The organism is Kribbella sp. NPDC048837 (assembly GCF_055586945.1).
The window spans coordinates 460,985-517,241 of the sequence record NZ_JBVJHF010000006.1 but is presented as its reverse complement, the minus strand read 5'-3'; the positions used below and the strand labels follow the sequence as shown (position 1 = coordinate 517,241).

Here is a 56,257-nt window from a genome sequence, read left to right as displayed (position 1 = left end):
GATTCACTTCTATCGCCTTGCGATCCTGGAAGAACGTCCCGCTGACCAGTGCCGCCGGATCCTCCGACACCGCCAGCCAAGCAGGAGTATCGGCGCCCTGGGCAACAGTCAACGGCGCCGCGTACCCGCTCATCTTCGTACTCACCCAGCCCGGATGGACCGCGTTCGACAGCACATCTGGCCAGCGCCGGGTCAGCGCGAAGGCAAGGGCGGTCAACGCCAGCTTGGAGTCCGCGTACGCCGCATCCTGCGACCACTCCTGCTCGTGCTGCAGGTCGTCGAGCCGGATCTTGCCGCGGACGATCGAGTCCGAGCTGACGAACACGATCCGCCGCGGCTTCGGCAACAGCGCGGTGAGCAGCAGCGGTGCCAGCGCATTGATCTGGAAGGTCCGCTCCAGGCCGTCCTCGGTCACCGGCCGGCTCTCGTCCTTGCTGCCCCAGCCGGCATTGTGTACGACGACGTCCGGCGCCCCCACCCGAAGCACCGAGGCAGCCAACGAGCGGGTGGACTCCAACGACCCCAGATCCCCAAGCACGTAACCTGGCCCGCCGCGGTCCGCGTTGCGAGCGTGCCGGATGACGTCGTGCCCTTGCGCTGTCAGGACCCGCGCGATCTCCGCACCGATCCCGTCGTTCGACCCGGTGACCAGGATCCGGCTCATCGCGAGCCTCCCGTCGTGACAGGCACCCCGTCGGGTGCGACCAACTGCTGAACTCCGGGCGCATCGACGTACAGGCGACGCGGACCCAGTACGGCGGAGCCCGCGGCCGACAGGTCGTTCGGCACGATCGGCTGGTCGAAGCTGAACACCTCGAGCACCGCCTGACCGGCCTGCAGGTACGTCATCAGGAACCCGCGGGGATCGCCGTGGTGCCGGATGTTCCCGATCACCTCGAACCCGAACCGGTCCCGCCAGAACGCGAGCGCGGCCTCCAGGTCCGACACCGTCACCGCGACGTGGTCGAAGCGCGGCTCCGCACCCGCGACCTGAGCCGCCTCGGCGGCCGCCAGCTCCGGTGACGAGATCTCCTGGTAGCTGAGGTTGCCCTGGATGAACTCCAGCCGCGCGCCGTCCGGGTCGAGGAAGAACGCGATCCGGACGTCACCGAGCACGTCGAGCGGCTGCGACAGCACCGTCACGCCGGCGTCCTCCAGCCGCTTGATCTGCCGGTCGACCTCGGCCACCTTCATCCCGAGGTGCCGGATCCCGCCCTGCAGATCGTCGTTCACCCAGCCGCCTTGATTGCCCTCGGCGCCGGTCTCGACGAGCTCGAGGACGACGGTGCCGTGGCTCAGCAACCGGCTGCGGCCGGTCGGTCGCGGTGCGTCGGGGAGAGGCTGGAAACCCAGCAGGCCTTGGTAGAAGTCGAGGGAACGGTCGAGATCGCGGCAGCCGATCTCGACCCGGTGCAGTCCCGGCTGCGGCGAAGGTGGCATGACGGCGAGAGTACCGTGACCGCTCACAGAATGGCACCCCCGAACTCTTGACAGTCCGGTTTCCGGCAGTCGAGTCTGTGATCGCTCACAGAATTCCGTGAGCGATCACAGAAACCAGGGACGCACCCATGACTCCATCTGCTTTTGACCGCCGCACCCTTCTGCGCGGCGTCGCCGGCGTCGGCCTGGCGGCGGCCCTGCCGGCCTCGCTGGCCGCCTGCTCCAGCGACGACGAGCCGGCCGCGGCGCCGCAGCCCACCGGCGACCCGGACGCGCCCGCCAAGCTGACGTTCTGGACCTGGACGACCGGGATCGACAAGGTCGTCGCGATCTGGAACCAGAAGAACCCGACCCAGCCGGTGACCGTCAGCGCCCAGGCCCAGGGCGAGGAACTGATCACGAAGATCGTCACCGCGCACCGGGCCGGCAACCCGCCGGACCTGATCCACGCCGAGTACCAGGCGCTGCCGGTGCTGATCACCAACGGCGTCACCGCCGACCTCAGCTCGCTGGCCGCGGACGTGAAGAGCGCCTTCACCGACGGCATCTGGGGGCTCACGTCGTTCGGCGGCAAGACGTACGCGATCCCGCAGGACGTCGGCCCGATGATGTTGTACTACCGGTCCGACCTGTTCGAGCAGTTCGGTCTGACCGTGCCGAAGACCTGGGACGAGTTCGGCGCGCTCGCCGAGCAGGTCCGGGCCAAGGACTCCAAGCGCTACCTGGCGACCTTCTCCTCGGGCGACCCGGGCTGGTTCGCCGGGCTGGCCGAGCAGGCCGGCGCGAACTGGTGGACCAACGACAACGGCACCTGGACCGTGGCGATCAACGACGACCCGACGAAGAAGCTCGCGAAGTTCTGGGGTGACCTGGTGAACGCCGGAACACTGCAGGGCAAGCCGATGTACACGCCGGAGTGGAACAAGGCGATGAGCGACGGCACCCTGCTGGCCTGGCCGAGCGCCGTCTGGGGCGCCGGCGTGCTGCAGGGCGTCGCGCCGACCACCAAGGGCAAGTGGAAGATGGTCGCGATGCCGCAGTGGGACGCCGGTACGCCGACGACCGGGTTCTGGGGTGGGTCCGCGACCGCGATCGCGGCGAAGTCCAAGCAGTCGGCCCAGGCGCAGAAGTTCGTCAAGTGGCTGAACACCGACCCGGAGGCGCTGGAGGCGTTCGTGTCGTTCGGCGGGATCTACCCGGCGGCGACCGCCGGCCAGTCGACGCCCGCGCTGGCCAAGGCACCCGCGATGATGCCGAACCAGCCGAGCTTCTTCGCCGACGCCGCGGCGATCTCGAAGACCGCGCGCGGATTCACCTGGGCGCCGAACGTCAACGTCACCTACAGCCAGTACAGCGACCTGTTCGCCAAGGCCATCCAGACCAAGGGCGACTTCACCCAGGCCGTCGACCAGTTGCAGGCGGCATCGGTCGCGGACCTGAAGAAGCAGGGCTTCCAGATCAAGGAGTCCTGACGGTGGCTGTCCTGTCCGCTCCGGCGAGGTTCCGCCGACCACGCCGGGTCGGCGGCGCCGCGCCGTACGTGTTGCTGGTCCCCGCGCTGGTGCTGCTCGTGCTGTTCCTGATCGTCCCGATCGGGTACACCGTCTGGCTGAGCGTCCGCGCGTCCCGGGTCACCGGCGGCGGCCTCGGGTTGCGCAAGGAGACGTTCGTCGGCCTGGCGAACTACGTCGGCGCGATCACCGATTCGGCGTACGCGCACTCCGTCGTACGGATGCTCGGGTACGGCGTGATCGTCGTCCCCACGATGCTCGGTCTGGCGCTGCTGTTCGCCCTGCTCCTCGACTCGCGCGGCGCCCGGCTCACGTCGTTCACCCGGCTCGGCATCTTTCTCCCGTACGCCGTTCCCGGCGTGATCGCCTCGCTGCTGTGGGGATTCCTCTACCTGCCGGGGGTGAGCCCGATCCGGGCCGCCTTCGAGAAGGCCGGGCTGCCGGCGCCGGACTTCCTCGGCTCGGGCAGCGTGCTCTTCTCGGTCGCCAACATCGGCATCTGGGGCGGTGTCGGCTTCAACATGGTTGTGCTCTACACCGCGCTGCGCGGGCTGCCGGCCGAGCTGGACGACGCGGCCCGGGTGGACGGCGCGAGCGAGCTGCAGATCGCGTTGCGGATCAAGGTTCCGCTGATCGCCCCGGCGCTGGTGATGACGGGGATCTTCTCGCTGATCGCGTCGCTGCAGGTGTTCAGCGAACCGTCGACCCTGCAGCCGTTGACCGACTCGATCTCCTTCACCTGGGTGCCCTTGATGACGATCTACCGCGACGCCTTCGTGAACAACGACATCTACACGGCCGCGGCCGCTTCCGTGATGCTTGCCATCGGCACCTTGGTGGTCTCGCTCGCGGTGCTGAGCTTCCTGCAGAAGCGCGCCTTCGGGGAGGACCGATGAGTACGGCCGTCCTGCCCCAGACTGCGCCCCAGGTGCGATCGGTAGCGAGCCCGCCGCGGCGGACCCGCTACCTGTCGACGGGCATTCTGTTGCTCGGGGCCCTCTACTGCCTGCTGCCGGTGGCTTGGGTGGTGATCGCCGCGACCAAGGGTCCGGGCGACCTGTTCACGACGTTCTCGTTCTGGCCGAGCTTCAACGGCGGCTTCGGGTACAACCTGTCGCACCTGCTGGACTTCCGCGACGGCATCTTCTGGCGCTGGGCGCTCAACAGCCTCCTGTACGCCGGTGCCGGCGCGGTGCTGTCCGTCGGGATCTCGGTGACCGCGGGCTACGCGCTGGCGAAGTACAAGTTCCAGGGCCGGGAGACGATCTTCCGCTGCATCCTGGCCGGCGTGCTGGTCCCGCAGATCACGCTGGCCGTGCCGCAGTACCTGCTGATGTCGAAGCTCGGCCTGGTGAACTCGTACTGGTCCGTGCTGCTGCCGAGCATCATCAGCCCGTACTGCATCTACCTGTCCCGTATCTACGCCGCGGCGGTGGTGTCCGACGACATGCTCGAGGCCGGCCGGATCGACGGCGCGGGGGAGTACCGGCTGGCGTGGTCGATCGGGATGCCGCCGATGATCCCCGGCATGGTGACGATCTTCCTGCTGCAGTTCGTCGCGATCTGGAACAACTTCCTGCTGCCCTACATCATGATCTCCGACGACCGCCACTTCCCGATGACGGTCGGCCTGTTCTCGATGCTCAACCAGGGCGCCAGCCAGCCGGCCCTGTACTCGCTGGTGATCATGGGCGCCTTCTTGTCGGTGCTGCCGCTGATCGCGCTCTTCCTGTTCCTGCAGCGCTACTGGCGCATCGACCTGGTCAGCGGCGCGGTCAAGGGCTGACCCTCTCTCCCAACCATCACTGGAGGACCTCTATGAGTGACGCACGCTTTCCCGACGGCTTCGTCTGGGGCGCGGCCACCGCCGCGTACCAGGTCGAGGGCGCGGTGGACGCGGACGGTCGTGGCCCGTCGATCTGGGACACGTTCTGCCGCGTCCCGGGAGCGATCGCCGGTGGCGACACCGGTGACGTCGCCTGCGACCACTACCACCGGTACACCGAGGACCTCGGGCTGCTGGCGGACCTCGGGCTCGGTGCGTACCGGTTCTCCATCGCCTGGCCGCGAGTGCAGCCGGACGGCTCGGGGGCGATCAACCAGAAGGGCCTGGACCACTACCGTCGGGTGGTGGAGGAGTGCCTGGCGCGCGACGTCGTACCGTACGTGACGCTCTACCACTGGGACCTCCCGCAAGCCCTGCAGGACAAGGGCGGCTGGCCTGCGCGCGATACGGCGTACCGGTTCGCCGACTACGCCGCGGTGGTGCACGACGCGCTCGGGGACGTCGTGAAGCACTGGATCACCCTCAACGAGCCCAAGGTGTCGAGCCACGCCGGCTATGGCAGTGGGATCCATGCGCCAGGCATCAAAGACCAGGTCTTACGCGACCGCGCCGTCCATCACCTCCTCCTGGCGCACGGCCTCGGACTGGAGGTACTGCGTAATGGCCGGCACGCGCAGGACCAGCTCTTGGGCATCACCCTCGACGTGAGTCCGGTGGCACCGGCGACCGACTCCCCGGCGGACGCCGAGGCGGCCCGGCAGCAGGACATCGACAGCCACATCCTGTTCCTGGACCCGATCCTGCGCGGGAGCTATCCGATCACCCTGGATGCTGTGCAGGACGGAGACCTCGCACTGATCGGTGCGCCGATCGATTTCCTCGGCATCAACTACTACCGGCGGATCCTGGTCCGAGCCGGAGGCGAGACGGTATTGCCTGAAGGCGTTCCGGTGACGGCGGTGAACTGGCCGGTCCAGCCCGACGGCCTCCGCGAAGTCCTGGTCGACCTGAAGACCGCCTACGACCTGCCGCCGATCTACATCACGGAGAACGGCGCGGCGTACGACGACGTACAGGCAGCCGACGGCACAGTCGACGACCCGGAGCGCGTGGACTATCTCCGCGGACACCTGGCTGCTCTTCGTACGGCGATCGCCGCGGGAGTCGACGTCCGCGGGTACTTCGTCTGGACCCTGCTCGACAACTTCGAATGGGCCGAGGGGTTCGCCAAACGGTTCGGCATCGTCCACGTCGACTACGCGACCCAGACCCGTACGCCGAAGACCAGCGCGGGCTGGCTGGGGCGGGTGGCACGCGACAACGCCCTGCCCTCGGGAGACGGCACGGCCTGACATGATGGGGCCCGTGGCAGGCAGGGGGAGCTCCAGGACCGAGCCCGCCGCTCACCCGAAGTCGCGGGGAGCGGCGCGCCGGGCGATGCGGCGTGGGCCGACCATCGACGACGTCGCCGAGCTGGCCGGGGTGTCCCGCGGCACGGTGTCGCGGGTGCTCAACGGCGGGCACTACGTCAGCGCTGCCTCGCTGGAGGCGGTGCAGCAGGCGATGGCGAAGACCGGGTACACGGTCAACCAGAGCGCTCGCAGCCTGGTCACCAAGCGCTCCAACGCGATCGGGTTCGTGCTGTCGGAGCCGCAGGAGCGACTCTTCGAGGACCCGAACTTCAGCGTGCTGCTCCGGTCCTGCACGCAGGCACTGGCCGAGCAGGACATCAGCTTGGTGCTGATGCTGGAGTCCAGCGACGACGAGCGGGACCGGATCCTGCGGTACGTCCGCGGCGAGCACGTCGACGGCGTACTGCTGATCTCGTCCCACTCCGGCGACCCACTGATCGCCGAGCTGGCCAAGAGCGGTGTGCCGGCGGTTGCCTGTGGCAAGCCGCTCGCGCCCGGTGACGTGCTTCCGTACGTCGCCGCCGACGACCGCGAGGGCGCCCGGCAGATGACGCGGTACCTGGTCGAGCAGGGACACAAGCGGATCGGGATGATCAGCGCGCCGCAGATCGCCGGGGGACAGGAGCGGCTGCAGGGCTACCAGGACGTGCTCGGCCGGAAGGCGCTCAAGCGGCTGGTGGCCTCGGTGACCGACTACAGCCAGGAGGCCGGCCGCCAGGCGATGGAGCAGTTGCTCAAGGCGAACCCGGACCTGGACGCCGTCTTCGCCGCGTCCGACCTGCTCGCCTCCGGAGCCCTGGTGGAGCTGCGCCGGGCCGGTCGGCGGGTGCCGGAGGAGGTGGCCGTCGGCGGGTTCGACGACTCCCGGATCGCCCGGGAGTCGGACCCGCCGCTGACCACGATCCGGCAGCCGCTCGAGCTGGTGGCCCGGGAGATGATCGAGGTCCTGCTGCACCGGATCGAGGGCGAGGACGTGGCTCCGCGGATCCTGCCGACCGAGCTCGTGGTGCGGGCTAGCGGATGAACTGGTCCACGTAGTCCGCGCCCAGACCGTTGGCGCCGTAGTGGTCGCGGCAGAGCTGGATCTTGGTGAACGTGTCCTCGTACCCGGTCTGGTTGCCTTCGTCGTCGACGTAGATCATCGCGCCGGAGATGTTGAAGAACGTGATCATCTCGGTGCAGTCCTCCGGCACCCGCAGCGTGTGGATCTCACCCGGCGGCTCGTACACGAACGACCCGGTCTCGGCGACCCAGTCGTGCTCGTCGTACTGCCACTTGCCCTTGATCACGTAGCCGAAGACCGCGCTCGGGTGCCGGTGCCGCGACACGATGCCGGACCGGGTGACCTTGAGCAGGTTGCACCACTGGCCGGTGATCGTGTTCAGCATCAGCGGCCGGAACCACACGTCCGGGGCCTGCTGCACCCACAGCCGGTCGTCGTCGGGCACCGCCGGTACGGCGATCTCCGCGGGCACACCTGCTGAAACCGGGATCATCGACTGCTCCTTCACATGCTCTGGTAGCCGCCGTCCACGGGCAGGACGGCGCCGGTGACGAACCCCGCGTCCGGCCCGGTGAGGAAGGCGATCGCCCCGGCGACTTCGTCGGGCGTGCCCCAGCGGGCCATCGGCGTACGGGACAGGATCCGGTCGGCGGCGACCGGATCGGCCTGGAGTGCGGCGGTGAGGTCGGTGGCGATCCAGCCGGGCGCGACCGCGTTCACCCGGATGCCGTCCGCCGCCCAGGCGACCGCGAGCGACTTGGTCAGCTGGACGATCCCGCCCTTGCTCGCGCTGTACGCCGGTACGAGCGGACCGCCGAAGTAGCTCAGCATCGACGCGACGTTGACGACACAGCCGCGGCTCGCGGCGAGCAGGTCCTGGGCCGCCTCGGCCGCGCGCATCGCGCCGGTCAGGTTGATCTCGACCACTTCGCGGAACACTTCCGGCCGGTGCTCGTCGCCGCGCCGGATGATGCCGGCAGTGTTCACCAGTACGTCGAGGTGCTCGAGCGAACCGATCAGCTCCTCGAGCGCACCTCCGTCGCGGAGGTCGAGTTCCACCTCGGCGGGGCCGGCACCAAGACCCGCCGCGACGACGTGCAGGCCGTCGGCGGTGAGACGCCGTACCGTGGCCGCGCCGATCCCACTGGTGCCTCCGACGACGAGTGCGGTGCGGGCTGACATGCCCGGAATCCTGCTCGGTCGCGGCGACGCGGACAAGGAAGACCCGGACGACGGATGGGAGCTATCCGCCGTCCGGGTCTGGTCAGCCTTTGCTGTGATCAGTCGACGCTGCGGTCGATGCGGCGGTGGTAGCGCTGGCCGGCCTTGCCGCCGATCAGCGCGGCGAGCAGCGTCACCACGACGGCCGCGGCGAGAGCGACCAGGCCGCCGGTGGTCAGCGTGTGGTCCGCGATCGGCACCGACGGCAGGTCGACCCGGTCGAGTACGTCGTACTGCGAGCCGGCCAGGGCCGCGATACCGGCGACGACGACCGTGACGACGACGCCGATCAGCCAGACGCCGAAGCCCTGGCGGGCGCCGTCGAAGCGAGCCAGCCGGCCGGCGACGTACCCGCCGTTGTAGTAGGCGATCGCCAGGATCAGGATCAGCACCGCGCCGGACGCGACGCCGATCGTGCCCGCGTCGCCCTTGGCCGCGGTCCAGTCGATCGCGGTCGCGTAGTCGACGCCCGCCGCGATCGCACCGGCGATCCCGGTCAGCAGGGCGATCAGGCCGATCGCCACCAGCCAGCCGAAGAACGCCGCGCCGCCCTTGAAGCCCCGGTACGCCGGGTCCACTTCGGCAGCGGGCGACGTCCTTACGTCCGCGCGGTGCAGCGGCTCAGTGTCCTCGTGAAGCTCTTGGGTCTCCGTGTGCTCACGGTGTAGCTGGACCATGCTCGGTTCTCCTCGCCAGACAGGCCCCGTGTCGCCGCTCCGGTACCCGCCGTGAACCCAGCCATGCGCCCTAATCGAGCAGGCGGTCGATCTTGTCGTGGTAGCGCTTACCGCTCTTGCCGCCGAGGATCGCGGCCACCAGCGTCAGCAGTACGAGCGCAGCCGCCGCGCTGATGCCGCCCATGGTCAGCGTGTCGTTGGACAGCGCCACGTCCGGCCGGTTGAGGTCGGCGAGCCAGTCGTACTGGTTGTTGAGCAGCGCTCCGGTGCCGGCCGCGACGACCGAGGCCAGCAGCGCCAGCATCCACACGCCGAAGCCGTTCCGCCCGCCGTCGAACCGGGCCAGCCGGCCCGCGACGTACCCGCCGGCGTAGAAGGCCAGTGTCAGCATCAGGACGCCGACGGCTGCGGCGGTCAGGGCCGTCGCGGCGGGATCCGCCTCGGCGTCACTGCGGCCGTAGTCCAGGATCTCCGCAGTCCCGAGAGCGGCCGCCGAGACGGCTGCCAGCAACAGGACCGACATGGCGATCGAGATCAGCCAGCCGAAGAACGCGGCGCCGAACTTGAAGCCGCGGTAGGACAGCAGTTCAGGATCGACCTCCGGCTCGATGGCGGTGGTTCGGCCGGTATCTGGTCCCGGACCGGTGGGTGGCTGGTCCGGGATGATCGCGACGTTGCTCATCGCGCGGGCAGCCGCCGCCCGTACCTCCTCGTACCGTTCGGTGGGGTTCGTCTCACCGCTCGGCGTCGTGATCGTGGCAGTCTCGCCGTACTGCTGACTCATGTCCGCTGTTCTCCTCACTGGTCCGCCCCGCGCGGTCTCTACCCCCTCGACACGGGTCTGACACAGGTGAGGGGCGGATTTAACCGGCCCCTGGCGTGGTCTCACTCAGCGTTTCCGGGTATCGACGCGGAGTGAAAACCAGGGAGCCGGCCGGGCGGGGCATGGTGCGGGTCTGTGACGACCCGACCAGCAGCAGGCACCGCATGTCGACCGTCGCCGGATCCAGCTCAGCCAGGGTGGTGACGGTGATTGCTTCCTGCGGACCGCCCACGTCCCGCCCGATGACGACCGGAGTGTCCGGCGAACGGTGTTCGAGCAGCAGGTCGCGGGTCGCGGCCACCTGCCACGTGCGGGACTTGGAGGCGGGGTTGTAGATCGCGATCGCGAGGTCCGCCGTCGCCGCGGCCCGCAGCCGGTCGGCGATCACGTCCCACGGCTTCAGCCGGTCGGACAGCGACAGGACGCAGTAGTCGTGCCCCAGTGGCGCGCCGACCCGGCTGGCGACGGCCTGCGCCGCGGTCATGCCGGGGAGCACGCGTACGGCGATGTCGGCGTACTCGGGCTCCGACGCGACCTCCGTGACCGCACTGGCCATCGCGAACACGCCGGGATCACCGGACGAGACCACCACCACCGCGGAGCCCTTGCGGGCCAGATCGAGGGCGAACGCGGCCCGCTCGGACTCGACCCGGTTGTCCGAGCCGTGCTTGCGCTGACGGGCCCGGTCCGGCAGGCGGTCGACGTACGGTCCGTACCCGATCAGGTCGTCGGCGCCCGCGATCGCGGCCCGCACCTCGGGGGTCATCCACTCCGGACCGGCCGGTCCGAGGCCCACCACGGTGACTGAGCCGTCCTTGGCGGTCCTGGGCGCCGGGGGAGTGAAGGTGTTGTTGATCGGGCTGGGGAGGAGGGCGAGGGAGAAGTACGGGACGTCGTCGGGGTCCACCTCGTTGAGGGGAGCTGTGCGCTGGGCGTCGGTCGTCGCGCGTTCGACGTACCAGGCCTCGTCGGCGCGGCCGGCCAGCTCGAAGGCCTCGCGGACGTTGCCGAAGGTCCGCCCGAGCTTCATCACCGCGGCGGCGTCGGTACCGCGGAGCCGCTCGGCGAGCACGTCGGGTGGCAGCGTGCCGGGGAGGACGGTAAGGATCTCGTCGCGCTCGCACAGCGGCCGCCCGAGTACGGCGGCGGCCGCGCTGACGGACGTGACTCCGGGGACCACCTCGCACGGGTAGCGATCGGCCAGGCGCTTGTGCATGTGCATGTAGGAGCCGTAGAAGAGCGGATCGCCCTCGGCCAGTACGACGACGTCCCGGCCCGCGTCGAGGTGCGCGGCGAGCCGGGCGGCGCAGTCGGCGTAGAAGTCGTCCATCGCGCCCTGGTAGCCGCCGGGGTGATCAGTGGTCTCGGTGGTCAGCGGGTAGACCAGGTGCTCCTCGAGCTGGCCTTCGGTCAGGTACGGCGCCGCCACCGAGCGCGCGATGCTCCGGCCGTGACGGGCACTGTGGAACGCGATCACATCAGCTGCCCCGATCAAGCGGGCCGCCTTCACCGTCACCAGCTCCGGATCGCCGGGCCCGAGCCCGACTCCCCACAGTCGTCCTGTCATTCTTCCTCGCTTGCGATCGCGTTGACGGCGGCGGCGGTGATCGCACTCCCACCACGACGGCCCCGAACTACCAGATACTCCAGGCCGAGCTCGTTCGCCGCGAGCGCGTCCTTGGACTCCGCCGCCCCGATGAACCCCACCGGGATCCCCAGCACTGCCGCCGGCCGCGGCCCACCCTCGGCAATCACCTCGAGCAACCGGAACAACGTCGTCGGAGCGTTGCCCACAGCAACGACTGCCCCTGCGAGGTGCTCATGCCACAGATCCACCGCCGCGGCACTTCGCGTCGTCTGGTGTTGCTGCGCCAGGTCGACTGTCCGCGGATCCTGCAGCGTGCAGATCACCTGATTGTCGGCCGGCAGCCGTCGCCGGGTGATCCCCGCGGCCACCATCTGCGCGTCGCACAAGATCGGCGCGCCACCCTGCAGCGCGGCCCGTGCGTTCTTCACCACATTCGGCGACCACGCCAGATCCGCCACCAGATCCGTCATCCCGCACGCGTGAATCATCCGTACGGCGACCTGCGCAACGTCAGCCGGCAACTCGCCGAGCGCCTCCGCCGCCTCCGCCCGGATCGTCGCGAACGACCGCCGATAGATCTCGGCACCATCCCGCACGTACTCGTTCACATCCGCTCCCCGTCGACCAGGTACCCGTTGCCTACAGCAAGCACATCCACAAACTCCCCAGCCGGCTTCCCGCACCGCCGCTCACACCCCGACCAGTGCACCCGCCGCCCGTCCCGCCGCATCGTCGGCATCACCCGCGAGGCATCCGCCCGCACGTCCGCCAACGCCTTCCCACACCCCGGCCGCCCCGCACACGCCGTCACACCCTCCCAGACCGAGTCGGAGGTCGTGACCAACCCAACCCCCTCCAACAGTTCCTCCGCCCCAGCCCCCACCACCACAGACCGCCACGGCGTCAACCGAATCCCCACTCTGCCGCCAGCCGTGTCCGCGGCCTGGGCAACCGCAGCTGCCTGTTCCTGCGTGAGGCTCCCCAGCGGGACGGTCACCACGAGTGCAGCCCCGTGCAACCCGGCCTCGATCCTCGTACTGGTCGCCGGCAAGTCCTCCGTCGCCCGCAGCCCGAGCCGACCGAGGATCCGATCCGCACCGTCCTCGAGCTCCGCGATCCGCCACTCCCCGTCACGCTCACTCAAGAACGCCTCAGCCACCGCAACCATCAGCCCGGCCGCCTCGCCCCAGCCCACCCGCACACCGCGACCGCCCCCGAGGCTAAGAACCGCCTCACGCTCATCCACCGCGCGAACAGCCACATCCGCCTTCGCCCCCGCCAGATCCCCACGCCCATCGTCCAGCGCGAAGAGAAAGCGCCCCGGCAACTCAGCCAGCCCCGGCCGCGCACACAGCTCCCGATCGACCGCGGTCACCACCGGCAGTACGTCGTAGCGACTGTCCTGGTCCAGACCAGACAGCGGCGACGCCAGGATGTTCCGCACGCGCTCATGGCTCATCGACGGGAGCAGTCCGACCGCGAAGAGCCGATCCGACAACTCACGCGGCCCGTCCGCCCTCAGAGCCCGGATCTGTACGTTCCCACGCGAGGTGAGCTCCAGCCGCCCATCACCCAGCTCGAGCGCGGCCTCCCGCAGTACCTCCAACTGCTGGACACTCAGCACCCCACCGGGCACGCGAATCCGGGCAAGACCGCCATCAGCCGCCTGGTGTACCGCCAGCACACCAGGGCACCGATCGGTCTGAGTCCTCGCCACAGGCGTGATGCTACGTGCCCGGCACCTCCTGTGTTCTGGACCACAGCAGTACGCCGACCGTCAGCGCCGCACACAGCCCGCCACACACCATCGCCGCCGACACAGACCACGCATCGACCACCAGTCCACCCAGCAACGCACCAGTGGACAGCACCGCCTGGAACGACGCCGTGAACAACACAGTCGCCGCCTCCCGCGACCCCGGTGCAGCCTTCGCAAACATGCTCATCGAGCACACCGGCACCCCGCCGTACCCCAGCCCCCACACCACCAGCAGCACCAGCGCGCCCGCCGTACTGTGCCCCACCACCGGCATCAGCAGCGTCGCCAACGCGATCAGCCCCGCACAGCCGGCGAAAGTGACAGTTAGGTTCCGGCCAGCCGCCGTACCCGCCACGAGATTCCCAACCAGCCCAGCAGCGCCATAGATCAACAGCAGCACCCCGATCAGCTCCGGCCGCACGACGTGCCGCAGGAACGGCGTCACGTAGGTGTAGGTCGCGAAGTGCGCCGTCACGATCAAACACGTGACGATCAACGCACTCCGGCTGCCCCGCAACGCCTCCCGCAGTACGGCGGGCCGCGTCACCTGCAGCGGAGGAAGGGGAGGAACGGACACGTACAGCGCACCCAGCACCACCAGTGACAACACTCCAAGTGCGGCGAACGACGTACGCCATCCCGCGAGCTCACCGACAAACGTCCCCGCCGGTACGCCGAGCACAGATCCGAGCGGCACCGCCGAAAAGATCACAGCTGTCGCCCGCACACTCCACTGCTCAGGCACCAGCCGCCCAGCCAGCCCAGCCCCGATCGACCAGAACCCGCCAACCGTCAGCCCAACCAGAAACCGCGCAAACAGCTCGAGCCAGTACACCCGCGCAGCTGCCGCCACGAACCCAGCCGCGGCCAGCAACACCATCAACACACAAAGCATCAACCGCCGATCCAGCCGAGCCGTAGCCACCGTCACCACCGGCGCGGCCACCGCCGCCACCAGCCCCGGCATCGTCATCAGCCACCCGGTCCGCCCCGGCGTCAACGCGAAAGCACTCCCGATCGGCGTCAACAACCCGATCGGCAGAATCTCCGTCGTGACGATGGCGAAAATCCCCAACGTCACCGCCACCACCCCAAGCCACCGAACCGCCGGCGTACGCACAACAGCAACCGTCATACCCACCACCCAACCGCCCCCCGCACCCCCAAACTCGCGACAAAACGACACAGCCCTCAACGACGCATTCCCGCCACCCGCCGCCCAAAGGACATCGCTGCGCGGCGGCTGTCTTGTGGCGCCTTCGGCGCGGGCGCGGGCGCGGACTCTGGTTCCGGCCGGTCTGGTCGGCGCCTGGGCTGGGGGACGGGGGTAGTGGCCAGGAAGGACACCGCTCCGCGGCGGCAGTCTTTCGGCGCCTCCGGCGCGGGCGCGGACCGTGTTCCCGGGCGGTGTGGTTGGCGCGTGGGCCCGGGGACGGTTGATCGGACACCGCTGCGCGGCGGCTGCCCTTCGGCGCCTCCGGCGCGGCCGCGAACTGTGTTCCCGGTGCGGTGTGGTTGGCGTGTGGGCAGGGGGTGGTGGAGTTGTTCGGACACCGCTGCGCGGCGGCTGTTCTTCTGGCGCCTTCGGCGCGCGCGGACTCTGGTTCCGGATCGGTCTGGTCGGCGAGTGGACTGGGTGAGCCGGCCCTAGGGACGAAGACCACCGCTGGACGACTGCTGCGCTGGGCGCGACCCTCCGCCCGGCGTCCGCCGCCGTGACCGACTGTCGGTGGGGCGTGGCAGGGTCGGGGCATGGCGCTGAGGGACCGGCCGTGGCCGGCGGAGGATTTGAGGCTGCGGGAGTCGGTGATCGGGTATTTCCAGTTCATCCACACGACCGCGGTCAACAAGCTGGACGGCCTGGACGAGCAGCAGGCCCGCGCGACACCGCTCGCTACCTCACCGGTGATGAACCCGCTCGGGCTGATCAAGCACCTGACCGCGGTCCAGCGGCAGCACATCCAGCGAACGATCGGCGGCCAGGATCTCCCATCGCTGTGGCGGTCCGACGACCACGACTACGAGTTCCGGATCGCGCCCGAGGAAACGATCGCCTCAGTGCTGGCGGCGTACGACGCAGAGTGGGAGCTCTCCCAGCAGACGCTGCGCGACATCGACTGGTCCGGGTTCATCGACGGCTACCGCGGGCGGATCCGGATCGAGCGGCTGCTGATGGACGTACTGCAGGAGTCGGCCCGGCACCTAGGTCACCTCGACATCGTCCGCGAACTGATCGACGGCGCCCGCGGAGAATGATCCACCTTCGGATCATCTGCCAGTAGATAATCCCGCGCTATCCTCGAAAGATGGCGAAGACTCCACCGCGTACGGTCCCGGACCTCACCGGCTACCTCACGCACGCCGGCCACGTCTTGGAGACCCAACTGTCCGCCGCCCTGGCCGAGATCGGACTCACGCTGCGCATGCAATGCGTACTGCGACACGCGCTCGAGGCAGAACGCACCCAGATCCAGATCGCCGAGCTCGCGTACATGGACAAGACGACCATGGTCGTCACCGTCGACGCCCTCGAAGAAGCCGGGTACGCCGAACGCAAACCGTCGGCCACCGACCGCCGAGCCCGCATCATCGCCGTCACCGAAGCCGGCGCCAAGATCGCCGCCGAGGGCCAACGCATCGTCGACCAAGTCCACGCCGAAACCCTCGCCGCCCTAACCACCACCCAGCGCAAACCGTTCGTGGACTCGTTGGTCGCACTCGTCGACGGCCACCTATCTACCCCCGTCGAGTTCCAACCCATCCGCCGAGCCCGCCAACGCACCAGCTAACCGCGTACCAACACAGCCCAAAGAACACCACTCCGCGGCGGTAGTCCTTCGGCGGGCGCTGACTGCTGTTCCCGTCTGATGTGATCGGCGTCGGGGCCACCTGGAAGGGCGTACCGGTGCAGTGAAGGGAAGGCACCACTCCGCGGCTGTTCCTCGACGCCTTCCGCGGGCGCTGACCGGTGTTCCGGGTCGATGTGATTGGCGCGGCACGGCGTTGATTCGTGGATCGCGGTCATCGACGCGCCGATGCCCGGCACCAGGATCCCCGACTCGGCGTCCAGGCACCGGTGATGATCCGGACCCGGATGCACGACTCGGCGACTGCTTCTGGAGCGGCTGGCGGTCGCAGGAACCACGCCGCTCCGAGCATGCGGCGCCCTTGTGTCGGATCCGCGTCCACCGAGATCTCTGCGCCTACTGTCGGTCCGTGGCGAGACTCGCGGTGAAGTTGCTGTTGTTGGATGACGAGGACCGGCTGCTCCTCATCCACGCCAAGGACCCTCAGACACAGGCCGAATGTTGGTACCCCGTGGGCGGCGGGATTGAGCCAGGCGAGGCAGTGCAGGAAGCCGCGGCCCGCGAGGCGTACGAGGAGACCGGCCTGGTTGACCTGCCACTGGGGCTCCCTGTCTGGCGGCGCGATCATCTGTACGAGTTCGACGGCCGGGCTGTCGAGGTCCACGAACAGTGGCTGCTGTACGGGGTTGATCGCTTCGACCCGATGCCGGCGCAATTGACTGACGGCGAAGCTCGCAGCATCTTGGGCTTCCGATGGTGGCGGGCGCAGGAACTGATTGAAACGACGGAAACAGTCTTCCCGCCGCGGCTCGGCCGGCTACTGATAGATCTGCTGGCCGACGGGGTGCCGGCAGAACCCGTCGACATCAGCGAGCCGACGTGAGTGGACCTCGCGAGGTGTTCGCGCGAGCTTCCTAGGCACCCAGACTTACTCCTCGACGCAGGACCACCGCACCACCAACGGACGCCGCGCCGACAGCTGCCGACCCGATCGGCTCGGCGTTGATTCGTGGATCGCGGTCTTCGACGCGCCGGTGATCGGTTCCCAGATCCACGACTCGGCGACCCCGCGCCAGTCGTGATCCGGACCTGGCTGCACGACTCGGCGACCCCGCGCCAGTGGTGATCCGGATTTGGCTGCACGACTCGGCGACTCCTGCGTCGCCGGTGCATTAGCCCGGGAGAGCAGTTCGCGCCCGCCGCCGGAGGCGGCCAGAAAGGCAGCCGCCGCGGAGCGGTGACCTTCCTGGCCAAGCCGGCTCAACAGTTGACTCGCCTAGCCCGTCGACCTGGACGGCGATCTGCGGCGCCGCCGGAGGCGGCCGGCAAGGCAGCCGCCGCGCAGCGGTGTCCTTTCAGTTGCCGAGGAGCGGTGCCTCTTCAGCTGTTGAGAATGTGGTTGGTTAGAAGATCGTCTGTTATCGGACTATCTGTTATGGTCGTTCTTGTCGGGATGAGAGATGGGAGATGGCTGTGGCGGCAGAGGTTGTGGTGGGGGCTGGGTGGGGTGTGGGTGGGCGGGTGAAGGCGCTCGTTGTGTTGTGTGTGATGCAGTTGATGATCATCTTGGACGGGACCGTGGTGACGGTGGCGTTGCCTACGATTCAAGGGGATCTGGGGTTCTCGCAGGCGGGGCTGGCCTGGGTGATGAACTCGTACTTGATCGCCTTCGCGGGCCTGCTTCTGCTGGCCGGCCGGATCGGGGATCTGGTCGGGAGCAAGCGGGTCTTTCTCGCCGGGCTGAGCCTCTTCACGGGCGCCTCACTGCTGTGCGGCCTGGCGGGCAACGCCGAGGTCCTGATCGCCGGCCGCTTCCTGCAGGGCGTCGGCGGGGCACTCGCGTCCGCGGTGATCCTCGGGATGATCGTGAATCTGTACCCGGCGCCGGGTGAGCAGGCCCGCGCGATGGGGGTTTACAGCTTCACCTCGGCCAGTGGTGCGTCGATCGGGTTGATCCTTGGCGGTGTGATCACCCAGACCGTCGGCTGGCACTGGGCTTTCCTGATCAACGTCCCGATCGGACTCGCCGCACTGGCCGCGGCAACACGAGTCTTGACCCGCCAGAAGGGGCTAGGGCTCGGCAAGGGCGCGGACGTGCTGGGTGCCGCGCTGGTGACGGCTGGTCTGTCGCTGGGCGTCTACACGATCGTCCAGACCGCCGAACCGCAGGCGACGCTCCGGCGTACGCTCGCCCTCGCCGCCGCCAGCGCGGTCCTCCTGGCAGCGTTCGTGGTCAGGCAGGCACGGATCAAGAACCCGCTGCTCTCCCTGCACATCTTCCGCAAGCGCCGGCTGACCGTGGCGAACGGCGTGGTTGTGCTGCTCTTCGCGGCCGGCTTCGGCTTCCAGTTCACGACTGCGCTGTACGTGCAGCGCGTCCTCGGCTACGACTCGCTCACCACCGGATTGGCTTTCCTGCCCGCACCGATCATGAACGCTCTGATGTCGCTGTCCATCGCACCGCGCCTGACCGTCCGCTTCGGCCCGCGCAAGATGCTCGTCATCGGACTGGCAGCGTTCCTGGTGGCGCTGCTCTGGATCAGTCAGGCTCCAGTGGACGGTTCGTACGTCGTCAACGTCGCCCCCGTACTCGCGGTGATGGGCGCAGGGATCGGACTAGCCATCCCGGCCGCCATCATGATCGCCATGTCCGGTGCGGACGCCGAAGACGCCGGACTCGCGTCAGGCCTGAACAACACCGCCCAGCAAGCCGGTGCGGCCGTCGGCACCGCCGTACTCGCGACGCTGGCCGCATCCACCACTACAAGCCGGTTGGCTGACGGGGCGAGCGACGTACTGGCGCTGCGCGACGGGTACGGCGTTGCGTGGCTCACGGCGGCCGCCTTCGTCCTGGGAGCCCTGGTTCTGGCTAGTCTTGTCGGCCGTGAGTAAGACGAGAGATCTCGACCGGATGGTCCTGTTCACCGATGCGGTCGTCGCGATCGCGATCACGCTGCTGGTGCTGCCGCTGGTGGAGGTGGTCACGGAGTCCAAGGCCGACGGGCTGGATGCGCTCGAGGTGGTCACCGAGCACAAGCCGCAGATCTTCTCGTTCCTGCTGAGTTTCGTGGTGATCGCGAACTTCTGGCTCGGTCACCACCGGGTGTTCGAGCACGTCCGGGCGTACACGTCCGCGATGATGCGGCTGAACCTGCTCTGGTTGCTCACGATCGTGATCCTGCCGTTCCCGACCGAGATCGTCGGTGTCTACAAGAGTGACCAGTTCACCGCCGGCTTCTACACCGGGACGATCCTGGCGCTCAGCATCTGCCAGTCCGCGCTCACCTGGATGATCCACGGGCACAAGGAGCTCGAGAAGCCGGACAACCCGGTCAGCACCCGGGAACTGGCCGGCTCCCTCGCGCTGACCGGGCTGACTCTGATCGCGTTCATCCTTGCGGCCTTTGTCCCCGGAGTGGGTTTCTACGCCCTGCTTCTGCTGCTCCTGTCGCCGGTGTCGCTGCGCGTATGGGACAGGCTGCCGCAGAAGGTCAGCTGAGCCCGGACCAGAACCCGCACTGGTGCTCAGCGCTCAGATTGACCGGCTGGATACCACTCTGGTCCGTGGGAGCCAGTGACAGACCCTTGATCGCGTGACTGGCCGTAGGCGACCACTGCGGCTGGTCCGGTCCGTTCGGGTTGCCAGTACGGGACGGCAGCTCCGTGGCGTGTGCGGCGCCCGGTCCGGGCGCAGCGACCGGGGAGTGCTTGTCCGCGAACTCATACGCGTACACCGGCACCTTGCGAGCCGCCTGCTGGTCCGTGGCGACCTGAGTGCACGACCAGATCCGATCCGTCGTAACGGCGCCCCACGCCGCCGCCGGCGACTCGTAACGGTCCAACGGATAGTGCCGCAGTACCTCCGCAGCCTTGTCCGGACCGACCATGTTGGTCACCAACTGCGGGTAGTCCTTGATCTCCCCAAACGCAGCCAGCCACGCGTTCGCCTCGTCGTGGTTGTTCCCGGAGATGATCGGCACCCGGTGGAACAGGCCGGCCTTCATCGCCTTCGCCGGATCCAGCGGTACGGCGGCAGTCCCGCCGTACCCGACCTGCGTGAACTGCAGCGTGTCCTCCACCAGTACGTCGGACTTCGCCGCGCGGAGGCAGTCGAGCATGGCCTGGCCGGCCTTGCACCCGAAGTCAGCCTTGTTGTCGTCGGCCCATTCCTACCGTTCGCCTGGACCGTGCGAGCGGGGATCCACGGGGAGTCCGCGGCCTGACCCGGGTACTGGCTGTTGTCGGCTCAGTTGAACGCGCAGGAGCCGCTCTGCATGATCGCCTTGGCGAAGAGGCCGCTGGCCGTCGGTGAGGTCAGCTGTGCGCAGACGCTCATGCCGCCCGCGGACTCACCGGCCACGGTGACGTTGTGCGGGTCGCCGCCGAAGGCGCGGGCGTTGCGCTGCACCCAGCGGAGGGCTGCCTGCTGGTCCTGGATGCCGTAGGTGCCGGAACCCGGCAGACCGAAGAACCCGAAGATGCCCAGGCGGTAGTTGACCGTCACGACGACCACGTCGCCGCGAGTGGCGGGCTTGGACGCCTCGTAGCTGTTGCCGGCGCCGGAGAAGAAGCCGCCGCCGGGGATCCAGACCACGACGGCTCGCGGTTTCGACGCGCGGGCTGCCGGGGTGGTGACGTTCAGGTAGAGGCAGTCCTCGTTCGTGGCGCCGTCGGGTGCGTCGGAGTTCGGTTGCTGTGGACACGGGTTGCCGAGGGGCGACGGCCGCACCCCGTTCCACGGCCTCACCGGCTGCGGTGCCTTCCAGCGCAACGCGCCGACCGGGGGAGCGGCGTACGGGATCGAAGACCCGCGCGTCGCCGACCGTCTTGCTCGCCAGCAGCCCGGTACCAGTCCGTACGACGTCCGGTTGCGCGGCGGCACCGCACAGCCTCCGCTTCGGCCCGAAGGCGAAACCTCCTACACCTTTGGTCTACGTCTCACACCACTCACCCCGCCGCCGCAGGCGGCGTCTTCCTGCGCAGCAGGTAGGTGTCCATGATCCAGCCCTTGCGATCGCGGGCTTCCGCGCGGACCCTCTCGATCTCGGCGGCGACCTCGCTCAAGCGACCCGAGATGAGGATCTCGTCAGGCGTCCCGAGGTACGCGCCCCAGTAGATGTCGGCGTCCTGGTCGAGGTGCTCGGTGAACGCCGTCTGCGCGTCCAGCATCACCACCAAGTCGTCCACGTCCTCCGGCCAGCCCTTCGCGAGCCGCCGCCCGGTGGTGATCTGGATCGGCCGCCCGACCTGGTTCAATCCGACCCGATGCCGCGCGGCCAGCGTCGACACACTGCTGATCCCCGGGATCACCTCGACCGAGAACTCCAGCTCGCCCCGCGCCAGGATGTCGTCCAGGATCGCCAGCGTGCTGTCGTACAGCGACGGGTCACCCCAGACCAGGAACGCGCCCACCTGATCCTCGCCCAGTTCCGACGCGATCAACCCGGCACAAACATCGGCCCGCCGGCGTCGCCAGTCGTCGACGGCTTCGACGTACGCGCTGCTGGACCGGTCCCGCTCGGGGTCCTGCCCGACGACGACCCGCCACTCCTTGGACGATGCGTACCGCCGCAGGATCTCCGACCGCAGGTCGACCAGCTCCTGCTTCACCTCGCCCTTGTCCAGCACGAAGAACACGTCGACCCGGTTCAGCGCCGACACGGCCTGCATCGTCACCTGTTCCGGATCGCCCGCACCGACGCCGATCACCACGATCTCCCGCATGCGCGCAGCCTATGCCACCTACCCAGAGTGAGGAGCCGGGTGCCGATTGCCCGATCGTGAACGGAATCCGGTCCCCGCACCGGCGCGAGCGAAGAACTGTTGCCGCAGGCACCAGGTGACGTCAGACCGTCAGCAGCAGCCCGGCGGCGATGACGGTGCCGACTACTGCGCCGCCGTAGCAGAACACCACGATCGGTACGGCGTACCGCTTCAGCTGCAGCCCGTCGTACAGGGTGTAGCGGAAGCGGTGTGCCCAGTGGAAGAGCGCCAGCGCGCACACGCCGAACACCACCAGCCGGGTGAGCGGATTGTGCAGTACGGCGTACAGATGCGCGTGCGACGGCGGTGTGATCCAGCCGAGCGGGAACCCGAGACCGAACAGAAACAGCAGGACGGGCAGCATCAGCGCGGAGATCATCCCGCCAGAGCTGAACAGCATCCAGAGGAACGGTTCGGGGGAGCGGGAGGGGCGGTTCATCGCAGCACCAGCCAGGCGATGAATGCCGACAGCAACAACCAGAGCAGGTAGTGGGCGGCAACGATCTGCCGCGGCGGCACCCGGCTGCCGCGCAGCTTGATCACCATGGCCCTGGGCGCCAGCCCGAACCAGGTCACCACGTGCAGCAGCAGGAACAGCATCGCGATCACGTTGATCACGACCATCCACCACTGCCCACCCCGGTCGAGGAAGCGCTCGTACGACGCCGGCCCGTCGCTGACCGCCTTGACCAGCCAGAGCAGATACACCACCGACCACGCGACGAAGACGCTGCTCAGCTCGCGGAGCACGAACAGCAGGTACGACCGGCGCTCGAGCCACCAGAACAGGTGAACCGGTCGCTGGTAGACGCTCATCGACGGCTCCGGGGCATCAGCAGGTCCTTGATCGCCTGAGTCGCCGCGGTGAGCTTGTACCGCTGGATCGCACCCGCCGGGTCGACCCCCTTCGGACACGCGGCACTGCACTCACCCACGAAGGTGCAGGCCCAGATGCCTTCGGGCGACGACAGTACGGCGCGACGCTCCTCGGCACCCTCGTCCCTGGAGTCCAGGTTGTAGCGCTGGGCCAATGCGATCGCCGCCGGGCCGATGAAGTCCTGGTCGAGGCTGTAGACCGGGCAGGCCGAGTAGCACAGCATGCAGTTGATGCACATGCTGAACTGCTGGTACTCGTCCATCTGCTCCGGCGTCTGCAGGTACTCGCCTTCCTCGATCGGGCTGTGCACGTCCCGCACGATCCACGGCTTGACGGTCGGCAGTTTGGTCATGAAGTCGTCGATGTCGACGACGAGGTCCCGGATCACCGGGAAGTTGTGCAGCGGCTCGACCCGGATCGGACCGGGGGCGTAGTCGGTCAGGAAGGTCGCACAGCTCAGCTCCGGCTCACCGTTCACCGTCATCCCGCAGCTGCCGCAGATGCCCATCCGGCAGGACCACCGGAACGACAGCGTGCCGTCCAGCTGGTCCTTGATGTACGTCAGGCCGTCGAGGATGGCCCAGTGCTCGCGCAGCGGCACCTGGTACGACTGCATGACCGGCTCGGTATCCACCCCGGGCCGGTAGCGTGCGACCTCGAGGGTGATCTCGTCTGCCATCAACTACCTCCCGTAGACCCGCTCGCCCGGCGGCCACTTGGTGATGGTCACCGGCAGATACGTGACCCGGCGGCTGCCGTCGGGTTGGCGCCGGACCAGCGAGTGCGCCAGGAACCGGTCGTCGTTACGGGCCGGGAAGTCGGTCCGCTGGTGTGCTCCGCGGGATTCTTCCCGGCGTGCCGCGCACGCGATGATGCTCTCGGCAACCTCGAGCATGAACCCCAGCTCCAGCAGGGCGATCAGCTCGGTGTTGAAGTTCCGGCTGTGATCGTCGATCGCCGCATGGGCGAAGCGCGACTGCAGCTCGCTCAGCTGCTCGGCCGCCTTGGCCAGCGAACCGGCCTCGCGGTAGATCCCGGCGCCGTTCTCCATCGTGGTCTGCATCTCGGTGCGGATGTCCGCGATCTTCTCGTGGCCCGCGGCGTGCCGATCCAGCTCGGCGGTCAGCCGGCGCTCCTCGTCCCGCCCCTGCGCGAGGATCGAAGCGGGTACGGCGCCGCCGTACCGGCCGGCGAACACCGCGGCGGCGCGGCCGGCCCGGTTGCCGAAGACGAGACACTCGGGCAACGAGTTCGAGCCCAGCCGGTTCGCGCCGTTGATGCTGACGCAGGCCACCTCGCCGGCGGCGTACAGGCCTTCGAGCGACGTCGCGCCGCGGATGTCGGTGTGGATCCCGCCCATCATGTAGTGCACGACGGGACGGACCGGCACGAGCTCCCGCACCGGGTCGATGTTCTGGTACTTCGAGCACAGCTCCCGGACGAACGGCAGCTTGGCGTCGATCAGCTTCGCGCCCAGGTGCCGCAGGTCCAGGTTGACGATCGGTCCGTACGGCGTGTCGATCGTCCGGCCCTTGGCGTGCTCGTGCACGAACGCCTGCGACAACCGGTCCCGCGGTCCGAGCTCCATGCTGCGCAGTTGCGGTGTCGGCGTCGGCGTACCGAGGTCGTAGTCCTGCAGGTAGCGGTAGCCGTCCTTGTTGAGCAGCCAGCCGCCCTCCGCCCGGGCGGCCTCGGTGATGAGGATGCCGGTGAACGGCAGGCCGGTCGGGTGGTACTGGACGAACTCCATGTCCTTGAGCGCCGCGCCGGCCTGGTAGGCCAGGGCCATCCCGTCACCGGTCTTGATGTTGGCGTTCGTGGTGAACGGGTACACGCGTCCACAGCCGCCCGTGCAGACGATCACCGTGCTGGCGGTGATGGTCTCGATCCGCCCGGTCGCGAGCTCGATCGCGACAACGCCGTACGCGCGGCCTTCGTCGACCAGGATCTTGGTCACGTACCACTCGTCGTAGCGGAAGATGTCGGAGTACGAGAGCGCGGTCTGGAAGAGCGTGTGGAGCAGGTGGAAGCCGGTCCGGTCAGCGGCGAACCAGGTGCGCTTCTTCTTCATCCCGCCGAACGCGCGGACGGCGATCCGTCCGTCGGGCTGCCGGCTCCACGGGCAGCCCCAGTGCTCGAGCCGGAGCAGTTCGCGCGGTGCCTCGGCGACGAACGCCTCGACGGCGTCCTGGTCGCAGAGCCAGTCGCTGCCGGACACCGTGTCGTACGCGTGCTCCTCGAGACTGTCGTCGTCAGCGGCAACGGCCGCGGCGCCGCCCTCGGCGGAGACCGTGTGGCTGCGCATCGGGTACACCTTGGACACGACCGCAACCCGCAGCGCCGGATTGGTCTCCGCCACCGCGATGGCAGCCCTCAGCCCGGCGCCGCCACCCCCGATCACCACGACGTCGTGATAAGTGCTCACCGCTAAGCCTCGTGCTCGCCGCTGTGCTCGTCGAGCAGGATCTTGCCGTCGTGCCGCACCGTGCGGATCCGCACGCTGCCGTCATGGAACTCGTGCCGCATCTGGCGGCACCCACACGCGAAGTGCATGTCGTCCAGCCGGAAGCCCTCGAAGTCGTCCTCCTGACTCCGATCCGCATCCCCCACCCGCCCGCAGGGCGCCCGCTCCGCAGTCAGGTGTGTCTTCGTCCCTGTCATTCCCCAACCCCCTCAGCGCTCGAGGTGTTTGTGACTCACATCACACCTCGATAGTGCGCCTACCCCGGGACGGCGGCAATGCCTTGAGCACCCCGGCTCCCACGACGAAGCTCGAGCGCCGGACGACGGCCTCGGCGCCTACGGCCAAGCCGTGGTGACAGCAGCCCTCGCAAGTTGCAGGATCTGAGCTCTCTTGCTCTGAGCCAGGTCTGTCGGTGACATGAAGACCGAGAGGGTTTCTGCGCCACGGCGTACCTGGACGGCTCCGTCCGCGTTCCTGACGAATGCCTCGTGTCCGAGGGTGGTCAGCGATGTCCAACCCTCAGGGGACCCGGTCGCAGTCCTGAAGGCGCGTGCTTCCGTCGTTGCTATCTCGGCATTGGGGGCGATGCTGTAGATCGCGCCGACAAGCGGCCTGGTACCGAAGTTGTCCGGCTTGCCGACGCCGAAGTTGCACTTTGATGTTCTGAGGGTGTTGCCGCCCAGGCCCGGTTCATCAACGAACTCACCCCGATCGCCTCGCGTGATGTCGGTGCCTACGACCTGTTCGACCGCAACCCTCGGTAGGAGGTCGCAGGCATCCAGTCTGGCGCCGCCGACCGGGTTGTCGATCGGATTCTGCTCGATCCATTGCCCTCCGATTCGCTGGTACCGCGTGGCGTTGCTGGCGGCACTGGCTCGAAAGGGCTGGCCGTTGTTGTCGACCCGAATAGTTCGTTCGGTGGCCTCCGTGCCTTCCTTGTAGCGAAACTCGGCCACCCAGGCGCAGTCGCAATCGATGGCGGACGCATCGACGTCGAAAACTAGAGGCTGATCCCTTTCGACATTGAACACGAACGCCTTGTTGTCGTCTTGCGGAGAGCCGGCATACTCCCAGCTTGCCTCCTTCGTCTTGTTCAACTTCACTTCTATGCGCCGGACTGGCACGTTCCCGCCCTCGCCGCCGCAGCCGACCATGCTTCCGAGCATGGGGGACTTGGCGTCAACGACAACGGGGTTGAACCCCGTGATCTGAATCGGCACGTCTGTAGCACGCCGCACGGTCACTCGAACGGTCTGATGTTCAGCCACCACCCCACCCTGGCCTGTTGCCCACTCGTATCTGCCCACGCAGGTGTTCTCCTCGTTCGGTGGCGGCGAGAGATCCGCAATTGGCTTGGGCAGCACATATGTTCCGCCGAGTGGATGGCCATTGTTGACGATATGGTCGAGATTGATATCGGTGCCGACCGCGACCGTTTCTTTCGTCGGGTCCGGCCAGGCGAGAGCGGCGATCGCGGAGCCGACGAGGATCAGGCAGGTGGCGATCACTATGCCCTGGTAATGGCGGACGCTCTTCAGTTCTTTTGGCGGCGTACGTCGGCCGAGAAACAAAAGTGCTGCTGTGACGATCAGGGTGCAGGCAAGCAGCCACCGCCACATGGTCGGCGTCAGAACGCCGAGGAAGTGATCGAGCAGTCGTAGTCCCAGGATGGACAGGACTATGACCAAGATTCTTGGGTGCCCGAGGGCCTTGCTCCAACCTGCGCCGTTCTGTCCGTTCATGGCGCCCCTACCGACGTGACGGGTCGACGGTGTCAGGATAACCACGTCGCCTCGTGGTACCTGTCCGTACCCGGCTCCTCGGCTCGGCCCCGAGCATGCGTGGTCTCGGACGGATCAGGGTGGAGCCGCGCGAGCGAGCGCCGGCGAGTGTAGACGCGGCGTGGGGAAGAACTATTGCTTGGCTTCGCGCCACTCTCGTTCGAAGGGGAGGCGCCAGGCTCGGGGGGCGATGAGTTGGTGGATCGCGTTGGGGCCCCAGGTGCCGGGCTGGTAGGGCTTGACCGGGGACGGGTCGTCCAGCAGCATCGACGACCGGTCCCACAGGGACTCGATGCCCTCGGCGGTGGTGAACAGGGTGTGGTCGCCACGCATCGCGTCCAGGATCAGCCGCTCGTACGCCTCCAGGACGTCGCCCGCACTCTCGGTCTCCTGGGTCGAGAACTGCATCGACAGCTTCTCCAGCCGCATCCCGGGGCCGGGCCGCTTGCCGTAGAACGACAGGGAGACCCGGGACGAGTCGGCCAGGTCGAAGGTCAGGTGGTCCGGGCCCTCCGAGCCGACCCCGGAGCCGGTCGGGAACATCGTCTTCGGCGCCTCCTTGAAGGCGATCGAGATGATCCGCTGCCCCTCGGCCATCCGCTTGCCGGTGCGCAGGAAGATCGGCACGCCGGCCCAGCGCCAGTTGTCGATCTCGACCTTCAGCGCGATGAACGTCTCGGTGTCGGAGTCCGGCGCGACCCCGTCCTCGTTGCGGTAGCCGGAGTACTGCCCGCGGACCACGTCGGTCGGCTGGATCGGCAGCATCGACCGGAAGACCTTGTTCTTCTCCTCCGAGATGGCCCGCGGCTCCAGCGCGGTCGGCGGCTCCATCGCGACGAACGACATCACCTGCATCAGGTGCGTGACCACCATGTCCTTGAACGCGCCGGTCGGCTCGTAGAACGTGGCCCGCTGGTCCAGGCCGAGCGACTCGGGGATGTCGATCTGCACGTGGTCGATGAAGTTGCGGTTCCAGATCGGCTCGAACAACCCGTTCGCGAACCGGAAGGCGAGGATGTTCAGCGCCGCCTCCTTGCCGAGGAAGTGGTCGATCCGGAAGATCTGCGACTCGTCGAAGGTCTCGTGCACGAAGTCGTTCAGCTTGATCGCGCTGGCCAGGTCGTCGCCGAACGGCTTCTCCATCACCACCCGGGCCCGGTCGACCAGGTCCGCGTCGCGCAGCATCGCGATCACCGACTGGGCCGCCTTCGGGGGCACCGACAGGTAGTGCAGCCGGCACGCGTCCGGGCCGAGCTTCTCCTCTGCCGCCTTGACCGCTGCGGCCAGCGCCTCCGGCCCGGCCGTCACCGGCACGTACTCGAGCCGGTCCGCGAACTGCGCCCACTCCTCGTCGGACATCCGGTGCGTGCCGAACGTCTCGACCGCCTCCCGCGCCCGGGCCCGGAACTCGTCGCACGTCAGCTCCTCGGTGGCCGAGCCGATGATCCGTACGTCGGGCGCGAACTTGGACTGCTGCAGGTACGCGAGCCCCGGCAGCAGCTTGCGCTTGGCCAGGTCGCCGGTCGCCCCGAACAGCACGATCACATGGGGCGCCAGCGGCTCCGGGTCCCGTCGCGACGGGCGCGAACCGGGCGCCGGATACGCAATGGTCTGGGTACGGTCAGGCATTCAGTCCTCCCACGGACGCCACCGGAGCCAACATCCGCAGTGTAGGTGCCTGTGGTGACGCTCAGGCGTCAAGCGGATTGCCAAAGTCCCAGGACGTTGCCTTCCGTGTCCTCGAAGTACGCGGCGAAGCCCATGTCCCCGACCGGGAGCTTCTCGCCGACCTGCTTGCCGCCGAGGCTCTCGACGGTCTTCAGCGCCGCGTCGAGGTCGTCCACGTCGATGGTGATCATCGGTCCGCGCAACGCCTCGGTGCGCTCGAACATGCCGCCGTTGATGAAGCCCGGCTCGGACGGTATCGACTGCTCGTCCACCGGTCCGGTCGACGCCATCGTGTAGCTCAGCTCCGGCATCACCATCAGGTTCCAGCCGAACGCCTCCGCGTAGAACGCCCGCGCCCGGTCGCCGTCGCTGAACGGAACCTCGAAATGCACCACTCGGCCTGCCATCGCACACACCCTCCCCTGGTGGTCCTGTCCTCCCGACGCTAGTCCTGGTACGGCGCCCTCTCCAGGGCTCGGGCGATTACGGTGGGAGTGTCTGTTTCCGGCGCACCCGTTCGTCGGTGGGGTGAGACACGCTCTGGAGGAGGACCGTGAAGTACCTGCTGATGATCTGTGGTGAGGACGACTCGCACGCGAACGACGGCTGTGGCGGCTGGTCGGAGGAGATGGAACGCCGCGGTGTAGTGGCGGGCGGGGCCGGGCTGCGGCCGCCGGCCGAGGCGACGACGGTCCGGGTCCGGGACGACGAGCTGCTGCTGACCGACGGGCCGTTCGCGGAGACGAAGGAGCAGATCGGCGGTTTCGTGCTGATCGACTGCGCCGACCTGGACGAGGCGATCGAGATCGCGGCCAAGCACCCCGCGGCCGGTTACGGCACCATCGAGATCCGACCGGTGCTGGAGCCGCCGCCGGGCGTGGTGTGACGTTCGAGGAGGTCTACCGGCAGGAGTGGGGCCAGGTGGTCGCCACGCTGATCCGCCTGACCGGGAACTGGGAGCTGGCCGAGGAGTGCGCCCAGGAGGCGTTCGCCGCGGCGCTGGAGCGGTGGCCGCGGGACGGCGTACCCGACAGGCCCGGTGCCTGGCTGACGACCACCGCACGTCACCGTGCGATCGACTGGCTGCGCCGGGAGGCTGTCGGTGCTCAGAAGCTCAAGGAGCTGGCTGCGATGAGTGACGAGTCCGAACCGGCGTACGACGTGCCCGACGACCGGCTGCGGCTCATGTTCACGTGCTGCCATCCGGCGCTGGCGATGGAGGCCCGGGTGGCGCTGACACTGCGCACCCTGGCCGGACTGAGTACGGCGGAGATCGCACGGGCGTTCCTGGTCCCGGAGACGACCATGTCGAAGCGGCTGACCAGGGCCAAGCAGAAGATCCAGCACGCCGGGATCCCGTACCGCGTCCCGCCCGCCCACCTGTTGCCCCAGCGGACGCCCGCCGTACTGGCCGTGCTCTACCTGCTGTTCAACGAGGGGTACTCCGATGTCGTCCGCACCAGTCTGAGTGCCGAGGCGATCCGGCTGGCCAGACTGCTCGTACAGCTCATGCCCGACGAGCCTGAGGCCGCCGGACTGCTCGCACTGATGCTGCTGCACGATGCACGCCGTGACACGCGGCTGACCGCTGACGGCGTACTGGTCACCCTGGAAGACCAGGACCGCACCCGCTGGGACCACGCTGCGATCACCGAGGCCGAGGCGCTGCTGGACGCCACGCTCCGACGCGGCGAACCGGGGCCGTACCAAGTGCAGGCCGCCATCGCCGCCTGTCACGCCACGGCTCGTACGGCGGCGGACACGGACTGGCCGCAGATCGCTGCCCTGTACGGCCGGCTCAAGCAGACCCCTGTGGTCGCCCTCAACCGGGCGGTGGCGATCGGCATGGCCGACGGTCCGGCCGTCGGCCTCCGGCTGGTGGACGACCTGGCCGCCGGACCGCTGGCCGGCTACCACCTGCTCCCCGCCACCCGCGCCGACTTCCTCCGCCGCCTCGGCCGCTTCCCGGAGGCGGCCTCGGCCTATCAAGAAGCCTTGGATCTGGCCACAACCGACGCCGAGCGCCGGTACCTGCAGAAAAGACTGCGCGAGGTGTCTGTCGGGACGTGATCCATTCGTCGGTGGAATATGACGGATATCAGAGTGGCCGTGGCGGGGGAGCGGACCGACCTCGCCGACCTCCTGGCCGGGTTGGCGGATGAGGACTGGGACAAGCCGACGCTGTGCGCCGGCTGGCGGGTGCGGGAGCTGGTGGCGCACATCGTCATGCCGTACCGGTTGTCCACTCCCGCGTTCCTGCTCGGGATGGTGCGCGCCCGCGGACGCTTCGACCGCTTCGCCGACCGGCACGCCCGGAGCGAGGCAGCGGTGTTGTCACCCACCGAACTGACCGAGACCTTGCGGCAGAACATCAACCACCCGTGGAAGCCGCCGGGTGGTGGGTATCAGGGCGCGCTGTCCCACGACGTCATCCACGGCCTCGACCTGACCGTTGCCCTAGGCATCGACAGGCAGGTCCCGCCGGACCGCCTGCACCTGATCCTCGACGACATGAACCCGCGCCAACTCAAGTACTTCGGCGTCGACCTCACCGGCATCCAGCTCCGCGCCACCGACCTCGACTGGACCCACGGCAGCGGCGAGCCACTCACCGGCACCGCCCAGGACCTCCTCCTGGTCCTCTGCGGCCGCAACCTTCCGCCCAACCACCTCACCGGCCCATTCGCCGACCGATTCACCGCCGGAGTGACCCGATGATCATCTGTCTCCCGATCGAAGACCGTCAGCGCTCGTACGCGTTCTACCAGGAGGCGTTCGGCTTCGAACCGTTCGGTGAACCCGCGGACGACGGCGTACCCGAGCCCCTGCAGTTCGCCCTCGCCGACGGCGTCACCCTGATGCTGATCCCCACCGGCGGCTTCGGCTGGGTCCTCGGCGACCAGCCGCCCGCACCCCCCGGCACCAGCGAGTGCATCCTCAGCATCCAGGCCGACTCCGAAGCCGCCGTGGACGCCCTCACCGCCAAGGCCCTCGCGGCCGGAGCCCGGCAGGTGACGCCACCGACCCGCAAACCCTGGGCCTACCTGGCCACCTTCACCGACCCCGACGGCCACCTCTGGATGGTGCTGGTCACGGCTCCTTGAGTTCGAGGGCGTAGTCGGCGGTGGCGGTCCGGAGCAGTACGCGGTCGGAGTCGACGGCCACATTCGTGATCGGGTCATCGAGGTACAGCCCGGCGACCCGGGTGCCTGCGGTCAGGTCCCACACTGCGACGTTGCCGCCGGTCGAACCGGTGACGAGCACGGTCCGGCCGTTGAGCGGTCCGATCGCCACGCACTTGACCGCCGAGGCGTCGTCCGCCGGGTTCTTGATCCGGGTCCCGGTCGTGATCGCATAGACCCGCGCCTGTCCGCCGCACGCCGCCGCGACGACCGGCCCCTGGCCGGGAAGGTTGCCCAGGGCCACCGAGGTCGCGCGTTCCAGGGGCGGCTTGACGTACAGCAGCTCCCAGCCCATCTCGAGGACGTACTGCGGAAGCTCGACGAACGGTCCGGCGACGGCACGGGGACGCTCACCCGGCGCCAACGTCCGCTGGTCCCAGATCCACACCGCGCCGTCCACCGACCCGGTCGCGACGACCGGTACGCCGTCCAGCTCACCGGTCACCGCGACCGACTGCGGCCAGGTCTCGGGCCGGCGTACGTCGAGCGGCCGCTGGTGGGCCTCGTTCCGCGGCGGAGGGTCGCCGAGCCCGTCGGGAACCGGCACCGGTTCGAACCGCTCGAACCGCGTCGGCGCCGTGCCCGCACTGCTGGGCCGCGAGAGCGTGACGCCTTGGCGGTCCGCGTCGTACTCGATCTGCTGCAAGTGCACCAACGCGGTGTCGTCGTAGTCGGGCGCCAACGCGACGATCGCGCGTCCGCCGACCAGCCCGACCGCGATGGCCCGCGTGCGCTCGCCGGACGGCGACACCTGCTCCTGCGCGTGGCCCTCGGTGAACCAGAACAACCGGGTCTCGATCCCGGCGGCGACCACGAACGGCAGCCCGATCCAGGCCCCGGTCATCACGTCCAGCAGGCTGCCCGACTCGGATTCGACCGGATCGGTCCGCTGGATCTCGCGGCCGTCGGAGGGGTCGATCAGCAGGACGCGATGAGCCCGGGCCGGAGGGGGCTCGTCCTCCACCGCCAGGATCCGCAAAGCTCCGTCGTCCCCGACCCCGAAGCCACGAACGTTCAGGGTCGCGAGCGCGGGCCCGACCTCGATGGGTTCCAGCGTCACCGCGTCGACCAGCTTCAGCACCCGCTCGAAGGGGACGCCTGCGATAACCAGCCGTCCGTCGATCCGGCCGATCCCGAGGACATCGCCGAGGCCGATGGGCGCCGCGGCGAGCCGTTCCTTGCTGCGGGCATCCCACACCTCGAGGACGCCGTCGTACCCGGCCGTGGTCACGACGACAGGGCGCCCGTCGATGACCGACATAGCGACCGCGGTCGCCCGGTGCCCGAGCTCGATCGTGGACCGGGCGTCGGGTGCACCGGTCCGTGGATCCCACAGCTCGATCCGGGTGTCGACCGCGATGGCGACGACCGGGAGATCGTCGACGTGGCCGAAGCCGAGGCCCCGGATCTTTCCCGCCGTACCGTAGGTCGACTCGAGATCCGCTCGCCAGTCGAGGCTGCCTTCGACCATCCGCAGCCAGGGGGCGGTCGCGAGCCGGCCGACCGCGTCGCCCAGCTCGGTCATCGCGGCGCTGGGGTACTCCTTGAGCCGGGCGTGCAGCTGACCGGCGAGCTGGGCGGGATCGCGGCTGAGGGGGACCCGGCTCCGGCGCAGTGTCCGTTCCACGACGTCGATGGGCTGGAAGGTGGTCACCCACCGGATCGTCGAGTCGGGGTCGTCGCGGAACTGGTCCTGGTCGGTCACGGTCTTGGCCGCGGCGATCACCTCGGCGGTCTCATCGGCCCCCAGCAGCTCGACGGCGCGGCTCAGCCAGCCGGCGTCGGTCACCAGGTCGACGACGGCCGCGGACGCGGGTGCGATCCGGTCCGCGTCGGCGACCAGGTGTTCGGCGAGGTAGCGGACGGTGTAGAAGTTCGCGTCCGCCCATCCATTCGGAGTCGACCGGTGGCGCGCGGCCAGGGCTCCCGCGATCCGTCGATGGCCGGCGGCGTACGACGGCTGGGCGTGGAAGTGCTCGACGAAGGTCTGGTGGGCGAGCCGGTAGGTGCTCTGGCCCTGCTCCCCGTCGAGCATGATGTACGGCGCCGCCGCGACCAGCAGATGGTCGAGGTCGGCCTCGCCGGGCCGGCGGTCCGTGAACGCGCCGGCGGCCGTGGCCCAGATGTCGTCGGCCCGCGGAAGACCTCGGCCGCGGGCATGCGCGAGGGCCTCCAGCAGCGGGAGGAAGTTGCTATTGGCAACCGTCAGCCGGCGGACCGCGATCGCGAACAGGCCGCGGTGGTCCTGCTCGAGCAGCTCGGCCAGCTCGGGTTGTGCCGCGGCAGTGAGCAGCTCCGGACGGGCGAGGATCTCGTGCACGGCCAGCCGGGCGTAGAGGAAGTGCCGGTTGTGCGCGCCGACGCTCCGGGCGGCCGCGGCCGCGATGCCGGCCTCGATCGGGAGCGCGCTCAGCCGATGTTCGACGTACTTCGTCACCGCCTCGGCATCGAGGTCGATCGTCACGGTGGCGGTCGGGTCGAGCGCGTCGAGCAGGTTGGTGTCCTCCGGATCCGGGAGGTCGGGTCCCTCGTGCGTCGAACGCCGGGTGCCGACGAGGACCCGGCACCCGTGGACCTCGCCGAGCTGCCGCAGTACGGCGGCCGTCTCCAGCGGATCCTGGGCTTCGTCCAGGGCGTCGACCATCACCGTGCGGCCCTCGGCCGCGGTGTGCAACCCGTCGAGCGTTGCCGAGTCTGCTTGGAGATCGGCCGCCAGGCGGTGGATCACATCGGTGGTCGACAGTCCGGTGAGCAGGACCGCGGCGTCGAACACGTCGTCCGGCGGCTGCTCGTCGGCGGCCAGTCGCTCCACCCGGCCGCTGCGGATCAGTAGCTCCCGCAGCGACGGGTTCGTGTGGACGACGAGGTTGCCCAGTACGGCGGACTTGCCCGAGCCCGCCGGGCCGGTGACGGCGAGCAATCCGGAGCTCGTCGTACGCAGCCACTCGGCGATCTCACGACGTTCCCGGCCACGTCCCTCGAAGTACCAGGTCGGCTCGCCCAGCTCCGTCCCCTGCGCCTTGGGCACGAAGAAACTGCGCTGGTCGGCCGGCAGACCGGCGAGGAACGCCTCCAGCTCGACATAGACATCCTGTGGGGCGGTGACTCCCGCGCCGAGCAGCCGCGGTGGCCGGGTCAGCGGCCGGGCCCGTCCGAGCCCGACCCGGATCGACTGGCCGAACGCGAGCCGGTTCTCCAGCCGGCCGACCAGGTCGTCCACCCGGATGACCTCGTCGTTGGCGGCGTACGACGCGAGCGCCTCCTCGAGTGCCTTGGGCACCACCTTCAGGAAGCTCGAGCCGGTGCCGCCGCCACCGAGCAGCGCGAAATGCCCGGCCGGATTCGTCTTGGCCAGGATCTCGAACGCGAGCCGCTGGACGAACCGCTCGGCACCGCAGGCCTCGATCACGACCAGCGTCCACGCCTCGGGGTCCTCGCTCCGGCCGGCCCACTCGTCCGCCACGTGGTTCGCCAACTCCTGCGCGTGGTGGCCGGTGCCCTTCTTGTGCTGCGCGCTGTTGAACGACGCCAGCCAGGCATCCTCGGCATCCGACTCGCCATGGCCCACCCAGACCAGGACCGAGCTCCGCGGACCATCCCGAGCCGCCCAGGCGCCCAGCTCCCGCTGCACCCAGGCCGCGTCGCGTTGCCCGTCGGTCCAGTGGTGCAGGACTCCGCCGTACGGCGTGAGCAGGTCGGCGATCGCCTGCGCATCGTCGTCGGCCGCGATCGACGGGAATGGCCGCTGGACCTCGGTGCTGTAGGCAGCGATCGGGATGGGATAGATGGTGAACCCCGGCTCGGTCATTCGTCGGCCTCGTCCAGTACATAGTCCTCGGGCGCGACCGCCAGGACCTGTTCGGTGACGGCCGACGCGCCACCGCCCTTCACCTCGACCCGGTAGACCCCTGGCTCCCCGAGCACGATCGAAGCGGTCAGCACATCGTCGCGACGCTGCAGCGGCGGCACAGCGACCTGCCAGCGGGTGAAGGGGTCGACGACCCGGCACGACGTCCCGGTCGCGTCCGCACCGGTCACCGTGATGGTGAGCGGCTCGGCCGCGGAGACGACGTCGGGTACGTCGATCCCGATCTCCCCGAGTCCGAGCGGTGGTCCGGTGGTGTCGTTGGTCAATATGTCGCGCACATGCGCAATGGCGTCCTCGGTCGCCGCAACCGCGCCATGGGACTGCGAGAGGGTGCTGGGGGACAGGCCGAACCCGGCGGCGGACCGGCGGAACACAGTGCCGTCCCCGGCCAGATCCAGCCGCTTTTCGATCACTCCGGCCTGGTCGGTGATGCACGTGTGCATGAGGGGCGTCAGCACGCCATCGCGCACCGACAGACTCTGCATGGTCGGCTGCTCGACACCGACGAGCAACCGCAGACTGCCGGCCTCCCCTGCCATCAGTCGGTCGTGCCGCTCGAAGGACTCGCTTGCGAGCTCCCGGTCGCCCTCGAGACCCGCGATGTCGCCGGGCTCGAGCCGCCGGGCGGTCTCACCCTCGTCGACGCACCGGTAGAACGGCAGCAGGTCGTACAGCCCCGGCATCTGCCGGACCAGCTTGCGTAGCCGCTTGCGGGGGAGAGGTGCGCCGCGTCCCGAGCTCAGGATGTACGCCGCCTTCACGGCGCCGTAGTACGGCGTCCCGAGCGTGATCGTCGTACGTACGTCGGACGCGCCGCCGAGCACCTGCGTGAAGTACCGGGCGACCAGTCCGCCCATCGAGTGCGCGACCAGGACCACCTTCGCGTCCGCACTGCCCGCTGGGTGTGCGCGCCACTGGGACAGGTGCCGGTCGACCAGTCGGCCGAGTTCACCGGCGTTGTGCTCGACGGACAGCCGCCAGTCGTACGGGAATTCGCACAACGCATCCGGATGTGCGAGCACCCGTCCGACTCCGGTCAGCAACTTCGTGTAGGGCTCGAAGCCCTTCAGTACGGGCGCGAACGCCGGGAACCGCAGCAGTCCGGTGGCCTTGATCCGGCCGGTCCTGCCGGCCCGTTCGTCGTCCGTGACTGCCAGGCGTCTGAGCGCCGTACCCGTCGTCCACGCGCTCACCAACCAGCGCGCGTCGTCGAGACCCCACAGCACATCCCGGGACTCGACGTCGACCAGCGAACTCCCCATGATCCCCGGGATCACGACAACGGCATCCCGGGACACGGCCCCGCCCACGTCCATCCGAACCCACCCCCCGGCTTCAGTTTCGAACCGTGTCCGGGGAATTACCAGCCCGTGGCGGAGTGGCCGGCTCAGCGGCGGCGGAGGCGGGCGTGTTCGATCGCCGGCGGGGTGGCGTTGTAGTTGTCGGCCGGGTCCAGTTCGGTACCGGGCGGGACGATCTCGTCGATCCGGTCGAGAATGTCGGCGGACAGGCCGAGCTCGGCGGCGGGCAGCAGGCTGTCGAGTTGTTCCTGGGTTCGCGGGCCGATCAGGACCGACGTCACCGCCGGGTGCGCCCGGACGAACGCCGTGGCCAGCTGCGGCAGCGTCATCCCGGCTTCGCCGGCCAGTGCATTGAGCTTCGCCACTGCCGCGCTCTTCGCCTGACCGGTCGGGCTCGAGGGGTCGTAGCTTGACGGACGGGTCGACGCCCGGTGTGACGACTCCAGGTTCGCCCGGCCGGACAGCCAGCCGCCGTTCAGCGGACTGAAGGTGAGTACGCCGAGGTCGTACCGCTGCGCCACCGGGAAGACTGACGCCTCCGGCCGGCGGGTCAGGATCGAGTACATGCACTGCTCGGTCAGGAACCGGTGCGTGCCCCGGCGTTCCGCGGTCCACTGCGCCTCGACGATCGTCTCCGCCGGGAACATCGACGAACCGAACGCGCGGATCTTTCCTGCCTGCACCAGGTCCGACAGCGCGGACAACGTCTCTGCAGGATCGGTGTCGTGGTCCGGGCGATGCAGTTGGTACAGATCGAGGTGGTCGGTGCCGAGCCGGCGCAGGCTGTCCTCGACCGACCGGATGATCCACCGGCGGGACGCGCCACGCTGGTTCGGGTCCTCGCCCATCGGCAGGCCGAACTTGCTCGCCACGACGACGTCGTCGCGTCGCGTCCGGATCGCCGTACCGACGATCTCCTCGGACTCGCCGCGGGAGTACACGTCGGCCGTGTCGATCAGGTTGATGCCCGCGTCGAGGGCGCGGTGGATGATCCGGACGGAGTCCTCGTGGTCCGGGTTGCCCATCGCGCCGAACATCATCGCGCCGAGGGCGACGTCGCTGACCGAGATGCCGGTAGCGCCGAGGGTTCTGCGGTGCACGGTAGTGGTGCCTTTCTCGTGATTGCTCTGACCTCTCGATCAGAGCACCGCGGAGCCGTCGAGCGTGAGCGTGATGCTCGCGCCGGCTTGCGCGATCCTGCCGACTTGGTTCACTGGGGGAGTGGACCTCCTGGCCGAGCTCGGCGCTCTCATCACCCGGCACGCTGTCGGACAGCGCGGGCACAGCAGGCAGCTGATCGACGGACTGCAGGTCAGCAGGGTCGACGAACCGACCGGGCCGAACGCCGGAGTCGCGCAGCCCTCGGTCGCGATCGTTGCCTCGGGCGTCAAACGGACAGTGCTCAACGGTGTGGCCTACGAGTACCGCGCGGGGCAGTTCCTCGTCACCTCGCTGGACCTTCCGGTGATCGGCCAGGCGCTGAAGGCGAGCCGGGACGAGCCGTTCGCCGTGGTCAGCCTGCGACTCGACCCGGTCGAGATCGCGCCACTATTGCTCGAGACACCGGCCCTGCCGGCCCAGTACGGCGGTCTTGTGGTCAGCGATGCGACACCCGAGTTGCTCGATCCCGTCGTACGACTGCTGCGGATCGTCGACCGGCCCGGCGACGTCCGCGTACTGGCGCCGGGGATCCGGCGGGAGATCCTGTGGCGGTTGCTGACCGGTGAACAGGGCGCGCTGGTTCGTCAGATCGGACTGGCCGATGGCATGCTCGCCCACATCTCAGAAGCGATCCGCTGGATCCGCCGGCACCACAGCGAACCGATCCGGGTGGCCGACCTGGCCGAGCTGGCCGGCATGAGCCCGTCGACCTTCCACCGCCACTTCCGCGCGGCGACCTCGATGACGCCGATCCAGTTCCAGAAACAGATCCGCCTCCAGGAGGCCAGAGTCCTCCTCCGCACCCAGTCCACCACCGCAGCCGAAGTCGGCTACCAGGTCGGCTACACCAGCCCCGCCCACTTCACCCGCACCTACCACCAAGCCTTCGGCCGAACCCCCGGCGAAGACCGAACAGATCTCACCTCTCCGCTGGTGGAAGAGGGGCCCTGACGGGACAAAAGGCCCGGGGCTGGCCCGAGCCTTGCTGATGCGCCCCCGGCAGGATTCGAACCTGCGCACCCGCCTCCGGAGGGCGGTGCTCTATCCCCTGAGCTACGGGGGCTCAGGAACGTGCAGAACAGTAGCAGGAAGTCAGGGCATTCCCCGAATCGGGTGGGTCACCGATGGGAGCGCCGGGGGCACCCTGAGGTGACCCTGGAAGAGCGGTGCGGCGGGATCGACTTTCGGTGACACGGCGTCATAGTGGATGTAAGCCCAACAGCTGAAAGGAAATCGGTATCCATGGCTACCACTCTGGTCCGCCCGTCCAACGGTCGCTGGATCGGCGGTGTCTGCGCCGGACTGGCCCGCCGGTTCGGCATCTCGGCGAACACGATGCGTCTGATCTTCGTGGTCAGCTGCCTGCTGCCCGGTCCGCAGTTCCTGATCTACATCGTGCTCTGGGTGCTGATGCCCTCGGAGGACTGACCCTCCGGCAGCCCGTCCGCGCCCGCATGGCAACCTGGCTCTCCATGAGAGCAGGCAGGGGGCGCCGGGCGGGCGTGACGGCAGCCGCCCTGCTCCTCATGAGCACCGTGACGGGCGGCTGCCAGGTAGGTCCCGCGCCGCCCGCACCGGCCGAGCTCCGCACCGGCCCGCCACCCTGGGACGCACCCCGCGACGCGGTCTCGTACATCGACAAGGCCGGGTTCGAACGGCTCCCGCTCGACTTCTCCGGCCCCTCGCCGTACACCGTGACACTGAAAGTCACCGTCGACGGCAGACCGGTCCAGGTCCCGGCCGGTGTCGGCATCGACCGCCTGCGCGCCGAGCAGGCCGCCATCCACACCCACACCACCGACGGCCTGATCTACGTCGAGGCCAAAACCACCTCCGAACAGCCCACCCTGGCCCAGTTCTTCACCCTCTGGGGCCTCAAGTACGACGCCGACTGCCTGGCCGACGCCTGCAAGTCCCTCACCGTCACCGTCAACGGCCGGCCTGCCCCCTGGAACACCCCGCTGACCCGCAACGCCCACATCACGGTGAGTGCCCGGACCTGAGCCCGTACCGGGCTGTGGATGCTGAGTCAAGGGTTTCGGGCGAGGGCCATTAGGCTGAGGCGGTGACTCCGGAACAGCTCGCTGAGAAGATCCTGCAGGCCCTGGCCGCGCTCGCCGACGACGGCGCCATCACCGTCGAGGGCGGGCTGCCGCGCGAGCTGAAGGTCGAGCGACCCAAGAACCCCGAGCACGGGGACTACGCCACGAACGTCGCCATGCAGCTCGGCAAGCGCGCCGGGATGAACCCGCGCCAGTTCGCCGAGCTGCTGGCCGCCAAGCTGGCCGGTGACGACGCGATCACCGCGGTCGAGATCGCCGGCCCCGGCTTCATCAACCTCCGGGTCGCCGCCGACGCCCAGGGCAAGGTCGCCCAGGCGATCCTGGACGCCGGAGTGCGCTACGGCACGACTGACAGCCTGCACGGCCAGACGGTGAACCTCGAGTTCATCTCGGCCAACCCGACCGGCCCGCTGCATCTCGGCCACACCCGCTGGGCCGCGGTCGGCGACGCCCTCGCCCGGGTCCTCGCCGCGGCCGGTGCCAAGGTCACCCGCGAGTTCTACATCAACGACCGCGGCGCCCAGATGGAGAAGTTCGGCGCCAGCCTGCAGGCCGCGGCGAACGGTCAGCCGATCCCCGAGGACGGCTACCACGGGGAGTACATCCTCGACCTCGCCAAGCAGATCGTCGCCGAGGTCCCCGGCATCACCGACCTGCCGGAGGCCGAGCAACTGGTCGCCTTCCGCGAGGCGGGGTACGAGCGTCAGCTCAAGGAGCAGCAGGCTCAGCTCGAGCACTTCCGGACCAACTTCGACGTGTGGTTCTCCGAGCGCAGCCTGACCGAGCAGGACGGTGTCGGCCACGCGATCGAGAAGCTCCGCCAGCAGGGCCATCTGTACGACGCCGACGACGCGCTGTGGATGCGGACGACGGACTTCACCGACGACAAGGACCGGGTCCTGATCCGCTCCAACGGCGAGCCGACGTACTTCGCCTCCGACGCGGCCTACTACGTGAACAAGCGCGAACGCGGCTTCGACGTCTGTATCTACCTGCTCGGCGCCGACCACCACGGGTACGTGAACCGGCTGAAGGCGATCGCGGCCTGCGCCGGTGACGACCCCGAGCACAACATCGAGGTCCTGATCGGCCAGCTGGTGAAGATCCTCAAGGGCGGCGAGGAGATGCGGCTGTCCAAGCGGGCCGGCACCATCGTCACACTGGCCGAGCTGGTCGAGGAGGGCGGCGTCGACCCGCTCCGCTACACGCTCTCCCGCTTCCCGGTCGACTCCCCGCTGACGCTGGACATCGAGGAGATGACCCGGCAGGCCAGTGACAACCCGGTCTACTACGTGCAGTACGCGCACGCCCGGCTGGCGTCGATCCTGCGCAACGCCGACGAGCTCGGCATCAAACTGGACGAGTTCGACCCGGGTCTGCTGAGCCACGAGCGCGAGGGCGACCTGCTCCGCGCGCTGGCCGAGTTCCCGCGCGTCGTCGCGACCGCCGCCGAGCTCCGTGAGCCGCACCGGATCGCCCGCTACCTGGAGGACACCGCGGCGGCGTTCCACAAGTTCTACGACAGCTGCCGCGTGCTACCGCGCGGCGACGAGGAGGTGGAGCCGGTGCACAAGGCTCGCCTGACCCTGGTCTCGGCGACCAGGACCGTGCTCGCCAACGGGCTGGACCTGCTCGGCGTCTCCGCACCGGAGCGGATGTGAGGGCGCACGAGGCGGGCGCGCTGCACGCCGACATCGGCCACAAGGCCCCGCCGTGGCTGCGCGCGCCGCGGGACCCCAACGACCTGGTCACCTCCCTCTGGTCGAACACCGCGAAGAAGAACGGCGAAGGCGCGCTCGAGGTCGGCGGCGTCGACCTGCGGGACCTGGTCGCCGAGCACGGCAGCCCGGCGTACGTGCTGGACGAGGACGACTTCCGCGCCCGGGCCCGCGCGTTCAAGCACGCCTTCAAGGACTTCGACGTCTACTACGCCGGCAAGGCCTTCCTCTGTACGACGATCGTCCGCTGGGTGATGGAAGAGGGCCTGAACCTGGACATCTGCAGCGGTGGAGAGCTGGCCGTCGCGCTCCGGGCCGGCGCGGACCCGAAGCGATTGGGGTTCCACGGCAACAACAAGTCCGAGCGGGAGCTCGCCCGCGCGCTGGACGCGGGGGTCGGCCGGATCATCGTCGACTCCCAGCACGAGATCACCCGGCTGATCGAGCTGGCCGGTGAGCGCGACGTGGTCGCCCCGGTGATGATCCGGGTCACCGCCGGCGTCGAGGCGCACACCCACGAGTACATCGCGACCGCGCACGAGGATCAGAAGTTCGGCTTCTCGATCACCTCCGGTGCCGCCTTCGAAGCCGTTGCCCGAGTCAACGAAGCGCCGGAGCTGGAGCTGCTCGGCCTGCACTCGCACATCGGCTCGCAGATCTTCGACTCGTCCGGGTTCGAGGTCGCCGCGAAGCGCGTGATCGCCTTGCACGCAAGGGTTTCCGAGGAGCTCGGCGTGGACATGCCGGAGCTCGACCTCGGCGGTGGCTTCGGGATCGCGTACACCACCCAGGACGACCCGTCCGACCCCGCGCAGCTGGCCACCGAGATGGGCAAGATCGTCGAGCACGAGTGCCGGGCCTTCCAGGTCGACGTGCCGAAGGTGTCGATCGAGCCGGGTCGCGCGATCGTCGGTCCGGCCGTCTGCACGGTCTACTCGGTCGGCACGGTCAAGGAGGTCGAGCTCGATGCCGGCGCCGCGCGGACCTATGTCTCCGTCGACGGCGGGATGAGCGACAACATCCGCGCCGCGCTGTACGACGCCGACTATTCGTGCACGCTCGCCAACCGGTACTCCGAGACCGCGCCGACGCTGGCCCGGGTGGTCGGCAAGCACTGCGAGGCCGGGGACATCGTCGTGAAGGACGAGTTCCTCCCGGCGGACGTGCAGCCCGGCGACCTGATCGCCGTCCCCGGGACCGGCGCGTACTGCCGGTCGATGGCGAGCAACTACAACCACGTGCCGCGGCCACCGGTGATCGCGGTCAAGGACGGTCGAACGCGGATCGTCGTACGCCGTGAGACCGAAGCGGACCTGCTGGCACTGGACATGGGAGTCGAGGAGTGAACGACAAACCCCTGAAGGTAGGCCTGCTCGGTTGTGGCGTGGTCGGCACCGAAGTGGTGCGGATCCTGACCGAGCAGGCTGACCACCTCGCCGCCCGCGTCGGAGCCCGGCTGGAGATCGCCGGCATCGCCGTCCGGCGGGCCGGGCGCGAGCGCGACATCGCCGTCGACCCCTCGCTGGTCACGACCGACGCGCAGGCGCTCGTCTCCCGCGGTGACCTGGACCTGGTCATCGAGGTGATCGGTGGACTGGAGCCGGCCCGCAGCCTGATCCTGTCCGCGCTCGAGCACGGCGCGTCCGTCGTCACGGCGAACAAGGCCCTGCTGGCCGAGGACGGCCCGACGCTGTTCGCGGCCGCGGAGAAGTACGAGCGCGACCTCTACTTCGAGGCCGCCGTGGCCGGCGCGATCCCGATCCTCCGGCCGCTGCGCGAGTCGCTGGCCGGTGACGACGTGACCCGGGTGATGGGCATCGTCAACGGCACCACGAACTACATCCTGGACAAGATGGACAGCACCGGCGCCGGCTTCGACGAGGCGCTGGAGGAGGCCCAGGCGCTGGGGTACGCCGAGGCCGACCCGACCGCGGACATCGAGGGGTTCGACGCGGCCGCGAAGGCGGCCCTGCTGGCGAGTTTGGCCTTCCACACCAGGGTTTCCATCGCCGACGTGCACCGCGAGGGCATCACCGAGGTGAGTGCGACCGACATCGCCTCGGCCCGGGAGATGGGCTGCGTGGTGAAGTCGCTGGCGATCTGCGAGCTGGACGAGGCCACCGACTCGGTCAGCGCCCGGGTGTACCCGGCGATGATCCCGGCCACGCACCCGTTGGCCAGTGTTCGGGACGCGTACAACGCCGTGTTCGTGGAAAGCAAAGCGGCCGGCCAGCTGATGTTCTATGGTCGTGGTGCCGGCGGCGCCCCGACGGCCAGTGCCGTCCTCGGGGATCTCGTGTCCGCCGCACGCAACCGGCTCAAGGGAGTGCCGGGGGTCGGCGAGTCGTCGTACACCCAGCGAGCCGTGCGGCCGATGGGTGACGCGGTGACCCGCTACCACGTGTCGCTGGACGTGGCCGACAAGGCCGGTGTGCTGGCGGCGGTGGCCCACGCGTTCGCCGAGCACGACGTGTCGATCCAGACCGTCCGCCAGGAGGGCCGGGGCAGTGACGCGCAGCTGGTGGTGGTCACCCACACCGCGACCGACGCCGCGTTGTCCGCGACCGTGGAGGCCCTGCGCGACATGGACATCGTTCGGGAAGTCAGCAGTGTGATGCGGGTGGAAGGCGAGTAACTCAATGGCTCACCAGTGGCAAGGCGTGATCGAGGAATACAGAGACCGGCTCCCCGTCTCGGCGGACACGCCGGTGGTCACGCTCGGCGAGGGCGGGACGCCGCTGGTGGCCGCGCAATGGCTCAGCGAGCAGACCGGGTGCGAGGTCTGGCTCAAGGTCGAGGGCAACAACCCGACCGGCTCGTTCAAGGACCGCGGGATGACGGTGGCGATCTCGCTCGCCGCGCAGGCCGGTGACAAGGCGGTCGTCTGCGCCTCCACCGGCAACACGTCCGCGTCGGCCGCGGCGTACGCCGTCCGCGCCGGACTGATCCCGCTCGTGCTGATCCCGGCCGGCCGGATCGCGAAGGGCAAGCTGGCCCAGGCCGTCGTGCACGGTGCCAAGCTGGTCTCGATCGACGGCGGCTTCGACGACTGCCTGCGGATCGTCCGCGAGCTCGGCAAGAACTATCCGGTCGCCCTGGTGAACTCGGTCAACCCGGTCCGTCTCGAGGGCCAGAAAACCGCCGCCTTCGAGGTGTGCGACGCGCTCGGCGACGCCCCCGATCTGCATCTGCTCCCGGTCGGCAACGCGGGCAACATCGCGGCCTACTGGAAGGGGTACCAGGAGTACGCGAAGGACAAGCTGGCCTCGAAAACCCCGCAGATGTGGGGATTCCAGGCCGAGGGCGCGGCGCCGATCGTGCGCGGCGCGATCGTCGAGAAGCCGGACACGGCCGCGACCGCGATCCGGGTCGGCAACCCGGCGTCCTGGACCCTGGCCGAGGCCGCCCGGGACGAGTCCGGCGGCCGGATCGAGGCGGTCACGGACGATCAGATCCTGACCGCGCAGGGCGAGCTCGCCGCGCGCGAAGGCGTGTTCGTCGAGCCGGCGTCGGCGGCCGGTGTGGCCGGGCTGCTGCACGCGAAGGCGCAGGGCCGGCTGCCGGGTGGCTCGACCATCGTGATCACCGTCACAGGCCATGGCCTGAAGGACATCGACACCGCGCTCGACCACGCCAAGGTGAACGAGTCCCCGGTCACCCCGGCCGACACCGACGCCGTCGCCCGCGTCGCCGGCCTGGCCTGAGGGGCAGCAGGTGGAGACGAGCGACCGCCGCCCCTGCGACCAGGTGCGGGTCCGCGTCCCCGCCACCAGCGCCAACCTCGGCCCGGGCTTCGACGCGTTCGGCCTCGCCCTCACCCTGTACGACGAACTCATCGTGACGCCCGGTGGATCCGGGGTCCGGGTCGAGGTCGTCGGTCCCGGCGAGGGCGAGGTGCCGCTGGACGAGTCCCACCTGGTGGTGCGGTCGATCCAGGCCGGACTGACCGCGCTCGGTGCCGACGTACCGGGCTACTCGCTGCTGTGTGAGAACCGCGTTCCGCACGGGCGTGGGCTCGGGTCGTCGTCGGCCGCGATCGTCGGCGGTCTCGCGGCGGCGTACGGGCTGGTCGGCGTACCGCTCGACCGGGATCGGATCGTCGAGCTGGCGACCGAGATCGAGGGACATCCCGACAACGTCGCGGCGTGTGCGCTCGGTGGGTTCACGATCGCGTGGACGGAGAGTGGCAGCGGCAAGGCGATCCGGCTCGATCCGGCGGAGCCGCTGGTCGCGGTGGTCTACGTACCAGACAACCGGGTGCTGACGAAACAGGCGCGCGGCCTGCTGCCGAACGCCGTACCGCATGCGGACGCGGCGGCGAACGCCGGTCGTGCCGCCTTGCTCGTCGCGGCCCTGACCGGGCGGCCGGAGCTGCTGATGACCGCCACCGACGACCGGTTGCACCAGGACTATCGCGAGCCCGCGATGCCGGAGACCCTTGCTCTCGTGCACAAGCTCCGGGGCAGCGGTCTGCCGGCCGTCGTGAGCGGCGCCGGTCCGACCGTGCTCGTGCTGGGCGGCCCAGTGAAGACCCGTCCGGCGCCACCGGACGGCTGGACGCGGTACGAGCTGGCGATCGATCCAGTCGGCGTACAGGTCTGGTCCCTGGAAGCCGGGTGAGTCGGGGAATGATCCGGAACTGACACGCGTTGTACCCCTCGAGTCAGCAGAACGACCCGTAGGGGTGCTAGTCTCGACTCACCCGATCCCCTCCAGGTGATCGGTGAACTCTCGTCACGATCCGGGCTGTGCTCCCGGCACCCTGTGTTGTGTGGCGACTCTCCTGTGGATTTGACCTTGCGCCGCCTGCGTAGGAGATGTCCGGGGAGACTCAGATCGAGCGAGAGCCTCTTGTACCCGCGTCGCCGTTTCGTCGGTCGTGGGTGATGAATTTGATCGATGTGCCCTCTGGGACATCGATGATCCGTGTGGGAAGGACCTCACGTGACAGAAACTGTTGAAGCCTCCAGCGGAGCCGGTACGACGCCGGCCCCGGGAACCGACGCCGCGGCCACCACCGCGACGCGTCGCCGGAAGGCCGGAGGCGGCCTCGAGGGCATGCTGCTCCCCGAGCTCAAGCAGCTCGCCGGGACGCTCGGCATCAAGGGCACCGGCGCGCTGCGCAAGGGCCAGCTGATCGAGGCGATCAAGGCCGCCCAGGCGGGCGGCTCCCCGGGCACCGCCCGGGCGAAGGCGACCCAGCCGACGCTGGACGAAGGCGCCGGCGAGGCGCCCGCGGCCAAGGCCGCGCCGGCCAAGCGTGAGGGCGGCAGCCGCCGGACCCGCGCCGCGGCCGAGAAGGACGCCACCGCCGGTCAGAACGGCGCGGCCCCCGAGGCCGTCGCCGTCGTCGAGGCACCGGCCACCGCGTCCCAGAACGGGACCGCCACCGTCACCGCCGCCCAGAACGGCACCGCCACCGCCGAGCCGAAGCTCGAGCAGGGCGCGGAGAACCGCGGCGACGACCGCGACAGCAACCGCGGCCGGGACAACCGCGACGGCAGCCAGAATCGCGACCGCAACCGTGACAACGCCCGCGAGAACCAGGGCCGCGAGGGTCAGGCCCGCGACAACCGCGACGGCAGCCAGAACCGCGACCGCAACCGCGAGAACCAGCGGGACAACCAGCGCGACGGCCAGGGCCGCGACCAGCAGGGTCGTGACCAGCAGGGCCGCGACGGTAACCGCGACAACCGCGGCGACCAGCGGAACCGGCAGGACCAGAACGACCGCGGCGAGGAGGGCGACGGCCGTCGCCGGCGCCGCCGGGGCCGTGACCGGGACCGCAACAGCCGCGACGGCAGCCAGCCCGGCCGCGACACCAGCCGGAACCGGGGCCGCGGCGAGCGGTTCGACCCGGAGCCGACGATCAGCGAGGACGACGTCCTCGTCCCCGCGGCCGGCATCCTCGACGTCCTCGACAACTACGCGTTCGTCCGGACCAGCGGCTACCTGCCCGGCCCGAACGACGTGTACGTCGCCCTCTCGATGGTGAAGCGGTACGGCCTGCGCAAGGGTGACGCGATCACCGGTGCGGTCAAGCAGCCGCAGGAGGGTGAACGCAAGGAGAAGTTCAACCCGCTGGTCCGGATCGACACCGTCAACGGTGCGGACCCGGAGATCGCCAAGCAGCGGCAGGACTTCAACAAGCTGACCCCGCTGTACGCGACCGAGCGGCTGCGGCTGGAGACCGAGCCCGGGGTGCTCACCACCCGGATCGTCGACATCGTCAGCCCGATCGGCAAGGGCCAGCGCGGCCTGATCGTCTCCCCGCCGAAGGCCGGTAAGACGATGGTGCTGCAGGCGCTGGCGAACGCGATCACCACGAACAACCCCGAAGTACACCTGATGGTCGTGCTGGTGGACGAGCGGCCCGAAGAGGTCACCGACATGCAGCGCACCGTCAAGGGCGAGGTCATCGCCTCGACCTTCGACCGCCCGGCCGACGACCACACCACGGTCGCCGAACTGGCGATCGAGCGGGCCAAGCGGCTGGTCGAGCTCGGCCATGACGTGGTCGTCCTGCTCGACTCGATCACTCGGCTCGGCCGCGCGTACAACATCGCGGCGCCGGCCAGCGGCCGGATCCTGTCCGGTGGTGTCGACTCGTCCGCGCTGTACCCGCCGAAGCGGTTCTTCGGCGCGGCCCGCAACATCGAGGACGGCGGTTCGCTGACCATCCTGGCCACCGCGCTGATCGAGACCGGCTCGAAGATGGACGAGGTGATCTTCGAGGAGTTCAAGGGCACCGGCAACATGGAGCTGCGGCTGCGCCGCGAGTTCGCCGACCGGCGCATCTTCCCGGCCATCGACGTCGTCGCCTCCGGCACCCGCCGCGAGGAGCTGCTGATGTCGAAGGACGAGACCGGCGTGGTCTGGAAGCTCCGCCGGGTGCTGAGCGCCCTCGACGGCCAGGCGGCGCTGGAGCTCCTGATCGGCAAGCTCAAGGAGAGCAAGTCGAACATCGAGTTCCTGCTCCAGGTCAACAAGACCACCCCGTCCGCGGGCGGCCGCAGCACCGACGACGGCAACTGAGAAGCACTCGATTACCAGTTTGCCGCCCTCGGGTGGCAAACTGGTCTGTCGGTTCCGGTTCACGCTCGCGCCCGCGGGCGACCCGGGGCACCTGAACCTAGGAGATCCTTTGAAGAGCGACATCCACCCGACGTACGTCGACACCACGGTGACCTGCACCTGTGGCGCCACGTTCCAGACGCGCTCCACCGCGGAGAACGGCGTGATCCACGCCGACGTCTGCTCGCAGTGCCACCCCTTCTACACCGGCAAGCAGAAGATTCTCGACACCGGTGGCCGGGTGGCCCGCTTCGAGAAGCGGTACGCCAAGAAGTAGCTTTCGCACCGCGCGCCGGTTCCGCATGTCATTGCGGGACCGGCGCGCGGTTTGTGTTGTCAGACAGGTCCGAAGGGAGGAGTGCGGAGATGTTCGAGGCAGTTCAGACGCTCAAGGCCGAGTACGCCGAGCTGGAGCGGCAGATGGCGGATCCGGAGCTGCACTCCGACCAGGCCAACGCCCGCCGGGTCGGCAAGCGGTACGCCGGGCTCGCTCCGGTGGTGCGCACGTACGACGAATGGCTGCAGACCGGGGACGACATCGAGGCCGCCCGTGAGCTGGCCGCCGAGGACCCGGCCTTCGCGGAGGAGGCGACCAAGCTGATCGCCCGCCGCGAGGAACTCGCCGAGAAGCTCCAGGTGCTGCTCGTCCCGCGCGACCCGAGCGACGACAAGGACGCGATCCTCGAGGTCAAGGCCGGTGAGGGCGGCGACGAGTCGGCCCTGTTCGCCGGCGACCTGCTGAAGATGTACCTGAAGTACGCCGAGTCGCAGAACTGGAAGACCGAGGTCCTCGACTCCGCCGAGTCCGACCTGGGCGGGTACAAGTCGATCACGGTCGCGGTGAAGGCGAAAGGTACGCCGGAGCCGGGTGACGCGCCGTACGCGAAGCTGAAGTTCGAGGGCGGCGTGCACCGGGTCCAGCGGGTGCCGGTGACCGAGTCGCAGGGCCGGATCCACACGTCGGCGGCCGGCGTACTCGTGCTGCCGGAAGCCGAGGACGTGGACGTCGAGATCGACCAGAACGACCTGCGCATCGACGTGTTCCGGTCGTCCGGGCCGGGTGGGCAGAGCGTGAACACGACCGACTCCGCCGTACGGATCACCCACCTGCCGACCGGCATCGTGGTGTCGATGCAGAACGAGAAGTCCCAGCTGCAGAACCGCGAGCAGGCCATGCGCGTCCTGCGGTCCCGGCTGCTCGCGGCCGCGCAGGAGGCCGCCGACCAGGAGGCCTCGGACGCCCGGCGCTCGCAGATCCGGACCGTGGACCGGTCCGAGCGGATCCGCACGTACAACTTCCCGGAGAACCGCTTCTCCGACCACCGCGTCGGCTACAAGGCCCACAACCTCGACCAGGTCCTCGGCGGCGACCTGGCCCCGGTCATCCAGGCCCTGACCGAAGCCGACCTGGCCGCCCGCCTCGAGGCCGTCGAGAGCCAGTGAACACGAAAGACACCCGCCCCCTCGCTTCGCTCGGGGGCGGGGGAGTGGATGGAGCCCGGCCTCTCCAGGGAGCGAGAGCGTTGGTCGCCGAGGCGACCGCTCTGTTGCGGGATGCCGGGGTTGCGTCGCCTGACTTCGATGCCGCGGAGTTGCTCGCTTTCGTCACGGGGTCGAGCCGCCTGCACCTGGCCGATCCCACGGACGAGCAGAAGCAGCAGTACGACGTACTGATCGCCCGCCGGGCCGCCCGTGAACCGCTGCAGCACCTGACCGGTACGGCGGCCTTCCGCTACCGGGAGCTCGCCGTGGGACCCGGTGTGTTCGTGCCGAGGCCGGAGACCGAGGTGATGGTCGGCTGGATCCTCGACCGCCTGAAGGACGTGAAGGACCCGCTCGTCGTGGACCTGTGCACAGGCTCGGGCGCGATCGCCGGCGCCATCGCGACCGAGCGCCCGGACAGCGTCGTACACGCCGTCGAGCTGTCACCGGAGGCCTGCGTCTGGGCCCGCCGCAACCTGGCCGGCACCGGCGCGATCCTGCACGAGGGCGACATCGACGGCTGCCTCCCGGAACTCGACGGCACGGTGGACGCGGTGATCTCGAACCCGCCGTACATCCCTTTGACTGCATGGGAATCCGTCACCACCGAGGTCCGCGACCACGACCCCGCCCTGGCCCTCTGGTCCGGCGACGACGGCCTCGACGAGATCAAGGTCGTCGCCACCACAGCAGCCCGCCTCCTCAAGCCCGGCGCCTGGTTCGCCTGCGAACACGCCGACGTCCAGGGCGAATCCGCCCCCGCCGTCTTCACCGCCACCGCCCTCTTCGCCGAGGTCCGCGACCAACTGGACCTCGCCGGCCGCAACCGCTTCGCCACCGGCCGAAGGATCTGACTACTCGTAGACGACGAACTCCGGGCGGGGTTTGAGCGACATCACCTGGGCAGGGGTCATCAGCGGGCCGTGGCGGGTGTCTTCTACGTAGAAGAGCTTGAAGCCCGCGTGGACGCTCGGGGGCAGGGTTGTGGTGAGTTTGGTCCAGGTCTTCAGTTTGTCGACTCGGGCTCCGATGCCGTCGACGGACTTGATGGTGACGACGCCCGGATGTTTCTTCAACGCCTGCTCGTTGCTGACGATCCGCGTCGACAACTGGTGGAAGACGAACACCTTCTCCGGCAGGTCGCCGGCCCGCACGAGCCCGGACAGGTACGTCGCGATGCTGTCGAGCTCCGCGCCCGTGGTGTGGCCGAAGACCCGCCCGGGGACCTGACTCGGCCCGACCGCCCACTCGGGATCGAACGCGAGACCCACGTCCGGCTCTTTCAGCCACCGCTCCAGCCGCTTCACCTCGGGCAGGATCTTGGCCCGGCCCGGCTGGATGTCCAGCAGCAACAGCATCTTGTGCTTGCGGGCCACCGCCAGGTACTCCTCGATCGCCGAGTCCGGCAGCCGCCCGCGGTACATCCCGTCCTTGCCCCGGGATCCCTTCGCGACGACGGCGATCAGCTCGAGCACCGGGAGCGGCGTCCGTCCGGCCGCGTAGGCCTTCGACAGCTTCTCCAGCTTCGCCGCGTTGGCGTCGAGATTCTTGTCCAGCGGCCCCAGCGCGGGGGACCCGGGCATACCGACGTAACCGACCAGTTGGTACTTCGGGAAGATCACCCGCCCCCCGCGCGGCAGCTCACCATCGGCCGGCGGGGGAGGCGGGGTCGGGACCGAAGGGCTGCGGCTGGCCGTCGTGGCCGGTGCGGGCGCCGGGCCCGCTGGAGCCGGTACGTCGCTGCAGGCCGCCACGCCCAGCAGGACAGCGGCGAGAACCCCACAGACTTTCCGCACCGGTCCACGGTACGGCCTAGCCCACGTACGCGCCGATCTCGGCCAGCAGGTCGTTCTTCACCGAGTCCTCGGCGAACGACACCCGGACGGCGGTCTTGGCCAGCTCCGCCACCCCGGCCTCGTCGAGCTCCAGCAGTTCCGCGGCGACGGCGTACTCGTTGGTGAGGTCGGTGCCGAACATCGGCGGGTCGTCGGAGTTGATCGTGACGACGAGACCGGCGTCGGCCATCGCGCGCAGCGGGTGCACGTCGTACGACGCGACCGCGCGGGTGGCGATGTTCGACGTCGGGCTGACCTCGAGCGGGATCCGGTGCTCACCCAGGTAGTCGACCAGAGCCGGGTCCTGCATCGTCGACGTACCGTGGCCGATCCGCTCGGCCTTCAGCACCCGCACCGCGTCCCAGATCGTCTCCGGCCCGGTGGTCTCGCCCGCGTGCGGCACGCTGTGCAGCCCGGCAGCGATCGCGGCCTCGAAGTGCGGCCCGAACTGCGGTCGCGGTACGCCGATCTCCGGCCCGCCGAGGCCGAACCCGACCAGGCCCTCCGGCCGGATCTTGGTCGCGATCCGCAACGTCTCCTCGGCGGCCGGGAGCCCGGCCTCACCGGCGATGTCGAAGATCCACCGCAGCGTGATGCCGAACTCCTTCTCGGCCGCCACCCGGGCGTCCTCGATCGCCTCGCAGTACGCCTCGGCCGCGATCCCGCGCTGCACCGAGGTGTACGGCGTACAGGTCAGCTCGGCGTACCGGAGGTTCTGCGCGGCCATGTCGCGGGCGACCTCGTAGGTCAGCAGCCGGACGTCCTCGGGCGTCTTGATCAGGTCGACGACGGTCAGGTAGACCTCGATGAACTTGGCGAAGTCGGTGAACTCGAAGTACTCCGCCAGCTGCTCCGGGTCGGCCGGCACCGGCGACCCGGGGTGCCGGGCGGCGAGCTTGGCGACGATCCGCGGCGAGGCGGATCCGACGTGGTGGACATGCAACTCGGCCTTCGGCAATCCGGTGAGGAACTCACGCGACACAGTCATGACCGGGATCCTAAGGAATCCTCTGCCGGGTCGGCTGGAAAGCTCACAATCATTTGTCAGGAACGGCTGGGATGCGGCCCGGTTCGTGTCCGGGCCCGCGTGAGTGGCACGATTCACTCCGTGAGTGAGCGCTTCGATTTCACCGGCGACGAGCTGGCACCGGCCTACCGCGCGGCCGTGGACGCCATCGAGGCCGGCGACCTGGTCGTCCTGCCGACCGACACCGTGTACGGGATCGCCGCGGACGCCTTCAAGGCCGACGCGGTCCAGCGGCTGCTGGACGCCAAGGGCCGCGGGCGGGACATGCCGCCGCCGGTGCTGATCTCGGTGGTCGAGTCGCTGGACGCGCTCGCCACCGACATCCCGGACGCCGGCCGCAAGCTCTGCCAGGAGTTCTGGCCCGGGCCGCTGACGGTGATCTGCCACGCCCAGACGTCGCTGATGTGGGACCTGGGGGAGACCCAGGGGACCGTCGCGCTGCGGGTGCCCGATCACGAGAACACCCGCGAACTGCTGTCCCGGACCGGGCCGCTCGCGGTCAGCTCGGCGAACAAGTCCGGCCGGCCGGCGGCGCTGGACGTGTACGACGCCGAGGAGCAGCTGCAGGACACGGTCGCGGTGTACCTCGACGGCGGCGCGGTGACCGGCGGCGAGCCGTCCACCATCGTCGACATCACCGGAGACACCCCCAAGGTCGTCCGCCTGGGAGCCCTCTCCCTGGAGCAACTCCGCGCGGTCGTGCCCGAGGTCGCGTCGGATGACGACAAGCCCGCCGAAGAGCCAACCGAAGACAAGCCGGCCGAAGAGCCAACCGAAGACAAGCCGGCCGAAGAGCCAACCGGAGAAAAGCCGGTCGAAGACGAGCCAACCGAAGATGCGGTCGAGGCGTCCAACGGAACGGATGACGAGAAGCCGACCGATCCCGATGTGAGGCCTGCGGACTAGTGCGCGAGTACCTGCTGGTCCTGTTCGTGGCGATGGCCACGACCTTCCTGCTGACCGGCGTGGCCCGGCAGATCGCGCTGCGGTACGGCGCGGTCGCGAAGGTCCGGGCCCGGGACGTGCACAAGGTCCCGATCCCGTACTTCGGCGGCCTCTCGATCCTCGGCGGCCTGATCGCCGCCTTCGCGGTGGCCTCCGCGCTCCCGTTCCTCGGTGACAGCCTGCAGGTCGCCCACGACGCCCGGGCGATCCTGATCGGCGGCGTGGTGATCTGCGCGGTCGGCGTGGTCGACGACCTGTACGAGCTGGACGCGATCACCAAGCTGGCCGGGGAAGTCCTGGCCGTCGGCGTGATGGTTGTCCAGGGCATCCAGTTGTACTGGCTCCCGCTGCCCGGTGGCGTGGTTTCGCCGTCACCCGCCCAGCTGGCCGTGCTGACCGCGGGCATCCTGCTGGTGTCCTGCAACGCGGTGAACTTCGTCGACGGCCTGGACGGCCTGGCCGCCGGCGTCACAGCGATTGGCGCGCTCGCGTTCTTCACCTACTCGTACCTGCTGAACGTCGAGCAGAACCTCGACCGCGCGACGACCTCGACCCTGATCACGGTCGCCCTGGCCGGTGCCTGTCTCGGCTTCCTGCCGCACAACTTCTTCCCTGCCAGGGTTTTCATGGGTGACTCCGGCGCCCTGCTGATCGGCCTGATGCTGGCCGCGTCGACGATCAGCCTCACCGGCCAGATGGACCCGAACGCGGTCCCGTACGAGGTCGGCGGCTCCAGCCTGCTCCCGGCGCTGCTGCCGCTGGTGCTCCCGATCGCCGTACTCGCGATCCCCGCACTGGACCTGACCATGGCGTACGTGCGCCGGACCAAGGCCGGCCGTTCCCCGTTCGCGGCGGACAAGCTGCACCTGCACCACCGGCTGATGCAGCGCGGCCACTCGCACCGCCGGGCGGTCCTGCTGATGTACCTCTGGACGGCCCTGATCGCGTACGGCGTGGTCGTTCTCGGCCTGGTCCTGTTCTGGTGGACGGCCCTGATCGTGCTGGCCGTCACGGTCACCGCGATCCTGCTCACCACCGGTTTGCCGCGCCGATCCCGGAAACCGCTCGCCAAGGTCTGATCGCGAACTGGTAGGGACCAGACCACTGATCGGTGTGGCCTACCGATAGTGTGTGCCTGTACAGCGGCAGGGGCCTGGTTTTGCTGACCGTGCAGACTTTGTGCTAGTTTTCACAAGCACCAGCAAAGAACAGTGACACCCCTGACCCCGCCCACCCGACGACCTGGCCGCGAGACCTGGTCGCCAGCAGGACGGAACCACCAGATGGCTCCTTCGGCTCACAGCCCGAAAGTCGCCGGCCAGGCCACCAGGCACCCGGCGCTGGCGATGTTGCGTGGCGCTTTGGTCGCCGCCCTCGTCGTCGGCGTCAACGCGGCCGCCGTTTCCGCCGTCGCGGCCGGTCTCCCCGGCCTGTGGGGAGCGTTGCTCGGTCTGCTGATGGTGATCGTCTTCTCCGGCATCGGCCTGGTCGCGCTGCACCTGTCCCGCAAGACCTCCCCGACCATGCAGCTCGCCGTCGCGATGGCGTCGTACACCGGCCGGATCGCGATCTTCGGCGGCCTGCTCGCGCTCGCGCTCAGCTCGGACAGCCTGGCCCGGCACGTGAATCTGACCGTGCTCGGCCTGGTCGCCATGGTCGTCGTGATGGCCTGGATGGCCGGTGAGATCTGGGCCTGGTCGCGGCTGCGGGTGCCGATCTACGACCTCGACAACGAGGTGACGGCATGAGCACCCTGGGTAACGTTTTCCCCACTGTGGCAGAGGTTACGGGTCCCGATGTGACCGGTCCTGTCCACTCCTGGTACGTTTCGGGTGCCAATGAGCGAGCACGAGGATCCGAAGCCATCACCCCCGAATGCGGGCGACGGCTGGCGGGTCCTGTCCTACTTGATCGGCGGTGTCGTGGTGTACGGCGGCATCGGGTTCGGGTTGGATCGCCTGCTCGGCACCCAGTTCTTACTCCCGGTGGGCATCGTCCTCGGTGCCGGGCTCACCGTTCTG

The 56,257-nt window shown here is 69.1% G+C and carries 55 protein-coding genes, 1 tRNA gene and 1 pseudogene (2 of these 57 cut by a window edge); 30 read left to right on the top strand and 27 right to left on the bottom strand.

Annotation, left to right across the window (positions count from 1 at the left end):
• Positions 1-664 carry the 5' portion of an SDR family NAD(P)-dependent oxidoreductase gene (locus tag ACZ6O0_RS29005; protein WP_465768155.1) on the bottom strand. 74 nt of this gene lie to the left of the window's left edge, so the window shows 664 of its 738 coding nt (coding positions 1-664); its start codon is at positions 662-664; its stop codon lies off the left edge, out of view.
• Positions 661-1,440, bottom strand: a complete 780-nt coding sequence (locus tag ACZ6O0_RS29000; RefSeq protein WP_465768154.1) for a VOC family protein — start codon at positions 1,438-1,440, stop codon at positions 661-663. The genes ACZ6O0_RS29005 and ACZ6O0_RS29000 overlap by 4 nt, the downstream gene beginning before the upstream one ends.
• 128 nt (positions 1,441-1,568) lie before the next feature.
• Here ACZ6O0_RS29000 and ACZ6O0_RS28995 point away from each other — a divergent pair, with 128 nt between their 5' ends.
• Genes ACZ6O0_RS28995 through ACZ6O0_RS28975 form a run of 5 tightly spaced genes read left to right on the top strand, consistent with a single transcriptional unit; the run spans position 1,569 to position 7,173 of the window.
• The gene (locus tag ACZ6O0_RS28995) at positions 1,569-2,912 is read left to right on the top strand and encodes an ABC transporter substrate-binding protein (protein WP_465768153.1); all 1,344 of its coding nucleotides are present in this window, start codon (positions 1,569-1,571) and stop codon (positions 2,910-2,912) included.
• Positions 2,913-2,914: 2 nt separating this feature from the next.
• Entirely contained in the window at positions 2,915-3,847 is a 933-nt protein-coding gene (locus tag ACZ6O0_RS28990) for a carbohydrate ABC transporter permease (RefSeq protein ID WP_465768152.1), read from the top strand.
• The gene (locus ACZ6O0_RS28985) at positions 3,844-4,737 is read left to right on the top strand and encodes a carbohydrate ABC transporter permease (protein ID WP_465768151.1); all 894 of its coding nucleotides are present in this window, start codon (positions 3,844-3,846) and stop codon (positions 4,735-4,737) included. The genes ACZ6O0_RS28990 and ACZ6O0_RS28985 overlap by 4 nt, the downstream gene beginning before the upstream one ends.
• A gap of 32 nt (positions 4,738-4,769) precedes the next feature.
• Positions 4,770-6,089: a GH1 family beta-glucosidase gene (locus ACZ6O0_RS28980; protein WP_465768150.1), complete on the top strand. Its 1,320-nt coding sequence runs from the start codon at positions 4,770-4,772 to the stop codon at positions 6,087-6,089.
• Between the two features lie 13 nt (positions 6,090-6,102).
• Positions 6,103-7,173, top strand: a complete 1,071-nt coding sequence (locus ACZ6O0_RS28975; RefSeq protein WP_465768149.1) for a LacI family DNA-binding transcriptional regulator — start codon at positions 6,103-6,105, stop codon at positions 7,171-7,173.
• Here the strand turns inward: ACZ6O0_RS28975 and ACZ6O0_RS28970 are convergent.
• The 8 genes from ACZ6O0_RS28970 to ACZ6O0_RS28935 form a co-directional block, all read right to left on the bottom strand.
• The gene (locus ACZ6O0_RS28970; protein ID WP_465768148.1) at positions 7,163-7,645 is read right to left on the bottom strand and encodes a 2,4'-dihydroxyacetophenone dioxygenase family protein; all 483 of its coding nucleotides are present in this window, start codon (positions 7,643-7,645) and stop codon (positions 7,163-7,165) included. The two genes, ACZ6O0_RS28975 and ACZ6O0_RS28970, sit on opposite strands and share 11 nt — an antisense overlap.
• A gap of 11 nt (positions 7,646-7,656) precedes the next feature.
• Positions 7,657-8,334, bottom strand: a complete 678-nt coding sequence (locus tag ACZ6O0_RS28965; RefSeq protein ID WP_465768147.1) for an SDR family NAD(P)-dependent oxidoreductase — start codon at positions 8,332-8,334, stop codon at positions 7,657-7,659.
• 98 nt (positions 8,335-8,432) lie between these two features.
• Positions 8,433-9,050 (bottom strand): hypothetical protein, encoded by a 618-nt coding sequence (locus ACZ6O0_RS28960; protein ID WP_465768146.1) that lies wholly within the window; start codon positions 9,048-9,050, stop codon positions 8,433-8,435.
• A 70-nt stretch (positions 9,051-9,120) separates the two neighbouring features.
• On the bottom strand, positions 9,121-9,834 hold the full coding sequence (locus ACZ6O0_RS28955; RefSeq protein WP_465768145.1) for a hypothetical protein: 714 nt from the start codon (positions 9,832-9,834) through the stop codon (positions 9,121-9,123).
• A gap of 79 nt (positions 9,835-9,913) precedes the next feature.
• Positions 9,914-11,440: a precorrin-2 C(20)-methyltransferase gene (locus ACZ6O0_RS28950; protein ID WP_465768144.1), complete on the bottom strand. Its 1,527-nt coding sequence runs from the start codon at positions 11,438-11,440 to the stop codon at positions 9,914-9,916.
• Positions 11,437-12,069 (bottom strand): precorrin-8X methylmutase, encoded by a 633-nt coding sequence (locus ACZ6O0_RS28945; RefSeq protein WP_465768143.1) that lies wholly within the window; start codon positions 12,067-12,069, stop codon positions 11,437-11,439. The genes ACZ6O0_RS28950 and ACZ6O0_RS28945 overlap by 4 nt, the downstream gene beginning before the upstream one ends.
• Positions 12,066-13,178 carry a precorrin-3B synthase gene (locus tag ACZ6O0_RS28940; RefSeq protein ID WP_465768142.1) on the bottom strand — a complete coding sequence of 371 codons (1,113 nt, stop codon included), beginning with the start codon at positions 13,176-13,178 and terminating at the stop codon, positions 12,066-12,068. Before ACZ6O0_RS28940 ends, ACZ6O0_RS28945 begins: the two co-directional genes overlap by 4 nt.
• 10 nt (positions 13,179-13,188) lie before the next feature.
• Positions 13,189-14,301 carry an MFS transporter gene (locus tag ACZ6O0_RS28935; protein WP_465768141.1) on the bottom strand — a complete coding sequence of 371 codons (1,113 nt, stop codon included), beginning with the start codon at positions 14,299-14,301 and terminating at the stop codon, positions 13,189-13,191.
• 671 nt (positions 14,302-14,972) lie between these two features.
• On the opposite strand from ACZ6O0_RS28935, the gene ACZ6O0_RS28930 reads away from it, so the two are divergent.
• From ACZ6O0_RS28930 to ACZ6O0_RS28910, 5 genes are all read left to right on the top strand, one after another.
• Positions 14,973-15,476 (top strand): mycothiol transferase, encoded by a 504-nt coding sequence (locus tag ACZ6O0_RS28930; RefSeq protein WP_465768140.1) that lies wholly within the window; start codon positions 14,973-14,975, stop codon positions 15,474-15,476.
• A 50-nt stretch (positions 15,477-15,526) separates the two neighbouring features.
• The gene (locus tag ACZ6O0_RS28925) at positions 15,527-16,009 is read left to right on the top strand and encodes a MarR family winged helix-turn-helix transcriptional regulator (protein ID WP_465768139.1); all 483 of its coding nucleotides are present in this window, start codon (positions 15,527-15,529) and stop codon (positions 16,007-16,009) included.
• Between the two features lie 427 nt (positions 16,010-16,436).
• Positions 16,437-16,910 (top strand): NUDIX domain-containing protein, encoded by a 474-nt coding sequence (locus ACZ6O0_RS28920; RefSeq protein WP_465768138.1) that lies wholly within the window; start codon positions 16,437-16,439, stop codon positions 16,908-16,910.
• Positions 16,911-17,494: 584 nt separating this feature from the next.
• Entirely contained in the window at positions 17,495-18,919 is a 1,425-nt protein-coding gene (locus ACZ6O0_RS28915) for an MFS transporter (protein WP_465768137.1), read from the top strand.
• Positions 18,912-19,526 carry a TMEM175 family protein gene (locus tag ACZ6O0_RS28910; protein ID WP_465768136.1) on the top strand — a complete coding sequence of 205 codons (615 nt, stop codon included), beginning with the start codon at positions 18,912-18,914 and terminating at the stop codon, positions 19,524-19,526. Before ACZ6O0_RS28915 ends, ACZ6O0_RS28910 begins: the two co-directional genes overlap by 8 nt.
• Here ACZ6O0_RS28910 and ACZ6O0_RS28905 read toward each other — a convergent pair.
• The 11 genes and pseudogenes from ACZ6O0_RS28905 to ACZ6O0_RS28855 form a co-directional block, all read right to left on the bottom strand.
• Positions 19,519-20,160: pseudogene (locus ACZ6O0_RS28905) on the bottom strand (carboxylesterase family protein); the annotation flags it as partial. The gene ACZ6O0_RS28910 and the pseudogene ACZ6O0_RS28905 sit on opposite strands and share 8 nt — an antisense overlap.
• A gap of 113 nt (positions 20,161-20,273) precedes the next feature.
• Complete coding sequence (locus ACZ6O0_RS28900; RefSeq protein WP_465768135.1) at positions 20,274-20,909, bottom strand: carboxylesterase family protein; 636 nt, start codon at positions 20,907-20,909, stop codon at positions 20,274-20,276.
• Between the two features lie 65 nt (positions 20,910-20,974).
• Positions 20,975-21,751 carry a precorrin-6A synthase (deacetylating) gene (cobF, locus tag ACZ6O0_RS28895; protein WP_465768134.1) on the bottom strand — a complete coding sequence of 259 codons (777 nt, stop codon included), beginning with the start codon at positions 21,749-21,751 and terminating at the stop codon, positions 20,975-20,977.
• A 121-nt stretch (positions 21,752-21,872) separates the two neighbouring features.
• Complete coding sequence (gene frdD, locus ACZ6O0_RS28890) at positions 21,873-22,229, bottom strand: fumarate reductase subunit FrdD (RefSeq protein ID WP_465768133.1); 357 nt, start codon at positions 22,227-22,229, stop codon at positions 21,873-21,875.
• Positions 22,226-22,606, bottom strand: a complete 381-nt coding sequence (locus tag ACZ6O0_RS28885; protein WP_465768132.1) for a fumarate reductase subunit C — start codon at positions 22,604-22,606, stop codon at positions 22,226-22,228. Before ACZ6O0_RS28885 ends, frdD begins: the two co-directional genes overlap by 4 nt.
• Positions 22,603-23,346 (bottom strand): succinate dehydrogenase/fumarate reductase iron-sulfur subunit, encoded by a 744-nt coding sequence (locus ACZ6O0_RS28880; RefSeq protein WP_465768131.1) that lies wholly within the window; start codon positions 23,344-23,346, stop codon positions 22,603-22,605. Before ACZ6O0_RS28880 ends, ACZ6O0_RS28885 begins: the two co-directional genes overlap by 4 nt.
• Positions 23,347-23,349: 3 nt before the next feature.
• Positions 23,350-25,092, bottom strand: coding sequence for a fumarate reductase (quinol) flavoprotein subunit (frdA, locus tag ACZ6O0_RS28875; RefSeq protein WP_465768130.1), 1,743 nt, complete (start codon positions 25,090-25,092; stop codon positions 23,350-23,352).
• A gap of 2 nt (positions 25,093-25,094) precedes the next feature.
• A complete protein-coding gene (locus ACZ6O0_RS28870) occupies positions 25,095-25,328 on the bottom strand; it encodes a hypothetical protein (RefSeq protein WP_465768129.1) in 234 nt (77 codons plus the stop codon).
• A gap of 138 nt (positions 25,329-25,466) precedes the next feature.
• The gene (locus ACZ6O0_RS28865; RefSeq protein WP_465768128.1) at positions 25,467-26,873 is read right to left on the bottom strand and encodes a hypothetical protein; all 1,407 of its coding nucleotides are present in this window, start codon (positions 26,871-26,873) and stop codon (positions 25,467-25,469) included.
• A gap of 171 nt (positions 26,874-27,044) precedes the next feature.
• Positions 27,045-28,541 (bottom strand): glucose-6-phosphate dehydrogenase, encoded by a 1,497-nt coding sequence (gene zwf / locus ACZ6O0_RS28860; RefSeq protein ID WP_465768127.1) that lies wholly within the window; start codon positions 28,539-28,541, stop codon positions 27,045-27,047.
• A 68-nt stretch (positions 28,542-28,609) separates the two neighbouring features.
• Positions 28,610-28,987, bottom strand: a complete 378-nt coding sequence (locus ACZ6O0_RS28855; protein ID WP_465768126.1) for a VOC family protein — start codon at positions 28,985-28,987, stop codon at positions 28,610-28,612.
• Positions 28,988-29,133: 146 nt separating this feature from the next.
• On the opposite strand from ACZ6O0_RS28855, the gene ACZ6O0_RS28850 reads away from it, so the two are divergent.
• From ACZ6O0_RS28850 to ACZ6O0_RS28835, 4 genes are read left to right on the top strand one after another with little or no spacing between them, the layout of a single operon-like run.
• Positions 29,134-29,466: a YciI family protein gene (locus tag ACZ6O0_RS28850; RefSeq protein WP_465691544.1), complete on the top strand. Its 333-nt coding sequence runs from the start codon at positions 29,134-29,136 to the stop codon at positions 29,464-29,466.
• Positions 29,463-30,650 carry an RNA polymerase sigma factor gene (locus tag ACZ6O0_RS28845; protein WP_465768125.1) on the top strand — a complete coding sequence of 396 codons (1,188 nt, stop codon included), beginning with the start codon at positions 29,463-29,465 and terminating at the stop codon, positions 30,648-30,650. Before ACZ6O0_RS28850 ends, ACZ6O0_RS28845 begins: the two co-directional genes overlap by 4 nt.
• A gap of 18 nt (positions 30,651-30,668) precedes the next feature.
• Positions 30,669-31,298 (top strand): maleylpyruvate isomerase family mycothiol-dependent enzyme, encoded by a 630-nt coding sequence (locus ACZ6O0_RS28840; RefSeq protein WP_465768124.1) that lies wholly within the window; start codon positions 30,669-30,671, stop codon positions 31,296-31,298.
• Entirely contained in the window at positions 31,295-31,684 is a 390-nt protein-coding gene (locus tag ACZ6O0_RS28835; RefSeq protein WP_465768123.1) for a VOC family protein, read from the top strand. The genes ACZ6O0_RS28840 and ACZ6O0_RS28835 overlap by 4 nt, the downstream gene beginning before the upstream one ends.
• On the opposite strand, the gene ACZ6O0_RS28830 is transcribed toward ACZ6O0_RS28835, so the two are convergent.
• The 3 genes from ACZ6O0_RS28830 to ACZ6O0_RS28820 all read right to left on the bottom strand — a co-directional run bounded on the left by ACZ6O0_RS28830 (position 31,671) and on the right by ACZ6O0_RS28820 (position 38,031).
• Entirely contained in the window at positions 31,671-35,570 is a 3,900-nt protein-coding gene (locus tag ACZ6O0_RS28830; RefSeq protein WP_465768122.1) for a hypothetical protein, read from the bottom strand. The two genes, ACZ6O0_RS28835 and ACZ6O0_RS28830, sit on opposite strands and share 14 nt — an antisense overlap.
• Positions 35,567-36,946 (bottom strand): esterase/lipase family protein, encoded by a 1,380-nt coding sequence (locus ACZ6O0_RS28825; protein WP_465768121.1) that lies wholly within the window; start codon positions 36,944-36,946, stop codon positions 35,567-35,569. The genes ACZ6O0_RS28830 and ACZ6O0_RS28825 overlap by 4 nt, the downstream gene beginning before the upstream one ends.
• Before the next feature lie 71 nt (positions 36,947-37,017).
• Complete coding sequence (locus ACZ6O0_RS28820) at positions 37,018-38,031, bottom strand: aldo/keto reductase (RefSeq protein ID WP_465768120.1); 1,014 nt, start codon at positions 38,029-38,031, stop codon at positions 37,018-37,020.
• Between the two features lie 121 nt (positions 38,032-38,152).
• Between ACZ6O0_RS28820 and ACZ6O0_RS28815 the strand changes: the two genes are divergently transcribed.
• The gene (locus tag ACZ6O0_RS28815) at positions 38,153-39,043 is read left to right on the top strand and encodes an AraC family transcriptional regulator (RefSeq protein WP_465768119.1); all 891 of its coding nucleotides are present in this window, start codon (positions 38,153-38,155) and stop codon (positions 39,041-39,043) included.
• A 40-nt stretch (positions 39,044-39,083) separates the two neighbouring features.
• On the opposite strand, the gene ACZ6O0_RS28810 is transcribed toward ACZ6O0_RS28815, so the two are convergent.
• Positions 39,084-39,155 (bottom strand) — tRNA-Arg (locus tag ACZ6O0_RS28810).
• A gap of 179 nt (positions 39,156-39,334) precedes the next feature.
• Here ACZ6O0_RS28810 and ACZ6O0_RS28805 point away from each other — a divergent pair.
• The 11 genes from ACZ6O0_RS28805 (at position 39,335) to prmC (ending at position 51,283) form a co-directional block, all read left to right on the top strand.
• Positions 39,335-39,520 (top strand): PspC domain-containing protein, encoded by a 186-nt coding sequence (locus ACZ6O0_RS28805; protein WP_329480215.1) that lies wholly within the window; start codon positions 39,335-39,337, stop codon positions 39,518-39,520.
• A gap of 98 nt (positions 39,521-39,618) precedes the next feature.
• On the top strand, positions 39,619-40,095 hold the full coding sequence (locus ACZ6O0_RS28800) for a hypothetical protein (protein WP_465768118.1): 477 nt from the start codon (positions 39,619-39,621) through the stop codon (positions 40,093-40,095).
• A gap of 62 nt (positions 40,096-40,157) precedes the next feature.
• Positions 40,158-41,816, top strand: coding sequence for an arginine--tRNA ligase (argS, locus tag ACZ6O0_RS28795; RefSeq protein WP_465768116.1), 1,659 nt, complete (start codon positions 40,158-40,160; stop codon positions 41,814-41,816).
• Positions 41,813-43,219, top strand: coding sequence for a diaminopimelate decarboxylase (gene lysA / locus ACZ6O0_RS28790; RefSeq protein ID WP_465768115.1), 1,407 nt, complete (start codon positions 41,813-41,815; stop codon positions 43,217-43,219). The genes argS and lysA overlap by 4 nt, the downstream gene beginning before the upstream one ends.
• Positions 43,216-44,508, top strand: a complete 1,293-nt coding sequence (locus ACZ6O0_RS28785) for a homoserine dehydrogenase (RefSeq protein ID WP_465768114.1) — start codon at positions 43,216-43,218, stop codon at positions 44,506-44,508. Before lysA ends, ACZ6O0_RS28785 begins: the two co-directional genes overlap by 4 nt.
• Positions 44,509-44,512: 4 nt before the next feature.
• A complete protein-coding gene (gene thrC, locus ACZ6O0_RS28780; protein WP_465768113.1) occupies positions 44,513-45,577 on the top strand; it encodes a threonine synthase in 1,065 nt (354 codons plus the stop codon).
• A 10-nt stretch (positions 45,578-45,587) separates the two neighbouring features.
• Positions 45,588-46,493 carry a homoserine kinase gene (gene thrB / locus ACZ6O0_RS28775; protein WP_465768112.1) on the top strand — a complete coding sequence of 302 codons (906 nt, stop codon included), beginning with the start codon at positions 45,588-45,590 and terminating at the stop codon, positions 46,491-46,493.
• 324 nt (positions 46,494-46,817) lie between these two features.
• Positions 46,818-48,908, top strand: coding sequence for a transcription termination factor Rho (rho, locus tag ACZ6O0_RS28770; protein ID WP_465768111.1), 2,091 nt, complete (start codon positions 46,818-46,820; stop codon positions 48,906-48,908).
• Between the two features lie 109 nt (positions 48,909-49,017).
• Positions 49,018-49,224 carry a 50S ribosomal protein L31 gene (rpmE, locus tag ACZ6O0_RS28765; RefSeq protein ID WP_145813862.1) on the top strand — a complete coding sequence of 69 codons (207 nt, stop codon included), beginning with the start codon at positions 49,018-49,020 and terminating at the stop codon, positions 49,222-49,224.
• Positions 49,225-49,313: 89 nt separating this feature from the next.
• Positions 49,314-50,390, top strand: a complete 1,077-nt coding sequence (gene prfA / locus ACZ6O0_RS28760; RefSeq protein WP_465768110.1) for a peptide chain release factor 1 — start codon at positions 49,314-49,316, stop codon at positions 50,388-50,390.
• Positions 50,391-50,470: 80 nt separating this feature from the next.
• Positions 50,471-51,283 (top strand): peptide chain release factor N(5)-glutamine methyltransferase, encoded by an 813-nt coding sequence (prmC, locus tag ACZ6O0_RS28755; RefSeq protein WP_465768109.1) that lies wholly within the window; start codon positions 50,471-50,473, stop codon positions 51,281-51,283.
• On the opposite strand, the gene ACZ6O0_RS28750 is transcribed toward prmC, so the two are convergent.
• Positions 51,284-52,225 (bottom strand): hypothetical protein, encoded by a 942-nt coding sequence (locus ACZ6O0_RS28750; RefSeq protein ID WP_465768108.1) that lies wholly within the window; start codon positions 52,223-52,225, stop codon positions 51,284-51,286.
• Positions 52,226-52,241: 16 nt separating this feature from the next.
• Complete coding sequence (locus ACZ6O0_RS28745) at positions 52,242-53,252, bottom strand: adenosine deaminase (RefSeq protein WP_465768107.1); 1,011 nt, start codon at positions 53,250-53,252, stop codon at positions 52,242-52,244.
• 120 nt (positions 53,253-53,372) lie between these two features.
• On the opposite strand from ACZ6O0_RS28745, the gene ACZ6O0_RS28740 reads away from it, so the two are divergent.
• The 4 genes from ACZ6O0_RS28740 to ACZ6O0_RS28725 all read left to right on the top strand — a co-directional run.
• Positions 53,373-54,197 carry an L-threonylcarbamoyladenylate synthase gene (locus tag ACZ6O0_RS28740; protein ID WP_465768106.1) on the top strand — a complete coding sequence of 275 codons (825 nt, stop codon included), beginning with the start codon at positions 53,373-53,375 and terminating at the stop codon, positions 54,195-54,197.
• On the top strand, positions 54,197-55,315 hold the full coding sequence (locus ACZ6O0_RS28735) for a glycosyltransferase family 4 protein (RefSeq protein ID WP_465768105.1): 1,119 nt from the start codon (positions 54,197-54,199) through the stop codon (positions 55,313-55,315). The genes ACZ6O0_RS28740 and ACZ6O0_RS28735 overlap by 1 nt, the downstream gene beginning before the upstream one ends.
• 204 nt (positions 55,316-55,519) lie before the next feature.
• Positions 55,520-55,984, top strand: coding sequence for a hypothetical protein (locus tag ACZ6O0_RS28730; protein ID WP_465768104.1), 465 nt, complete (start codon positions 55,520-55,522; stop codon positions 55,982-55,984).
• A 90-nt stretch (positions 55,985-56,074) separates the two neighbouring features.
• Positions 56,075-56,257, top strand: the 5' portion of a protein-coding gene (locus tag ACZ6O0_RS28725; RefSeq protein ID WP_465768103.1) for an AtpZ/AtpI family protein. The gene runs 30 nt beyond the window's last position; the window shows 183 of its 213 coding nt (coding positions 1-183); its start codon is at positions 56,075-56,077; its stop codon lies off the right edge, out of view.

What these genes read in the sequence shown, in the direction of transcription:
- ACZ6O0_RS29000 (WP_465768154.1), bottom strand. Translation starts at nt 1,440, where the DNA reads ATGCCACCTTCGCCGCAGCCGGGACTGCACCGGGTCGAGATCGGCTGC.
- ACZ6O0_RS28995 (WP_465768153.1), top strand. Translation starts at nt 1,569, where the DNA reads ATGACTCCATCTGCTTTTGACCGCCGCACCCTTCTGCGCGGCGTCGCC.
- ACZ6O0_RS28985 (WP_465768151.1), top strand. Translation starts at nt 3,844, where the DNA reads ATGAGTACGGCCGTCCTGCCCCAGACTGCGCCCCAGGTGCGATCGGTA.
- ACZ6O0_RS28980 (WP_465768150.1), top strand. Translation starts at nt 4,770, where the DNA reads ATGAGTGACGCACGCTTTCCCGACGGCTTCGTCTGGGGCGCGGCCACC.
- ACZ6O0_RS28970 (WP_465768148.1), bottom strand. Translation starts at nt 7,645, where the DNA reads ATGATCCCGGTTTCAGCAGGTGTGCCCGCGGAGATCGCCGTACCGGCG.
- ACZ6O0_RS28965 (WP_465768147.1), bottom strand. Translation starts at nt 8,334, where the DNA reads ATGTCAGCCCGCACCGCACTCGTCGTCGGAGGCACCAGTGGGATCGGC.
- ACZ6O0_RS28960 (WP_465768146.1), bottom strand. Translation starts at nt 9,050, where the DNA reads ATGGTCCAGCTACACCGTGAGCACACGGAGACCCAAGAGCTTCACGAG.
- ACZ6O0_RS28955 (WP_465768145.1), bottom strand. Translation starts at nt 9,834, where the DNA reads ATGAGTCAGCAGTACGGCGAGACTGCCACGATCACGACGCCGAGCGGT.
- ACZ6O0_RS28950 (WP_465768144.1), bottom strand. Translation starts at nt 11,440, where the DNA reads ATGACAGGACGACTGTGGGGAGTCGGGCTCGGGCCCGGCGATCCGGAG.
- ACZ6O0_RS28930 (WP_465768140.1), top strand. Translation starts at nt 14,973, where the DNA reads ATGGCGCTGAGGGACCGGCCGTGGCCGGCGGAGGATTTGAGGCTGCGG.
- ACZ6O0_RS28925 (WP_465768139.1), top strand. Translation starts at nt 15,527, where the DNA reads ATGGCGAAGACTCCACCGCGTACGGTCCCGGACCTCACCGGCTACCTC.
- ACZ6O0_RS28915 (WP_465768137.1), top strand. Translation starts at nt 17,495, where the DNA reads ATGGCTGTGGCGGCAGAGGTTGTGGTGGGGGCTGGGTGGGGTGTGGGT.
- cobF (WP_465768134.1), bottom strand. Translation starts at nt 21,751, where the DNA reads ATGCGGGAGATCGTGGTGATCGGCGTCGGTGCGGGCGATCCGGAACAG.
- frdD (WP_465768133.1), bottom strand. Translation starts at nt 22,229, where the DNA reads ATGAACCGCCCCTCCCGCTCCCCCGAACCGTTCCTCTGGATGCTGTTC.
- ACZ6O0_RS28885 (WP_465768132.1), bottom strand. Translation starts at nt 22,606, where the DNA reads ATGAGCGTCTACCAGCGACCGGTTCACCTGTTCTGGTGGCTCGAGCGC.
- ACZ6O0_RS28880 (WP_465768131.1), bottom strand. Translation starts at nt 23,346, where the DNA reads ATGGCAGACGAGATCACCCTCGAGGTCGCACGCTACCGGCCCGGGGTG.
- ACZ6O0_RS28870 (WP_465768129.1), bottom strand. Translation starts at nt 25,328, where the DNA reads ATGACAGGGACGAAGACACACCTGACTGCGGAGCGGGCGCCCTGCGGG.
- ACZ6O0_RS28865 (WP_465768128.1), bottom strand. Translation starts at nt 26,873, where the DNA reads ATGAACGGACAGAACGGCGCAGGTTGGAGCAAGGCCCTCGGGCACCCA.
- zwf (WP_465768127.1), bottom strand. Translation starts at nt 28,541, where the DNA reads ATGCCTGACCGTACCCAGACCATTGCGTATCCGGCGCCCGGTTCGCGC.
- ACZ6O0_RS28855 (WP_465768126.1), bottom strand. Translation starts at nt 28,987, where the DNA reads ATGGCAGGCCGAGTGGTGCATTTCGAGGTTCCGTTCAGCGACGGCGAC.
- ACZ6O0_RS28840 (WP_465768124.1), top strand. Translation starts at nt 30,669, where the DNA reads ATGACGGATATCAGAGTGGCCGTGGCGGGGGAGCGGACCGACCTCGCC.
- ACZ6O0_RS28835 (WP_465768123.1), top strand. Translation starts at nt 31,295, where the DNA reads ATGATCATCTGTCTCCCGATCGAAGACCGTCAGCGCTCGTACGCGTTC.
- ACZ6O0_RS28830 (WP_465768122.1), bottom strand. Translation starts at nt 35,570, where the DNA reads ATGACCGAGCCGGGGTTCACCATCTATCCCATCCCGATCGCTGCCTAC.
- ACZ6O0_RS28825 (WP_465768121.1), bottom strand. Translation starts at nt 36,946, where the DNA reads ATGGACGTGGGCGGGGCCGTGTCCCGGGATGCCGTTGTCGTGATCCCG.
- ACZ6O0_RS28805 (WP_329480215.1), top strand. Translation starts at nt 39,335, where the DNA reads ATGGCTACCACTCTGGTCCGCCCGTCCAACGGTCGCTGGATCGGCGGT.
- ACZ6O0_RS28800 (WP_465768118.1), top strand. Translation starts at nt 39,619, where the DNA reads ATGAGCACCGTGACGGGCGGCTGCCAGGTAGGTCCCGCGCCGCCCGCA.
- thrC (WP_465768113.1), top strand. Translation starts at nt 44,513, where the DNA reads ATGGCTCACCAGTGGCAAGGCGTGATCGAGGAATACAGAGACCGGCTC.
- prfA (WP_465768110.1), top strand. Translation starts at nt 49,314, where the DNA reads ATGTTCGAGGCAGTTCAGACGCTCAAGGCCGAGTACGCCGAGCTGGAG.
- ACZ6O0_RS28745 (WP_465768107.1), bottom strand. Translation starts at nt 53,252, where the DNA reads ATGACTGTGTCGCGTGAGTTCCTCACCGGATTGCCGAAGGCCGAGTTG.
- ACZ6O0_RS28730 (WP_465768104.1), top strand. Translation starts at nt 55,520, where the DNA reads ATGGCTCCTTCGGCTCACAGCCCGAAAGTCGCCGGCCAGGCCACCAGG.